The 53621-nt window shown below is 69.4% G+C and carries 60 protein-coding genes, 2 tRNA genes and 1 other RNA gene (2 of these 63 running past the window's edge); 34 read left to right on the forward strand and 29 right to left on the reverse strand.

Translation table 11 applies throughout. The features are described from left to right. From AB0B45_RS21475 to upp, 3 genes are all read right to left on the reverse strand, one after another. Nucleotides 1-496: the 5' portion of a PH domain-containing protein gene (locus AB0B45_RS21475; RefSeq protein ID WP_192778731.1), read on the reverse strand. The gene continues 35 nt to the left of window position 1, outside the view; 496 of the gene's 531 nt are visible here — the first part of the coding sequence; the start codon lies at nt 494-496; the stop codon falls past the left edge of the window. Nucleotides 497-769: 273 nt separating this feature from the next. Next, nucleotides 770-985 (reverse strand): hypothetical protein, encoded by a 216-nt coding sequence (locus AB0B45_RS21480; protein ID WP_358132929.1) that lies wholly within the window; start codon nt 983-985, stop codon nt 770-772. Nucleotides 986-1104: 119 nt separating this feature from the next. Beyond that, nucleotides 1105-1743, reverse strand: a complete 639-nt coding sequence (upp, locus tag AB0B45_RS21485; RefSeq protein ID WP_358132930.1) for a uracil phosphoribosyltransferase — start codon at nt 1741-1743, stop codon at nt 1105-1107. Between the two features lie 152 nt (nt 1744-1895). Here upp and AB0B45_RS21490 point away from each other — a divergent pair, with 152 nt between their 5' ends. The 4 genes from AB0B45_RS21490 (at nt 1896) to AB0B45_RS21505 (ending at nt 3454) form a co-directional block, all read left to right on the forward strand. Then, nucleotides 1896-2405 (forward strand): tRNA adenosine deaminase-associated protein, encoded by a 510-nt coding sequence (locus AB0B45_RS21490; protein ID WP_358132932.1) that lies wholly within the window; start codon nt 1896-1898, stop codon nt 2403-2405. A 17-nt stretch (nt 2406-2422) separates the two neighbouring features. Then, on the forward strand, nt 2423-2902 hold the full coding sequence (locus AB0B45_RS21495; RefSeq protein ID WP_358132934.1) for a tRNA adenosine deaminase-associated protein: 480 nt from the start codon (nt 2423-2425) through the stop codon (nt 2900-2902). A gap of 17 nt (nt 2903-2919) precedes the next feature. Beyond that, nucleotides 2920-3357 carry a tRNA adenosine(34) deaminase TadA gene (gene tadA, locus AB0B45_RS21500; RefSeq protein WP_358132936.1) on the forward strand — a complete coding sequence of 146 codons (438 nt, stop codon included), beginning with the start codon at nt 2920-2922 and terminating at the stop codon, nt 3355-3357. A gap of 10 nt (nt 3358-3367) precedes the next feature. Then, nucleotides 3368-3454 (forward strand) — tRNA-Ser (locus AB0B45_RS21505). A 62-nt stretch (nt 3455-3516) separates the two neighbouring features. Here the strand turns inward: AB0B45_RS21505 and AB0B45_RS21510 are convergent. From AB0B45_RS21510 to AB0B45_RS21520, 3 genes are read right to left on the reverse strand one after another with little or no spacing between them, the layout of a single operon-like run. Continuing rightward, nucleotides 3517-3813, reverse strand: coding sequence for a type II toxin-antitoxin system VapB family antitoxin (locus AB0B45_RS21510; protein ID WP_354919110.1), 297 nt, complete (start codon nt 3811-3813; stop codon nt 3517-3519). 46 nt (nt 3814-3859) lie between these two features. Beyond that, entirely contained in the window at nt 3860-4714 is an 855-nt protein-coding gene (locus AB0B45_RS21515; protein WP_358132939.1) for a neutral zinc metallopeptidase, read from the reverse strand. A 32-nt stretch (nt 4715-4746) separates the two neighbouring features. After that, entirely contained in the window at nt 4747-5700 is a 954-nt protein-coding gene (locus AB0B45_RS21520) for a neutral zinc metallopeptidase (RefSeq protein ID WP_358132942.1), read from the reverse strand. A 60-nt stretch (nt 5701-5760) separates the two neighbouring features. Here AB0B45_RS21520 and AB0B45_RS21525 point away from each other — a divergent pair, with 60 nt between their 5' ends. After that, complete coding sequence (locus AB0B45_RS21525) at nt 5761-6402, forward strand: LysE family translocator (RefSeq protein ID WP_358132945.1); 642 nt, start codon at nt 5761-5763, stop codon at nt 6400-6402. A gap of 42 nt (nt 6403-6444) precedes the next feature. Here AB0B45_RS21525 and AB0B45_RS21530 read toward each other — a convergent pair whose 3' ends face one another. The 4 genes from AB0B45_RS21530 to AB0B45_RS21545 form a co-directional block, all read right to left on the reverse strand. Beyond that, nucleotides 6445-7428 (reverse strand): aldo/keto reductase, encoded by a 984-nt coding sequence (locus tag AB0B45_RS21530; protein WP_358132948.1) that lies wholly within the window; start codon nt 7426-7428, stop codon nt 6445-6447. Nucleotides 7429-7517: 89 nt separating this feature from the next. Then, nucleotides 7518-8351, reverse strand: coding sequence for a carbohydrate ABC transporter permease (locus AB0B45_RS21535; protein WP_358132951.1), 834 nt, complete (start codon nt 8349-8351; stop codon nt 7518-7520). Then, nucleotides 8348-9235, reverse strand: a complete 888-nt coding sequence (locus tag AB0B45_RS21540; protein ID WP_358132954.1) for a sugar ABC transporter permease — start codon at nt 9233-9235, stop codon at nt 8348-8350. The genes AB0B45_RS21535 and AB0B45_RS21540 overlap by 4 nt, the downstream gene beginning before the upstream one ends. A gap of 26 nt (nt 9236-9261) precedes the next feature. Beyond that, complete coding sequence (locus tag AB0B45_RS21545) at nt 9262-10581, reverse strand: extracellular solute-binding protein (RefSeq protein ID WP_358132957.1); 1320 nt, start codon at nt 10579-10581, stop codon at nt 9262-9264. 239 nt (nt 10582-10820) lie between these two features. Here AB0B45_RS21545 and AB0B45_RS21550 point away from each other — a divergent pair, with 239 nt between their 5' ends. From AB0B45_RS21550 to AB0B45_RS21560, 3 genes are read left to right on the forward strand one after another with little or no spacing between them, the layout of a single operon-like run. Continuing rightward, nucleotides 10821-11822 carry an SIS domain-containing protein gene (locus AB0B45_RS21550; RefSeq protein ID WP_358132960.1) on the forward strand — a complete coding sequence of 334 codons (1002 nt, stop codon included), beginning with the start codon at nt 10821-10823 and terminating at the stop codon, nt 11820-11822. A 6-nt stretch (nt 11823-11828) separates the two neighbouring features. Continuing rightward, nucleotides 11829-12728, forward strand: coding sequence for a PfkB family carbohydrate kinase (locus AB0B45_RS21555; protein WP_358132963.1), 900 nt, complete (start codon nt 11829-11831; stop codon nt 12726-12728). Nucleotides 12729-12740: 12 nt separating this feature from the next. Then, the gene (locus AB0B45_RS21560; RefSeq protein WP_358132966.1) at nt 12741-13832 is read left to right on the forward strand and encodes a LacI family DNA-binding transcriptional regulator; all 1092 of its coding nucleotides are present in this window, start codon (nt 12741-12743) and stop codon (nt 13830-13832) included. A gap of 90 nt (nt 13833-13922) precedes the next feature. On the opposite strand, the gene AB0B45_RS21565 is transcribed toward AB0B45_RS21560, so the two are convergent. After that, complete coding sequence (locus tag AB0B45_RS21565) at nt 13923-14183, reverse strand: hypothetical protein (RefSeq protein ID WP_358132968.1); 261 nt, start codon at nt 14181-14183, stop codon at nt 13923-13925. Nucleotides 14184-14422: 239 nt separating this feature from the next. Between AB0B45_RS21565 and AB0B45_RS21570 the strand changes: the two genes are divergently transcribed. Further along, complete coding sequence (locus AB0B45_RS21570; RefSeq protein ID WP_358132971.1) at nt 14423-14905, forward strand: hypothetical protein; 483 nt, start codon at nt 14423-14425, stop codon at nt 14903-14905. 612 nt (nt 14906-15517) lie between these two features. Continuing rightward, the gene (locus tag AB0B45_RS21575) at nt 15518-16498 is read left to right on the forward strand and encodes a serine hydrolase domain-containing protein (protein ID WP_358132973.1); all 981 of its coding nucleotides are present in this window, start codon (nt 15518-15520) and stop codon (nt 16496-16498) included. A gap of 292 nt (nt 16499-16790) precedes the next feature. Here AB0B45_RS21575 and AB0B45_RS21580 read toward each other — a convergent pair. Beyond that, nucleotides 16791-16878 (reverse strand) — tRNA-Ser (locus AB0B45_RS21580). An 83-nt stretch (nt 16879-16961) separates the two neighbouring features. On the opposite strand from AB0B45_RS21580, the gene ffs reads away from it, so the two are divergent. Both ffs and AB0B45_RS21590 read left to right on the forward strand, forming a co-directional pair. Continuing rightward, nucleotides 16962-17057, forward strand: an RNA gene (ffs, locus tag AB0B45_RS21585) — signal recognition particle sRNA small type. A 32-nt stretch (nt 17058-17089) separates the two neighbouring features. After that, the gene (locus AB0B45_RS21590) at nt 17090-19834 is read left to right on the forward strand and encodes a DNA polymerase III subunit gamma and tau (RefSeq protein WP_358132976.1); all 2745 of its coding nucleotides are present in this window, start codon (nt 17090-17092) and stop codon (nt 19832-19834) included. Between the two features lie 198 nt (nt 19835-20032). Here AB0B45_RS21590 and AB0B45_RS21595 read toward each other — a convergent pair whose 3' ends face one another. Further along, nucleotides 20033-21412: a GAF domain-containing protein gene (locus tag AB0B45_RS21595; protein ID WP_358132979.1), complete on the reverse strand. Its 1380-nt coding sequence runs from the start codon at nt 21410-21412 to the stop codon at nt 20033-20035. Nucleotides 21413-21743: 331 nt separating this feature from the next. On the opposite strand from AB0B45_RS21595, the gene AB0B45_RS21600 reads away from it, so the two are divergent. The 5 genes from AB0B45_RS21600 to AB0B45_RS21620 all read left to right on the forward strand — a co-directional run bounded on the left by AB0B45_RS21600 (nt 21744) and on the right by AB0B45_RS21620 (nt 25634). Then, on the forward strand, nt 21744-22094 hold the full coding sequence (locus AB0B45_RS21600; RefSeq protein ID WP_358132981.1) for a YbaB/EbfC family nucleoid-associated protein: 351 nt from the start codon (nt 21744-21746) through the stop codon (nt 22092-22094). Between the two features lie 3 nt (nt 22095-22097). Next, complete coding sequence (gene recR, locus AB0B45_RS21605; RefSeq protein WP_358132984.1) at nt 22098-22697, forward strand: recombination mediator RecR; 600 nt, start codon at nt 22098-22100, stop codon at nt 22695-22697. Then, nucleotides 22690-23220: a DUF5063 domain-containing protein gene (locus AB0B45_RS21610; protein WP_358132987.1), complete on the forward strand. Its 531-nt coding sequence runs from the start codon at nt 22690-22692 to the stop codon at nt 23218-23220. The genes recR and AB0B45_RS21610 overlap by 8 nt, the downstream gene beginning before the upstream one ends. Before the next feature lie 84 nt (nt 23221-23304). Further along, nucleotides 23305-24579, forward strand: coding sequence for an aspartate kinase (locus tag AB0B45_RS21615; RefSeq protein ID WP_358132990.1), 1275 nt, complete (start codon nt 23305-23307; stop codon nt 24577-24579). Next, nucleotides 24576-25634: an aspartate-semialdehyde dehydrogenase gene (locus AB0B45_RS21620; RefSeq protein WP_358132993.1), complete on the forward strand. Its 1059-nt coding sequence runs from the start codon at nt 24576-24578 to the stop codon at nt 25632-25634. The genes AB0B45_RS21615 and AB0B45_RS21620 overlap by 4 nt, the downstream gene beginning before the upstream one ends. A gap of 383 nt (nt 25635-26017) precedes the next feature. Here the strand turns inward: AB0B45_RS21620 and AB0B45_RS21625 are convergent, their stop codons facing one another. Further along, nucleotides 26018-26707 (reverse strand): hypothetical protein, encoded by a 690-nt coding sequence (locus tag AB0B45_RS21625; RefSeq protein WP_358132996.1) that lies wholly within the window; start codon nt 26705-26707, stop codon nt 26018-26020. Nucleotides 26708-26821: 114 nt separating this feature from the next. Between AB0B45_RS21625 and AB0B45_RS21630 the strand changes: the two genes are divergently transcribed. Continuing rightward, complete coding sequence (locus AB0B45_RS21630) at nt 26822-27490, forward strand: TetR family transcriptional regulator (protein ID WP_358132998.1); 669 nt, start codon at nt 26822-26824, stop codon at nt 27488-27490. 231 nt (nt 27491-27721) lie between these two features. Here AB0B45_RS21630 and AB0B45_RS21635 read toward each other — a convergent pair whose 3' ends face one another. Beyond that, nucleotides 27722-27979 (reverse strand): hypothetical protein, encoded by a 258-nt coding sequence (locus AB0B45_RS21635; protein ID WP_358133001.1) that lies wholly within the window; start codon nt 27977-27979, stop codon nt 27722-27724. Nucleotides 27980-28079: 100 nt separating this feature from the next. Here AB0B45_RS21635 and AB0B45_RS21640 point away from each other — a divergent pair, with 100 nt between their 5' ends. From AB0B45_RS21640 to AB0B45_RS21665, 6 genes are all read left to right on the forward strand, one after another. Next, nucleotides 28080-28517, forward strand: a complete 438-nt coding sequence (locus AB0B45_RS21640) for a hypothetical protein (RefSeq protein ID WP_358133003.1) — start codon at nt 28080-28082, stop codon at nt 28515-28517. Between the two features lie 18 nt (nt 28518-28535). After that, nucleotides 28536-29078, forward strand: a complete 543-nt coding sequence (locus AB0B45_RS21645; RefSeq protein ID WP_358133006.1) for a hypothetical protein — start codon at nt 28536-28538, stop codon at nt 29076-29078. Nucleotides 29079-29423: 345 nt separating this feature from the next. After that, nucleotides 29424-29804, forward strand: coding sequence for a hypothetical protein (locus tag AB0B45_RS21650; RefSeq protein ID WP_358133009.1), 381 nt, complete (start codon nt 29424-29426; stop codon nt 29802-29804). 105 nt (nt 29805-29909) lie between these two features. After that, nucleotides 29910-30860, forward strand: a complete 951-nt coding sequence (locus tag AB0B45_RS21655) for an LLM class F420-dependent oxidoreductase (protein WP_358133012.1) — start codon at nt 29910-29912, stop codon at nt 30858-30860. 182 nt (nt 30861-31042) lie between these two features. Beyond that, on the forward strand, nt 31043-32458 hold the full coding sequence (locus tag AB0B45_RS21660; protein ID WP_358133014.1) for an amidase: 1416 nt from the start codon (nt 31043-31045) through the stop codon (nt 32456-32458). Between the two features lie 50 nt (nt 32459-32508). Next, nucleotides 32509-32853 (forward strand): YkvA family protein, encoded by a 345-nt coding sequence (locus tag AB0B45_RS21665; RefSeq protein ID WP_358133017.1) that lies wholly within the window; start codon nt 32509-32511, stop codon nt 32851-32853. Here the strand turns inward: AB0B45_RS21665 and AB0B45_RS21670 are convergent. From AB0B45_RS21670 to AB0B45_RS21680, 3 genes are read right to left on the reverse strand one after another with little or no spacing between them, the layout of a single operon-like run. Next, entirely contained in the window at nt 32828-33433 is a 606-nt protein-coding gene (locus AB0B45_RS21670) for a VC0807 family protein (protein ID WP_358133020.1), read from the reverse strand. The genes AB0B45_RS21665 and AB0B45_RS21670 overlap by 26 nt on opposite strands. A 21-nt stretch (nt 33434-33454) precedes the next feature. After that, on the reverse strand, nt 33455-33754 hold the full coding sequence (locus AB0B45_RS21675) for a hypothetical protein (protein ID WP_358133023.1): 300 nt from the start codon (nt 33752-33754) through the stop codon (nt 33455-33457). Continuing rightward, entirely contained in the window at nt 33754-34092 is a 339-nt protein-coding gene (locus AB0B45_RS21680) for a hypothetical protein (protein ID WP_358133025.1), read from the reverse strand. Before AB0B45_RS21680 ends, AB0B45_RS21675 begins: the two co-directional genes overlap by 1 nt. Before the next feature lie 87 nt (nt 34093-34179). Between AB0B45_RS21680 and AB0B45_RS21685 the strand changes: the two genes are divergently transcribed. From AB0B45_RS21685 to AB0B45_RS21695, 3 genes are all read left to right on the forward strand, one after another. Continuing rightward, the gene (locus tag AB0B45_RS21685) at nt 34180-34707 is read left to right on the forward strand and encodes a TetR/AcrR family transcriptional regulator C-terminal ligand-binding domain-containing protein (RefSeq protein ID WP_358133028.1); all 528 of its coding nucleotides are present in this window, start codon (nt 34180-34182) and stop codon (nt 34705-34707) included. Between the two features lie 86 nt (nt 34708-34793). Next, nucleotides 34794-35345, forward strand: coding sequence for a sigma-70 family RNA polymerase sigma factor (locus tag AB0B45_RS21690; protein WP_358133030.1), 552 nt, complete (start codon nt 34794-34796; stop codon nt 35343-35345). After that, nucleotides 35342-35965 carry a hypothetical protein gene (locus tag AB0B45_RS21695; protein ID WP_358133033.1) on the forward strand — a complete coding sequence of 208 codons (624 nt, stop codon included), beginning with the start codon at nt 35342-35344 and terminating at the stop codon, nt 35963-35965. Before AB0B45_RS21690 ends, AB0B45_RS21695 begins: the two co-directional genes overlap by 4 nt. Before the next feature lie 49 nt (nt 35966-36014). On the opposite strand, the gene AB0B45_RS21700 is transcribed toward AB0B45_RS21695, so the two are convergent. Further along, on the reverse strand, nt 36015-37463 hold the full coding sequence (locus AB0B45_RS21700; RefSeq protein WP_358133036.1) for an MFS transporter: 1449 nt from the start codon (nt 37461-37463) through the stop codon (nt 36015-36017). 130 nt (nt 37464-37593) lie between these two features. On the opposite strand from AB0B45_RS21700, the gene AB0B45_RS21705 reads away from it, so the two are divergent. Continuing rightward, nucleotides 37594-39216, forward strand: coding sequence for a multicopper oxidase domain-containing protein (locus AB0B45_RS21705; RefSeq protein ID WP_358133039.1), 1623 nt, complete (start codon nt 37594-37596; stop codon nt 39214-39216). Between the two features lie 10 nt (nt 39217-39226). Here AB0B45_RS21705 and AB0B45_RS21710 read toward each other — a convergent pair whose 3' ends face one another. The 5 genes from AB0B45_RS21710 to AB0B45_RS21730 form a co-directional block, all read right to left on the reverse strand. Next, nucleotides 39227-41104 (reverse strand): histidine kinase, encoded by a 1878-nt coding sequence (locus AB0B45_RS21710; protein WP_358133041.1) that lies wholly within the window; start codon nt 41102-41104, stop codon nt 39227-39229. Then, entirely contained in the window at nt 41095-41700 is a 606-nt protein-coding gene (locus tag AB0B45_RS21715) for a response regulator transcription factor (RefSeq protein ID WP_358133044.1), read from the reverse strand. Before AB0B45_RS21715 ends, AB0B45_RS21710 begins: the two co-directional genes overlap by 10 nt. Before the next feature lie 183 nt (nt 41701-41883). Further along, nucleotides 41884-42960 (reverse strand): serine hydrolase domain-containing protein, encoded by a 1077-nt coding sequence (locus AB0B45_RS21720; protein WP_358133047.1) that lies wholly within the window; start codon nt 42958-42960, stop codon nt 41884-41886. Between the two features lie 129 nt (nt 42961-43089). Next, nucleotides 43090-44286: an amidohydrolase family protein gene (locus tag AB0B45_RS21725; RefSeq protein WP_358133049.1), complete on the reverse strand. Its 1197-nt coding sequence runs from the start codon at nt 44284-44286 to the stop codon at nt 43090-43092. A gap of 68 nt (nt 44287-44354) precedes the next feature. Continuing rightward, nucleotides 44355-45161 (reverse strand): tyrosine-protein phosphatase, encoded by an 807-nt coding sequence (locus tag AB0B45_RS21730; protein WP_358133052.1) that lies wholly within the window; start codon nt 45159-45161, stop codon nt 44355-44357. Nucleotides 45162-45184: 23 nt separating this feature from the next. Between AB0B45_RS21730 and AB0B45_RS21735 the strand changes: the two genes are divergently transcribed. Next, a complete protein-coding gene (locus AB0B45_RS21735; RefSeq protein WP_358133055.1) occupies nt 45185-45829 on the forward strand; it encodes a hypothetical protein in 645 nt (214 codons plus the stop codon). Here AB0B45_RS21735 and AB0B45_RS21740 read toward each other — a convergent pair. Next, the gene (locus AB0B45_RS21740) at nt 45734-46570 is read right to left on the reverse strand and encodes an SURF1 family protein (protein WP_358133058.1); all 837 of its coding nucleotides are present in this window, start codon (nt 46568-46570) and stop codon (nt 45734-45736) included. The two genes, AB0B45_RS21735 and AB0B45_RS21740, sit on opposite strands and share 96 nt — an antisense overlap. A 115-nt stretch (nt 46571-46685) precedes the next feature. Between AB0B45_RS21740 and AB0B45_RS21745 the strand changes: the two genes are divergently transcribed. Beyond that, nucleotides 46686-47324: a VC0807 family protein gene (locus tag AB0B45_RS21745; RefSeq protein WP_358133061.1), complete on the forward strand. Its 639-nt coding sequence runs from the start codon at nt 46686-46688 to the stop codon at nt 47322-47324. On the opposite strand, the gene AB0B45_RS21750 is transcribed toward AB0B45_RS21745, so the two are convergent. Then, on the reverse strand, nt 47298-47765 hold the full coding sequence (locus AB0B45_RS21750) for a helix-turn-helix domain-containing protein (RefSeq protein WP_358133064.1): 468 nt from the start codon (nt 47763-47765) through the stop codon (nt 47298-47300). The genes AB0B45_RS21745 and AB0B45_RS21750 overlap by 27 nt on opposite strands. 70 nt (nt 47766-47835) lie before the next feature. Here AB0B45_RS21750 and AB0B45_RS21755 point away from each other — a divergent pair, with 70 nt between their 5' ends. From AB0B45_RS21755 to AB0B45_RS21765, 3 genes are read left to right on the forward strand one after another with little or no spacing between them, the layout of a single operon-like run. After that, nucleotides 47836-48348, forward strand: coding sequence for a GNAT family N-acetyltransferase (locus AB0B45_RS21755; protein WP_358133066.1), 513 nt, complete (start codon nt 47836-47838; stop codon nt 48346-48348). Beyond that, a complete protein-coding gene (locus AB0B45_RS21760; RefSeq protein ID WP_358133069.1) occupies nt 48345-48959 on the forward strand; it encodes a TetR/AcrR family transcriptional regulator in 615 nt (204 codons plus the stop codon). Before AB0B45_RS21755 ends, AB0B45_RS21760 begins: the two co-directional genes overlap by 4 nt. A 34-nt stretch (nt 48960-48993) precedes the next feature. Beyond that, the gene (locus AB0B45_RS21765; RefSeq protein ID WP_358133072.1) at nt 48994-49965 is read left to right on the forward strand and encodes an NAD(P)-dependent oxidoreductase; all 972 of its coding nucleotides are present in this window, start codon (nt 48994-48996) and stop codon (nt 49963-49965) included. Here the strand turns inward: AB0B45_RS21765 and AB0B45_RS21770 are convergent. Beyond that, entirely contained in the window at nt 49955-50242 is a 288-nt protein-coding gene (locus AB0B45_RS21770) for a hypothetical protein (protein WP_358133075.1), read from the reverse strand. The two genes, AB0B45_RS21765 and AB0B45_RS21770, sit on opposite strands and share 11 nt — an antisense overlap. Before the next feature lie 93 nt (nt 50243-50335). On the opposite strand from AB0B45_RS21770, the gene AB0B45_RS21775 reads away from it, so the two are divergent. Next, nucleotides 50336-51733, forward strand: coding sequence for a methyltransferase (locus AB0B45_RS21775; protein WP_358133077.1), 1398 nt, complete (start codon nt 50336-50338; stop codon nt 51731-51733). A 7-nt stretch (nt 51734-51740) separates the two neighbouring features. On the opposite strand, the gene sigJ is transcribed toward AB0B45_RS21775, so the two are convergent. Together sigJ and AB0B45_RS21785 are read right to left on the reverse strand one after the other, a co-directional pair. After that, nucleotides 51741-52610, reverse strand: coding sequence for an RNA polymerase sigma factor SigJ (gene sigJ / locus AB0B45_RS21780; protein ID WP_358133080.1), 870 nt, complete (start codon nt 52608-52610; stop codon nt 51741-51743). Nucleotides 52611-52989: 379 nt separating this feature from the next. Beyond that, a protein-coding gene (locus AB0B45_RS21785; protein ID WP_358133082.1) for a BTAD domain-containing putative transcriptional regulator crosses the window boundary here: on the reverse strand, nt 52990-53621 show its 3' portion. The gene runs 2341 nt beyond the window's last position; 632 of the gene's 2973 nt are visible here — the last part of the coding sequence; its start codon lies beyond the right edge, outside the window; the stop codon is at nt 52990-52992.

A 53621-nucleotide genomic window follows, 5' to 3' on the forward strand; every position in this document is an offset into this window, starting at 1 on the left:
TCTGGCAGACCTCGAGATAAAGGGTCTCCGGATACGGGATGTACTCGACGGTCGACAGGGCCTGGTCCTGACCTGCCGACTCGAGGATGAACTCTCCATAACCGAGCATGCGTCCGAGCAAGGAGCGCTGGAAGCTCATGTCGGTGACCTTCTGTAGCGGCATCATCGCGACTTTGCGCGTGATGAGGCCCGTGGTCAGGAGCATCCGTTTCGAGGTCACCACGAAGTAGTCGACCGACCACTCCGCGACCTTCCAAACGAAGCGGATGAGCAACAGCAGCCACAGCCACCACACGACGACCAACGCGGTGCCGCCGCCCTGGTCGCCGAAGAACTTGCTGAGGAGTCCAGCGATGATCAGGCCGCCGAAGACCTCGGCGACCGGGCGGAGCAGCACGGCCGGGTGACGCCGCACCATGATGACCTGGTGTTCGTGGGGGAGTAGGTAGCGGTTGACCGACGACGGAGCAGAGTCCCCGTGGGTCACAAGTCTCATGCGAGGCTGTTGAAGAATTGAGCTAGCGAGTCGGCCGCGTTGAACACTGTGTCGAACGCGCCCCGTACCGCGTCCGCTGCGTCGGTTGGTCGCGCGAAGAGGTAGTACGCAACGAATGCGATACCACCGTAGGTGAGGACCTTTTTGACCTGCACTGTCGCCTCCACTGCCACGTTCCCACTACACCCGCCGTATACATTACCCAGCCGGGTGGCTGGGTAAAGCGCAACAGACCACGACAAGTCTTAAGCGTCGCGGGTTTATCGATCTTGACTAGCCCCGCTCGCTCGCCACGAGCGCCAGGACGTGAAGGTGCTTGCGAGCGATCCGCTCGACCAGGCCCGGGTGGGCATAGCCGGTGACCTCGAGCGCGCCGTAGTGTGCCGCCTCGACGCAGCGCGTGACGGTGTGCGCGGTGTGGATCCCCGCGAACTCGTCGCGGAGGGCGGATTCGACCTCCGCGTAGGGACTCGTGGTTGGCTCGCTCATGGTGCTCCCCGACGTGCGCCTCTCGGAAGGAGGCGTTTAAGAGATGCCTTCGTTACTCTTCGTACCCAGACAACCACAGTATGTAACGAAGAGGGGAGCGTTGGCGCGGGAAGAGTGGATCAGACCACGCCGTAGAGGCGGTCGCCCGCGTCGCCCAAGCCGGGAACGATGTAGCCGTGCTCGTTCAGCCGCTCGTCGAGCGCGGCGGTCACGACCCTGATCGGCCGGCGGGAGTCGGCGAAGACCTTGTCCATGTAGGCCAGGCCCTCGGGGGAGGCCAGCAGGCACAGCGCGGTCACGTCCTCGGCTCCCCTGTCGAAGAGGAACTGGATCGCCGCCGCCAGCGTGCCGCCCGTGGCCAGCATCGGGTCCACGACGTAGCACTGACGCCCCGACAGGTCGTCGGGCAGGCGGGTGGCGTACGTCTCGGCCTGGAGCGTCGACTCGTTGCGGATCATGCCGAGGAAACCGACCTCCGCGGTGGGGAGCAGCCTCGTCATGCCGTCGAGCATGCCGAGCCCTGCCCTGAGGATGGGCACGACCAGCGGGTACGGCTTGGCCAGCCGTACCCCGTTGGCGGCCGCGACCGGAGTCTGCACGGTCACGTTCGTGACCCGCACGTCGCGCGTGGCCTCGTAGGCCAGGAGAGTCACCAGTTCGTCCGCGAGCCGCCTGAAGGTGGGCGAGTCGGTACGGACGTCTCGCAGCGTCGTGAGCTTGTGCGCGACGAGGGGGTGATCGACGACGAGGGTCTCCATAACGGACAACGCTATCTTGTGTGGAAGGTACCGGCACGTCGCGTACTTGGATTTGATCACAATTTGGTCGGACGGCCCTACGCTCGGTGGACGCTTCTGAAACCATTGAAGCTCGTAGAGGCCGTGCTGGCAGGTCGGTGGGGAGCACGACGATGACAGACGAAGATGCGCTCGACTTCGCCATCGTGGTCTATCGCGAGGATGAGTGCTGGGACGCCGAGTTGCTCCCTGTCGCGCTCACCTCCGATCTCCACGGGTTGATTCACGCGCTGAAGCAGCAACCGAGCGAGAGCGGCACGATCGGTCTCGTGGCCGTGGCCGATGAGTTCTTCGTGGCGTTGCGGGTGCTGCGCGACAGGGTCGACGTCTTCCTGTCCGACATCGCCGCCTCGTGGGACTATCCGCTGGCGCAGCAGGTGCTCGAGTACCTCGACGTCCCCGTGCCGGACGAGGACGAGCTCGACGAGATCCTCCAGGACGAGGACACCGTGCTGCCCGCGGGCGATCTGTCGATCTTCGTGGACCTCGGGTTGGACGAGATGGAGCTGGGCATCCTCTCCGGTGACATCGACCTTCACCCCGAGGACGTGCTGTCCAGCATCGCCGCGCGGCTCGGCTTCTCCGAGCCGTTCGAGCGGGCCATCGACTCGGTCTTCGGCTGAATCTCGGGAGCAGCGGCATGCCCTCCAGCGCCATCTTCTCGGCCGCGTTCGTCAGGACACCCGAAGGGTGGAGCGGAGCCGAGATCGATCTGAGCGACGCGGAGATCGTCGACGACCTCGGCGACGCCGTACAGGAGACACTGGGGTTGAGCGGCGACGAGATGGCGCTGCTGTGCGTCGAGGTGGAGGACGAGTGGTTCGCCATCGCCCGCTACAGGGGCGAGGAGGAGCCGCGGGTGTTCCTGTCCGACGCGCAGGCAGGCCTGGCCGGCACGCTGGGCGAGCTGTTCGCCGAGTTCGCCGGCGTCGCGCCTGACAAGGACAACCCCGATCTCGGTGTACGGCCGGCCGGCGACTTCGAGCTGCTGAGCGACTTCGGGGTGACCAAGGAGGAGCTGCTCGAGCTGAGCATGGAGGAGGGCGTGCTGCCCGCCGACATCCTCTCCGTCATCGCCGAGCGGCTCGCCTTCGCCGACGAGCTCGACAGGCTGCGGTGAGCCCTTGGGAAGGGGCCATGCGGCTGGCGCTCGTCGAGGCGTCGGCGGCCGCCGCCAGGGGTGAGGTCCCCGTCGGGGCGGTGGTGCTGGATCCTTCGGGCGAGGTGCTGGCGCGAGCGGGCAACGACCGCGAGGCCGGCGCCGATCCGACCGCGCACGCCGAGGTGCTGGCCCTGCGCGCCGCCGCCGCGTCGCTCGGCACGTGGCGGCTCGGCGGGTGCACGCTCGTGGTCACGCTGGAGCCCTGCACGATGTGCGCGGGCGCGGCGGTGCTGGCCAGAGTGGACAGGATCGTGTACGGCGCGGTCGACGCCAAGGCAGGGGCCGTCGGGTCGCTGTGGGACGTGGTACGCGACCGCCGGCTCAACCACCGGCCAGAAGTGATCATGGGGGTGCTGGAGGACGAATGTTCGTCGGCGCTTAAGGAGTTCTTCGGCACTCGGCGGATCCGGTAAGCTCGTGCGCGGTGGTGTCGCCTAGTGGCCGAGGGCGCACGCCTCGAAAGCGTGTGATGGGGCAACTCATCCGTGGGTTCAAATCCCACCACCACCGCCTGGGAAAAGGGCCGCTGATCTTGACTGATCAGCGGCCCTTTTCGGTTTCCTCCCGAAGGGTCAGGAGGGCAGTTCGAGAACGCGGGCATGGAGGATCGACCGCTGGTGGAGCGCCGCCCGGAGGGCGCGGTGCAGGCCGTCCTCGAGGTAGAGCTCGCCCTGCCACTGCACGACGTGCGGGAACAGGTCGCCGTAGAAGGTCGAGTCAGCGGCGAGCAGCGAGTGCAGATCCAGCATGGCCTTGGTGGTGACCAGCGAGTCGAGCCGGACCTGCCTGGGCGGGATTTGCGCCCACTCGCGATTGCTCAGACCGTGTTCTGGATAGGGGCGTCCGTCGCCGACCAACTTAAAGATCACCCCATCGATTTTAGAAGAGATTCGTCAGGTTCGCCTTCTTCGCAGGTCAGATGCCCTTTTGGAAGGTATCGCACTGGTCTGGCGAGCCCGTCTCGTAGCCGGTGGTGAACCACGTGACACGCTGCTCCGACGTGCCGTGCGTGAACGCCTCCGGGTCGACCCTGCCCTGGGTCCGCTCCTGGATCCTGTCGTCGCCCACCGCGGCCGCGGCGTCCAGCGCCTCCTGGATCTCGGACTTCGTGAAGGGCTTCTCGTAGAACCCGGTGTCCACGGCGTGCTTGGCCCAGACACCCGCGTAGCAGTCGGCCTGCAGCTCCAGCTTCACCGAGCCGCTGTCGGCGCCCTGCCGGTCCTGACCGACGCGCTCCATCTGGCCCGTCAGGTTCTGCACGTGGTGACCGTACTCGTGCGCGATCACATAGGCCTGCGCGAACGGCCCGCCCTTCGCGCCGAACCTCGACTGCAGCAGGTCGAAGAAGCTCAGGTCGAGGTAGACCTGCCGATCACGCGGGCAGTAGAACGGGCCGACGGAGGAGTCAGCCGCTCCGCAGCCCGTGTTCGTCGCCTGTGAGAACAGGACCGTCTTGGCGGGTTGGTACCCGTCGAGCCCGCTCCAGTACTCCTGGATGCTGTTGACGACGCCGACGATCCTGCACTTCTCCGACTGGTCGGCGTCCGCGCCTGTCTTGCACTGCTCGGACAGGTTCGTGGTGGGCTGTAATCCTTCAAGATCACTGCCGGTGATGTTGCCGGGGTTCACCCCGAAGATGAGGGCCGCGATCAGCGCGATGATGCCGGTGATCCCGCCTCCCACGGCGAGCCCGCCGCCTGGGAAGCGGCCGCCGCCACTGCGCTCCTCGACCTGCGAGGCGTCGAGGTCGGCCTGGTCACGGAAATCCATGCACCGCAACTGCCCGTCAGCGGCCGGGTCAGTCAGATTCCTCCGGTGAAGGTGTCGCAGCGGCCGGGGTTGCCGCTGTCGTAGCCCATGCTGAACCACTTCTCGCGCTGCTCGGAGGTGCCGTGGGTGAAGGCGTCGGGGCGGACCATGCCCGTGGTGCGGCGCTGGATGCTGTCGTCGCCGACGGACGCGGCGGCGTTGAGGGCCTGGTCGATGTCGATCTGGCTGAAGGGCTGGGTGTAGAAGCCGGTGCGCACCGCGTTGTGGACCCACACGCCCGCGTAGCAGTCGGCCTGCAACTCGAGGCGCACGGCGCCGCTGGTGCTGCCCTGCCGGTCGTTGCCGACCCTGTTCATGGTGCCCAGCAGGTCCTGGACATGGTGACCGTACTCGTGGGCGATCACGTACGCCTGGGCGGCGGGACCGCCCTTCGCGCCGAAGTCACGCTGGAGGGTGTCGAAGAACGACAGGTCGAGGTACACCTTCTGGTCGCCGGGGCAGTAGAACGGGCCCACCGCCCTGTCGGCCATCCCGCAGGCGGTGTTGACGGCGCGGGAGAACAGCACGGTCTTGGCGGGGGTGTAGGTGCGCCCCCGCTCGGCGAAGGCCTGCTTCCAGTAGGCCTGGATGCTGTTGACGGTGCCGACGATGCGGCAGTCCTCCGACTGGGCGGCGTCCGCGCCGGTCTGGCAGCGGGCGGCCAGGTTGCCGCTCGGCGAGCCCTGCGGCGCGGGCAGCGACTGCTGGGGGGCGCGTTGGGGCTCGTCGCCCGAGAAGTTCGTGGGGATGATCTGGAAGAGGAACAGCGCGGCGACGCCTATCAGCAGGAGCAGGCAGCCGCCGCCCTTGCCGCCGATCGGCAGGACGCAGCCGCCGGGCAGGCCGCCGCCCCCACCGCCCCCACGGCCCCCGCCTGCGCCGGGACCCGAAGCTCTGACGTCCTCGATCTGCGAGGGGTCGAGTTGGGCATCGTCGTCGAACTGCATGAATGTGCCCTTCCCCGGTCATTGGTCAAATACGCTCCGTAATCGTGCAAAATGGGGCACATGATGGGTGGACTTATCGGGATTACGCTGGTTTCTCTCGGCATGGTGCTCACGCCGGGACCGAACATGATCTATCTGATCTCTCGTTCCATCACCCAAGGGCGGCGCGCCGGCCTCGTCTCGCTGACGGGGGTGGTGCTGGGCTTCACGATCTACCTGACCGCCACGTGCCTCGGCCTCACCGCGATCTTCGCGCTGGTGCCCGCCGCGTACACCGCGCTGAAGCTGGGCGGCGCGGCCTACCTCGGCTGGCTGGCGTGGAAGGCGCTCAAGCCCGGCGGCGGATCGGTGTTCGAGACCCGCGAGCTGGAGCCTGCCTCGCCGCGCAGGCTGTTCTCGATGGGCCTGCTGACCTGCCTGCTCAACCCGAAGATCGCGATTCTCTACCTGTCGCTGCTGCCGCAGTTCATCGATCCTCACGCGGGGAACGTCCTGCTGCAGAGCCTCGCGCTCGGTTCGGTCCAGATCGTCATCGCGACCACCGTCAACGGCCTGATCGCGATCTCCGCGGGCACGCTGGCCGCGTTCCTCGCCACCCGGCCGCTGTGGGTGCGGATCCAGCGCTACTTCATGGGCACCGTGCTCGGCGGCATGGCGATCCACCTGGCCACCGACCGCTCCCGCGCGATGGTGGCCGCCTGACGTCCCTTTCGGGGTACGGCGCGTGCCGTACCCCGGAAAGCGTCACCAGCGGTGATGGACCTGGGCGCGGATCTTCCTGTCATAGAGATCCCGTACGGCAAGCAGCGTCGCCTCCGGCAGCGGCGGCAGCGCGGCGGCGTCCGCGTTGGCCCGAGCCTGCTCGGGCGAGCGGGCCCCGGGGATGACAGTCGTCACGCCCGGCTGCTGGACGATCCACCGCAGCGCCGCCTGCGCGGGCGTCGCGCCGTCGGGCGCCAGCGCCGCGAACTCCACCGCCGCCTCGACCCCGGTGGCGAAGTCGACGCCGGAGAACGTCTCGCCCTGGTCGAACGACTCGCCGTGCCTGTTGTAGGTCCTGTGGTCGTCGGCGGGGAAGACGGTGTCCCTGGTGTACTTGCCCGACAGGAGCCCCGAGGCCAGCGGCACCCTGGCGATGATCCCCACTCCTGCCTCCGCGGCGGTGGGCAGGACCCGCTCCAGCGGCTTGAGCCTGAAGGCGTTGAAGATGATCTGCACGCTGGCCGTGCCAGGCCTGGCGATCGCGGTGAGGGCCTCGTCGCAGGTCTCCACGCTCACCCCGTAGGCGGCGATCCTGCCCTCCTCGACCAGCGTGTCCAGGGCGTCGAAGACGGCCTCCGAGGAGTACACGGGAGTCGGCGGGCAGTGCAGCTGCACCAGGTCGAGCCGGTCCACGCCGAGGTTCGCGCGGGACCTGTCCGTCCAGGCGCGGAAGTTGTCGAGGGTGTAGAGCGAGGGGTCCAGCGCGACCCTGCGGCCCATCTTGGTCGCCACCAGGATGTCGGCGTCCGGGCGGTCGCGCAGGTAGGCGCCGATCAACTGCTCGCTGCGGCCGTCGCCGTACACATCGGCGGTGTCGAAGAAGGTCACGCCCTCCTCCACGGCCGCGTCGAGGACGGCCGGCGCGTCCTTCTCCTCGACCTCGCCCCAGTCCGCGCCGAGCTGCCACGTCCCCAGCCCGACGACGGACGCCCGCTGACCTGACCTGCCGAATATCCGCTGTTCCATGGCTTCAGCATCGAGCGACGCCCGATCGACTGTCCACCCGGGTCACTCCAGCCCATGCGAGGGCTTGCCACCGGCGAAGCCCCCGGAGCTCACTTTCCGATGCCGTCGGCGAGGCCCTTCACGATGTACCGCTGGCCGAAGAAGAAGAGCAGCACCACCGGAACGGCCGCGATCACCATTCCCGCGAACACGACCGGGTAGTCCGTGCCGTGCTTGCTCATCAGGCTCGTCAGCCCCACCGGCAGGGTCTGCACCCCGCTGCCGCTGGTGAAGACCATCGCGAAGAGGTACTCGTTCCAGGCGAACAGCACGTGCAGCATGACCGTCGACGTGATGATCGGCTTGCTCATCGGGAGGATGACCCGCCAGAACGCGGTCCAGCGTCCGGCGCCGTCCATCTCCGCCGCCTCGTCGACCTCGCGCGGGAGGTCGATCATGTACGCGCGGATGAGGAAGGTGGTGAACGGTATACGGAAGGCGGTGTACAGGATGAGCAACGCCCAGAAGCTGTTGTAGAGCCCCATCGCCTGGAACATCTTCACCAGCGGCACGAGCGCCACCGTCGGAGCGAGCATGAGCCCGCCGAGGATCGTCCCGGTGATCGCCTTGTTGAAGGGGATGTCGACGCGCGTGAGACCGTACGCGGCCCACGCGCTGACGAACACGGTGGCCACCGTCGAGGTGACCGTGACCAGCACGCTGGTGGTGAGGTAGCTGTCCACCCCTCGGTTCCAGGCCTTCTGGTAGTTCGAGAAGCTCCAGTCGACGGGCAGGGCGAACGGGTCGCCGAACAGCTCGGCGTTGGTCTTGAACCCGTTGAGCACCATCCACAGCAGGGGGTACAGCACGACCACCGCGAGCCCGAGCAGGAAGGCCCACATGAACACGCGCGCGATCACGCCGAGAAAGCTCAGGCGCCTCACCACTCCACCCTTCTCTTCCGCGTGACCCACAGCTGCGCCATGGCGATGCCGAGCGTGATCACGAAGATCAGCGTGGCGATCGCGGCGGCGTAGCCGAAGTTGTTGCGCACGAACCCGTTGCGGTAGAGCCACGTGCCCATGACCTGGGTCGAGTTGTCGGGGCCTCCGCTGGTCATCACCATGACCTCGTTGAACACCTGGAACGCCCCCGAGATCGTGACCATCGTCATGAGCCCGGTCATCTCGCGTACCAGGGGGACCGTCACGTTCGTGAAGCGGCGGATCGGTCCCGTGCCGTCGATGGCGGCGGCGCCGTACAGCTCGGAGGGGATGCGCTGGATCGCGACGGCGAACAGCAGGGTGGAGTACCCGAAGCCCTGCCACTGGCTCATCGCGATGATCGCCATCATCGCGGTGCTCTCCTGGCCTAGCCACGAGTGGTCGAACACGCCCAGCCCCACCGCTTCGAGGGCGTGGTTGAGCGGGCCGAGGTTCGGCTCGTAGATGAAGTAGAAGAGCAGGCCCGCGACGGTCAGCGAGATCGCCGAGGGGACGAAGTAGACCGCCCGCAGGCCGCGCCGCCACCGGTCGCTGCGGATGCTCTCGATGAGCGCGGCCAGCAGAAGCGCGCCGAACACCTGGAACACGATCGAGATCACCGCGTACAGCAGGTTGTTGCCGAACGACGACCAGAAGACGGGGTCGTCGAGCAGCTTGCGGTAGTTGTCGAGGCCGACGTACTCCTGGCTTCCGCTGTAGATGTCCCACTTGAGCGTGCTGAACCCGATGTTCTGCACGAGCGGCAGGTAGACGAACACCCCGACCAGCACGAGGGCGGGGACGACCCACGCGAGCCCTAGTGCCCGTTGAGTGATGGTGCGCACGGCATGCTTCCCTTCGGCCCCGCGGCCTACTTCGCCGACTCCGAGGCCTGGCGCACGCTCTGGAGCACCTGCTCGGGAGCCTTGCCACCGCTGATGAGGGCCTCGCCGCCGGCCAGCCACGCGTCGGCGACCTCGGGCACCGTGACCATGTCGAGCCAGCTGGCCAGCTGCGGCGCGCCGTTGACGAGCTCGATGCCCTCGAACACGGCCTTGCTCGACGTCTCGGGCGTGACGGCGCCGATGACCGTGCTCGGCTGGCCGTACGGGGGAGAGGAGAGGGTCTTGGCGTTCTCGAGGCTCGTCACGAACTTCATGAAGTCGACGGCGAGCGCGACGCGCGGCGACCTGGCGTTGACCAGGTATCCCTCGGGCGCCCCCTCGATGACCTTGGGGTTGCCCGCCGCGCCCGAGGGGACGGGCAGGGGGAAGATGCCGAAGTCCTTGGCGGCGAGCCCGCGGTCGGCCGTCGTGCTGTCGAACTCCAGGATCTCCTGGTAGTACATGGCGGCCTTGCCGTTGGCGAACGCCTCCTGCGCGGAGGTGTAGAGCACGCCGTTGGTGCCGCTGCCCGAGTCGGTGCAGTCGGTGACGAGCGTCTTGAACTGCTTGAGCGCGGCGAGGTAGCCGGCGTGGTCGAGCTTGGCCGTCGCGGGACGGACGTCGGCCTTGAGGGCGGCGTCCGGCACGTTGTAGGCGAAGAGCTGCTGCAGGTAGTGCAGCGCGGGCCAGCCGTCCTTGTTGCCGAAGGCGATCGGCTCGTAGCCGGCCTTGCGCAGCGCATGGCAGCTGCCGACGAGCTCCTCGAACGTGGTGGGCACCTTGACGCCCGCCTTGGCGAAGGCGGCCTTGTTGTAGCCCATGAACTTGCCGTTGTTGTAGAGCGGGATCCCGTAGTACTTGCCGTCGTAGGCGAAGGCGGACAGCGAGGCCTTGCTGAAGGTCCGCCCCCACTCGGTGTCGGGGCCGATCACCTTGGTGAGGTCCGCGGCCCTGCCGCCGCGCACGAAGTTCTCCGCCCAGTTGCCGGTCCACGTGAAGTAGACGTCGGGCAGCGCGTCGGAGGCGGTCAGGGTCTTGGTCTTGTCCTTGACGCTCTGGTCGGTCTCCTGGATGAGCTCGACCTTCACGCCGGGGTGCTGCTTCTCGTAGGCGGTGGCGAGCTGCTCGAAGTACGGGCTCAGCGGGTCGCCCGCGAACTTGGTCAGGACGCTGAGCGTGCCGGAGAACTCCGGCTTGGCGTTGATGTCGACCGTGGGGGCTGCCGCCGTGCCGCCTGAGCAGCCGGTGAGGGCGAGCACCGAGGTTCCGGCCAGTGCGGCCAACGTCGTCAGGGCGCGAGGACGCATGGGCTTCCTTTCTCTCGGATCTCTCGGGCCTTTCGGGGAGAGGGGGTGAGCGCCGACTGTACAGCGCATCTGATACCGGTACCAGAGGGTGGACCAAGATCTTATTTTCTTTGCACATCGCTCCAGGCTGGATGGATGAGTTGACGACGATGGTTTCGCTGTGTCAGCGTGATGCCGCGTGATACCGGTATCAGGTCGCGAGGCGCCGCCGGTCGCGCAATTCCCGAAAGGACGCGAACATGCTCGGATTCAACGAGCCCGAATTCGTCTCACAGCTGGCGAGCGCGGTGGCACTGCGCCCCAGGATCGAGGAGCTCGTCGACCGCCTCGTTGACGAGGGCTTCGACAACCTCCTCCTCGTCGGCGCCGGCGGCACCTACGCGCAGATGTGGCCCTACGAGCACCTGGCCAGGCGCTCGTCACGCCTCGCCGTACGCGCGGTGATCGCGGCCGAGCTGATCGCCTCGGGCGACGCGACGCTCGGCGAGCGCACTGTGGCGATCTTCACCTCGGTGTCGGGCACGACCGACGACAGCGTCCGCGCCATCGAGTACTGCAAGGCCAAGGGCGCCTACACGATCGGCTTCACCGGCTACCCCGAGTCGCCGGTCGCCACGAAGGTCGACGTCGCGCTCATCTCCGAGCCGAAGACCTGGCCCTTCGACCCTCAGCTCCTGCTGTTCATGGGCCGCCTCCTGTCGCGCAGGGGCGAGTTCGACGCCTACGAGAAGTTCGCCGACGAGCTCGCGGGCATCCCCGGCATCCTGGTCGAGGTGGCCAAGCAGGCCGAGCCCGCGGCGTCGGACTTCGCCGAGGCCCACAAGGACACCGGCTACCACTTCCTCGTCGGCGGCGGGAACCTCTGGGGCTTCACCTACCTCTACTCCATGTGCATCCTCGAGGAGATGCAGTGGCTGCGCACCACGCGGGTGCACAGCGCCGAGTTCTTCCACGGCTCGCTCGAGCTGCTCGAAGAGGACACGAGCGTGATCGTCTTCCAGGGCGAGGACGAGACCCGCGCCCTCACCGACAGGGCCGAATCCTTCGCCAAACGCGTGTCGAAGGACGTCACCGTCTTCGACACCCGCGACTACGCGCTCGACGGCATCAGCCCCGAGTTTCGCGGCCTGCTCGCGCCGCTCGTCCTCGACACCGTCATGGGCAGGGTCAGCAAGCACCTGGAGCGGGTCCGGGACCACTCACTCGACCTGCGCCGCTACTACCGCGTCATGGACTACTGAGCCTTCATGAGAGTCCTCGGCTTCGGCGACAACATCGTCGACCGGTTCGTCGACCGCGGCATCGACTATCCGGGCGGCAACAGCGTGAACGTCGCCGTCTACGCCGACCGCCTGGGCGTCGAAGCCGCCTACCTCGGGGTCTTCGGCGACGACGACCTCGGCGGTTTCCTCCGCGCGTCGATCGCCGCGCAGGGCGTCGCCGTCGACCGCTGCGCCGTACGGCGGGGCGAGACCGGCGTCTCCACCCTGCGCGTCGACGACGGCGACAGGGTCTTCCTCGGCTGGAACGGCGGCGGCGTCACGGTCAGGGAGCCGCTCGTGCTCGACGGCGAGCTGCTCGACTACGCCTCGTCCTTCGACCTGGTCCATTCGAGCGTGTACTCCCGCAGCGAGAGCGAACTGCCGAAGCTGCGCACGCTCGTGAGCTTCGACCTGTCGAGCGAGGAGGAGTACCGCGCTCCCTCCTACCTGGACCGTGTCTGCCCGCACGCCGACCTGGTGCTGCTCTCCTGCTCCCACCTCGACGAGGCCGCCACCCGCGCCCTGCTCGCCGACGCCGTACGGCGGGGCGCGGGTCTGGCGCTCGCCACCCGCGGCGTGGAAGGCGCGATCGCCCACGACGGCCGCGTCACCGTCTCGGCCGCCGCGCGCCCCGTCGAGCAGGAGAAGGTGGTCGACACCATGGGCTGCGGCGACGCCTTTCTGGCCGGCTTCGCCGTCTCCCTGCTGCGCGGCGGGTGGTCGGCGGGCACGCGGCCGTCCGGGAGCCTGATCGAGCGGGCACTCCACGACGGCGCCGACAGCGCCTACGAGCAGTGCTTCGTCGAGGGCGCCTTCGGCTACGGCAGGCCCGTCGATCGTCCGGCCGTGGCTAGCATGTGGCCAGGCTCCGAACGCGAGAAATGAGGGACGCCATCCATGCCAGCTGACCGGGGCCGCGCGGCGGGACCGCCGACGATCTCCGAGGTGGCCCGCGAGGCCGGGGTCGGCCGCGCCACCGCGGCCCGGACCCTCGGCGGGTACGGATACGTCAGCCCCGAGCTGAGGGAGCGCGTGCTCGCCGCGGCGGAGAAACTCGGCTACCGCGCGAACGCGCTGGCGCGCAGCATGTCGACCGGGGTGAGCCACACCCTCGGCGTGATCGTCGCCGACATCGGCAACCCGTTCTTCGCCGGGGTGGTGCGCGGGATCTCCGACACCTCCCGCGCCAGGGGCTTCGACACGATCGTACTGAGCACCTACGAGGACCTCGACGAGGAGGTCGCGGCGACGAACGTGCTCATCGACAAGCGGGTCGACGGCTTCATCGTCGCCTCGGCCGCGGTCGACAAGGGAGAGGTCGCCCACATCAGGGCGGCGATGGAGCGCGGCATCCCTGTCGTGCTCGTGGACCGCGCCGTCGCCGCTCTCGACCTCGACGCCGTCGTCATCGACAACCGCGAAGCCGCCAGGGAGGCGGTCGAGACGCTCATCGCGGCGGGACACCGGCGCATCGGCTTCGTGTGGGGGCCGCCCGCGCCCGAGGCGCCCGCGACCAGGCGCGAGCTCCTCGCGGAAGCGTCCCGCAACCTGTGGACGGACGGCGAACGGCTGCGCGGCTACCTCGACGCGCTCGACGACGCGCGCATCCCCTTCGACCCCGAGGTGGTGATGGTCGGACGGAAGACGGAGGAGAGGGTGACACAGGAGGTCGCCCGCATGCTCGCCCTGCCCGACCGGATCACCGCGGTGTTCTGCACCGAGACCGACGCGGTGACGGGGGCGTTGCGGGCGTTGCGGGCGGCCGGGCTGGCCTATCCGCGGGACGTGGCGTTGATCGGGTTCGACGACAGCTCGTGGGCCGCGGTGATGGAGCCCCCGCTGACGATGATCGAGCAGCCGGTGCACGAGCTGGGGGCGAAGGCGGCGGAGGTGCTGCTCGACACGATCGCGGGCACGGAACCGCGCCGGGAGATGCACACGCTCCGGTCCCGCCTCATCGTCCGCTCCTCGGTCGCCCCGCCCTCCTAGGACGTCACCCGGCCTTCCCCAGGTCCCTGCTTCGGCGCGGTCGGCCATCACCGGGACGCGCGGGAACTGTCCGGCGCCAGCACGTGACACCTAGCTGTGGTCCACGCCGAACCTGTGCCTGCGTCTCACCCTGATGACGATCAGTGTGGCGACGACGCCGAGGACTACTCCGACAGCGACGCCAGCGAGGACGGGTAGCCACTCTGCGACATGGGTAGCGAGCGTCAGGCCGGAAGACGTGTCTGGGATAGCGAAGGTTTCCTCCGGGGTAGGGGCGTGGAACACGTCGTCGTTGTTGGATGGGGACTGGGTCGGTGTCATGGACACGATCGCCATCATGGCGTCGATCATGACACTGTCCGCCTTGGAAGACGTGCGGAGCTCCAAGTAACGTTCCGCTCATTCTCAAAGACAGCAGGGACACTCGTCCCGTGGCGTGTTCCTCGTCGTTGTCTGTGTTCGCGCTGGTCATAGCGCGTCCGGGACACTTCCTCCAGCATCAAGCCGGAAACCTCTGAGAGTCCACGGGCGTCGTGCCGCGCAGCTCCATCACTTCGTCGGGTCTCGCGGCGCCCGACCCTGATGATCCAATGCCGCCGGGCAAGACCTGGGTGACCTTCGAATGGCCGTGCCAGCTCGTTCTGAAGTCCGGCTTCTATCTCAGCCTCAGCGACCCGGCCACGCTCAGAGCCGTGCTGGCCACCACCACGCGCAGGCGGCCCGCCGGGGTCTACGACGGGGTGCGCACCACCCTCCACGAAGGCGCCATCACCTTCGCGCAGCTCTACAAGGCGAACCCGGACATGCGCATCGGCTACCACCGCAGGCGGCCCATCGGTAATGAGTACGCCGGCTGGAAGGTGTCCTGGCGGTTGTGGATCGGCGGCGACCAGCTCGTCCGCAGAGCGTGGAGCACGTGGCGCAGCCCGAACGACGGCCCGGGCAGGTCCCCCGGCGATGAACCCTCCTGGGCCTACGCGGAGGATCTCCGGCTATCGGACTGGGGGATGAAGGTGCATATCAAACCGCCGCCGGCCGAGGAGACGGTGGCGTCGGAGGAATGGCACCCCTGACCCGAACGCGCGAAATCCCTTGCCCGGCCGGCTCTTTGGGTGGACGCATGGTGCCATCGGTTGGAAGTGATGGTGAGTGAAGCAGCGGAGCGTGGCCTTCCTGCTGATTCTGGCGTTGGTAGCGATGCCGACGCTCAGCACCAGCGCCCCACCAGATTGCGGAGTGCAACCACTCGCAGATGCCGAACACCTCTCACGGGAGGAGCTGTTACTTGAGGCGATGCGGAAGGCGGGAGCTCTCCTGCCCAGCCCGACCCCGTCCGTGATGGTGTCCAGGGGTTACGTGCCCGATGTGAAGGTTGGGATTCTATCGCAGAAGCCTGACGAAGGACCTCCCGCGCGCCCGCGCAGTCGACCGGGGATCGGTCCCTGATCCGGAGCGCTGTGCACTGGCCGTTGGCGATTTCCAGGACGCGGCTTGCGTTCGGGTTCGGCGGTGAACCGTCGTATTAGCTGTTCAGCACTCGGTTCTCCGTGACCGGAGAAGTCGAAGTGCCGTCGCCAGCGACGAAGTCGGCACTTCGCCATATCCGCCCTATTTTTCGGCGGGTTCTACGGCGGCCCCTCATAAATAGGTGCGGCATTGGCGCGGGCCTGGGTTAGTCTGCGCCAATGCCGCATGGGGACATTGACAAGATCGCCGAGGAAACCGGCTTCTCCGGTGTGGTCTGGATCGACCGGGCCGGCCAGATCGAGTTCGCGAAGGCCTACGGGCTGGCCAACCGCACCTACCACGTTCCCAACACCCTGGACACCCGATTCGGCATCGCCAGCGGCAGCAAAGGGTTCACCGCCCTGGCCGTGCTCTCGCTGGTCCGTGACGACGTGCTGCAGCTGAGCACCACCGCCCGATCCCTGCTCGGCAAGGATCTACCGCTGATCGCGGACGACGTGACCGTCGAACATCTGCTCACCCACACCTCTGGCATCGGTGACTACCTGGACGAAGAGATCGACACCGAGATCACCGACTACGTCATCGGCGCGGCGCACGAGCTGACTACTACCGAGGCTTTCCTGCCCCTGCTGGACGGGTATCCCACCAAGTTCCGGGCCGATGAGCGGTTCGGCTACTGCAATGGTGGATTCGTGGTCCTCGCCCTGCTGGCAGAGCGGGCCAGCGGTGTCGGCTACCACGACCTCGTCCGGGAACGGGTGCTCCGCCCGGCCGACATGACCAGAACCGACTTCCTCCGCTCCGACGAGCTACCCGCTGACGCGGCCGTGGGTTACCTGCCATTGGACGGGGTGGACCGCTCCAACATCTTCCACCTGCCGGTGCTGGCCACCGGCGATGGCGGCATCCACACCACCGCCGCCGACATCTCCACCTTCTGGCGCGCGTTTTTCGCCGGCGACATAGTGGATTCCGTCGAAGAGGTAGTACGGCCGCGCTGCGACGTACCCGAAGAATCCATGCGCTACGGTCTCGGCTTCTGGCTGCACGAGAGCACCGACACGGCGATCCTGGTCGGGTGGGACGCCGGCGCGTCGTTCAAGTCCACCCACGACCCGCACACCGGCACCACCTGCACCGTGCTCTCCAACACCTCCCCCGGCGCCTGGCCCATCGCCCGCGCTCTCACACCTTGAGGACCGACACGTCAACTGGACGCCCGCACGACGCGCGGCACACCACCGCGACGGTACTCCTGATCCTTGGAGTCCCTGAGAGGACCGTGATGGCCATCATGGGGTGGTGAAGTTCCGGGATGGCGCGCAGGTACCAGCACGTGACTGACGCCATGCGGGACATGGTGGCCAAGCAGGGTCGATGGGCTGCTCTTGGAGTCTGAGGCAGAGCCCGAAGAGCCGCCGGAAATGACCAACTGAGACAGGAAAGCGAGAAGGGGTGCGCCGTGATCACGGCGCACCCCTTCCGAACTGGCGGAGGATGGGGGATTTGAACCCCCGATAGGTTGCCCTATACACGCTTTCCAAGCGTGCGCCCTCGGCCACTAGGCGAATCCTCCGTCGAGAAGCTTACCGGACTCCTCATGGTGAAGAGACCACGAATTAGCGGGAGCGAGCACTGCCGTACGGGGCTAGACTGTCGAAGGACCCCTCGCGCGGCGTCATCCTGTGAACCTCCCCAGGGCCGGAAGGCAGCAAGGATAAGCGGGCTCTGGCGGGTGTGCGAGGGGTCTCTTCATTGGAAAGCCCCCTCGCAGGCGGGATGGTCGCATGAGTCTTGCGCTTTACCGCAAGTACCGGCCCGGGACCTTCGCCGAGGTCAAGGGTCAGGAACACGTCACCGATCCCTTGCGGCAGGCGCTTCGCACCGGCCGGATCAACCACGCGTACCTCTTCAGCGGCCCCCGAGGGTGTGGCAAGACTTCCAGCGCCCGCATCCTGGCGCGCTCGCTCAACTGTGAGAAAGGCCCGACGCCCGACCCCTGCGGCGAGTGCGAGTCCTGTGTGGCGCTCGCCCCCACGGGCCCCGGCCATCTCGACGTCATCGAGATCGACGCGGCTTCCCACGGTGGCGTCGACGACGCGCGCGACCTGCGTGAGCGGGCGTTCTTCGCCCCCGTCTCCGCGCGCTTCAAGATCTACATCATCGACGAGGCGCACATGGTGACCCGCGAGGGTTTCAACGCGCTGCTCAAACTCGTCGAGGAGCCCCCGCCGCACCTCAAGTTCATCTTCGCGACGACCGAGCCGGAAAAGGTCATCGGCACGATCAAGTCGCGTACCCACCACTACCCGTTCAGGCTGATGCCGCCCGCGACGCTCAAGGCGCTGATGGAGGAGATCCTCACCGCCGAGAGCGTCCCTTTCGAGCCGGCGGCGCTGCCGATGGTCGTGCGCGCGGGCGCGGGTTCGGCCCGTGACTCGCTGTCCATCCTCGACCAGCTCCTCGCGGGCGCCGAGGACGACGGCATCACCTACGCCAAGGCCGTGTCCCTGCTCGGCTACACCGACGGCGACCTGCTCGACGAGGTGGTCGACGCCTTCGCCAGGCGTGACGGCGGAGCGGTCTTCCAGACGGTCAACAGGGTGATCGAGGGCGGCCACGACCCCAGGAGGTTCGCCGCCGACCTCCTCGAACGCTTCCGCGACCTCGTCATCCTCGCCAACGTTCCCGAGGCGGCCACCAGCGGCCTGCTCGACCGTCCGGCCGACGAGCTCGACCGCCTGGTCGCCCAGGCCGCCTCCATGGGGCCCGCCGAGCTGACCCGCGCGGCCGAAATCTTCAACGCGGGCCTCACCGAGATGCGCGGCGCCATGTCGCCGCGGTTGCTGCTCGAGCTGATGTGCTCGCGGGTGCTGCTGCCCGGCGCCGCGCAGGGCGAGGCGGCTCTGCTCACCCGCCTCGAACGGCTTGAGCGTGGCGGGGTCGTCGCCCAGATGGCCGCCCGCTCCGCCTCGTCCTCCGGTACGGCAGGCACCCCCGCCGCCGCGCCCGCCGGTGGCGCTGTGGGCGACATCTCCGGCATGCCCGGCGCGGCCGCTGGAATGAGCACGCCCAGCCCTTCCTCCAGCGGAACGGCCCCGGACGGCCACGGCGGTGGGACGCCCGGCGCGACCACAGGCGCTGCTTCGAGTGCCGCCGCCACCGGTGGGGATGCCGGCTGGCCTGAGCCCGTTCGCCCTGGTGCTCCCGTACAGCAGCCCGAGCCGGTCCAGCACGCACAGGCCCCGGCGCCGGCCCAGGCCCCGGCGGCGACGGGCGGCGCCGGTTTGATCCAGCAGCAGTGGCCCGCCGTCCTGGCCGCGCTGAAGAAGCGCAGCATCGTCGTCTGGGCGAACGTCAACACCAACGCCCAGGTCGTCGGCGTCGAGGGCAACCTGGTCACGCTCGGGTTCGGCCAGGTCGGCGCGATGAAGAACTTCACCGGCGGCGGCAAGGACGCCGTCGTGGCCGGTGCGCTCGGCGATGTGCTGGGCGGCACCTGGCGGGTCGAGGCCGTCGTGGGAGGCTCTCCCGTCCCACAGGGCGGCCGCGCTCCCCAGCCGGGCCCCCGCTCGCCCCAGGCCGGCCCGTCACCCCAAGGCGCCCCATCCCCTCAGGGCAGCCCCTCCGCTCCGGGCGGCCCGTCCCACCAGGGCGGTCAGTCTTCTCCGGGCGGCCCCGCTTCTTTTGACGGCGCCTCTCCAGGGGGAGGCGGCCAGGGTGCTTCGGGCTCTCCCGGTGGCCCGGCCTTCGCGGGCGGGTCCGCCGGTGGCCAGGGCGGCTCCGACTCTCCGGGTGGCGTGACGCCGCCGGAAGGCCCGGCTGCCGGTCATGGTGGTCAGGGCGGTGGACCTGGCGGTGCTGGTGGTGCTGCTCAGGGCGGCGGGCCTGGTGGCGCCGCGGGCGGCGCTCAGGGTGGTTTCGCGGGCGGGACTCCGAGTGGCGAGTCGTCAGGTGGCCCCCAGCACGCCGGCGTGCAGGGTGGCGGCGCGTCCCACGGGCAGAACGGCGCGGCGGGTGATGTGTCGTGGGGGTCTGGAGAGGCAGGCGACTCCTCAGGCGTCTCAGCCCAGCCAGCCGGATCCGGACACACCGAAGCGACGGGGCCAGGGCAGCGGACCGGAGCCGGGCACGTCGAGGCGGCCGGTGATGGTGCGGATGGTCAGGAGCGGGAACGGCTGACGACCGATGAGTCGTGGCCTCAGGCGCCCGACGACCACGACTTCGGCACGCCGCCCATGCCGAGCCCCACGCAGGCGACGAGCCGTACACCCAGTCCAGGGCTGGCGGCGGCGAGGTCGGCGGCCAAGGCGGCCGCGCAGGCGGGCCCTCGCACGCCCGCACCCCGGCAGGGCGGCGGCGGCAACGCGGGCGCCTGGCCCGACGCGATCCCCGGGCGGAACCGTGGCCCCGAGTCCGATGACGTCGACCCGCTCAACGACGCCAACGCGGACGTGGACGAGCTCAGCGGCATGGCCCTGCTCCAGCGCGAGCTCGGCGCCCAGATGATCGGCGAGATCGACCACACCTGACCGGTCCACCCTGAATGGTCAGGCCTGATCGGCCCCGAACCCCGGCGTCCCATCGAGCGGCGACTCCGTGGGAGGAGGACCCCAGGTCGCGGCGAGGAGGACCGCCAGTCCATGCAGGAGAACCAGGCGGGACGGCGCGAGCCACGACTGCCCGCTCATTCTGAGGACGACCCCTCCGCCCGGCATGGCGCTCACGGGTCAGGGGGACAGGCGGGCGCGGGCGGCGGCGGCGCGGTGGTCGGTGAAGGGAAGGGTGGCGGCCACGCGTTCGAGGATCTGGAAGTCGTCGCGGCCGTTGGCGGTCTGCGCGTAGGCCCAGAGGTCGTCGGCGGAGCCGCAGGTGAGCAGGCTGGTGCGGACCTGCACCTCGAGCTCGTCTCGCGCGCTCCTGATCTCGGGCGACTCCGAGCGGGGCAGCAGCGGCCCCGTGTAGGCGCGGGCGATGGCGGTGACGTCGTTGCCCTCGAGGAGCCGTCTCAGTTCGAGGAAGTCGGCGGCGACGGGCGCGACCAGCCGGTACGGCTTGGCCGCCACGGCCCCGCCGAGCTGGGCGCGCAGGCGGTAGATCTCGGCGCGGATGGTCGCCGGGTTGCCGTCGTCGCCGTAGAGGTAATAGGACAGTTGCTCTGCGGTAAGGCCGCGCGGATGCAGGGCGAGCAGGGTCAGGATCTCGGCGTGACGCAGTGAGAGAGGCAGGGCGCGGGCGCCGTACCGGGCCATCGGCTGGCCTTCGCCGAGGAACGTGAGCCGCAGCGGCAGCGCCTCGGACCGCTCGGCGGGACGCAGCAGGAACCCGTCGAAGAACGGTTCGAGGATCCCCGCGGGACAGATGGCGGAGCCGGGCTCGGGCAACTGGATGCGGGGGCCGAGCAGGCCCGCGGGGTCGCCGGACAGGACCCGGCCGGTGGAGGTGACCAGGACGCCCGGTGGCTGGAGCAGGCAGTCGTAGCGCCTGCGCAGGCGTTCGTCGCGTTCGTACATCCTGAGCGCGAGCCGGGCCTCGGCCAGCCGCGCCGTGGTGGCGACCAGCGCGACGGTGGCGGGGTGGAGGCTGCGGGAGGTGCCGCTGACGTCGACGCAGCCGAGGACGGTGTCGGTGTCGGGGTCGATGATCGGCGCCGAGCTGCACGACCAGCAGTGGAGCACGCGCAGCAGGTGCTCCTCCGAGTAGACGTGGACGGGCTTGCGGGTGGCGAGCGCGGTGCCGATGCCATTCGTGCCGACCGAGATCTCCGACCAGTGGTGTCCGTCGGCGAGACCGACGAGGTCGGCGCGGCGCATGGTGCCGTAGTCGCCTTCGCGCCACAGGATGCTGCCCTCGGCGTCCGTCACGATCATGATGTGCTGGGACTCGTCGGCCATCTGCTTGAGGGTCTGGGCGAGCATGGGCAGCAGGGGCTGAAGAGGGTGGGCCTGGCGGACGTCCTTGATGAGGGAGCCGTCGTAGACCAGCGGCGCCGTCTGGCTCTCCGGGTCGACACCGGCCTCCATCGACCGCTGCCAGGAGGCGTTGATCAGCTGGCGTGGCGCTCCGACCCCTGTCTCCAGGATCCGGCGAAGCCGCCGACCGTAACTCATTGGCCACTCCATGTAGTCAAGCTGTACGGCGAAGCATCCGTGTTATCACGTCCTTCGCGCAAGCCGTTCGGGGGATTGCATAGGGTGATTGATCGCTCGCAACGTGTGTGCAACGTTGCGCTCGTTAACGTTCCTGCATCACGCCGGCGTGGCGCGGCCGCTCCTGTCGGTGTGATGGCCGGGTCCCGGACGCTGGAGGGGGGCTGGGACCCGGCCATGACGCCGCGACCGTCGACAAAGTCGAAACATGTGCCTGCCAGTACATGTCGGCGCTCAGACACCGTAGGCTCGTGACAGTTACGGACGCGGAGCCGACGAGGAGCGCACGAAGGTGAACCCAGGGGATGTCAACCTGCAGCAGCTGCTGGAGCAGGCACAGCTCATGCAGCAGCAGCTCGTGAGCGCCCAGCAGGAGCTCAACGACGCGCAGATCGAGGGCTCGGCCGGGGGCGGCCTTGTCACGGCTGTCGTCAACGGATCCGGTGAGCTGCTCGAGCTGAAGATCAATCCGGAGGTCGTCGACGCCGACGACCCGCAGGACACCGCAGACACGATCGCCGATCTGGTCATCGCGGCCGTTCGCGACGCCGTGCGCGCGGCGGCCGACCTGCAGCAGGAGAAGCTCGGCCCGCTGGCCCAGGGGCTCGGCGGCGGCGGTCTCGGCCAGCTTCCAGGGTTCTAGGCCATGTACGAAGGGGTCGTACAGAACCTGATCGACGAACTGGGCATGCTCCCCGGCGTCGGTCCCAAGAGCGCGCAGCGGATCGCCTTCCATCTGCTGGCGGCCGATCCCGTCGACGTCAAGCGGCTGGCCCACGCGCTGCTCGAGGTCAAGGAGAAGGTCCGGTTCTGCCGCGTCTGCGGCAACGTCGCCTCTGAGGAGGAGTGCCGGATCTGCCGCGACGCGCGGCGCGACCCCCACGTGATCTGCGTGGTGGAGGAGTCGAAGGACGTCGTCGCGATCGAGAAGACGCGCGAGTTCCGCGGCACCTACCACGTGCTCGGCGGGGCGATCAGCCCGATCGACGGCATCGGCCCCGACGACCTGCGCATTCGCGAGCTGATGACCCGCCTGGCCGACGGCCGGGTGACCGAGCTCATTCTCGCCACCGACCCCAATCTGGAGGGGGAGGCGACGGCGACCTATCTCGCCCGCCTGGTGAAGCCGATGGGCGTGAAAGTGACACGACTGGCCAGCGGCCTGCCTGTTGGCGGTGATCTCGAGTACGCCGACGAGGTCACCCTGGGCCGCGCGTTCGAAGGACGGAGGCTGCTGGATGTCTGATCAGTGGAGCGTTCTCGCCGACGAGATCGCAGGGCACGCGCAGAACTATCTGGACGGCCTGAGCAGGGTGGCGGGCGGTGAGGGCGGCGACGCCATCTGGTCACTGCTCCTTGTCGAGGTCGCGCAGGTGAGCCTGGCGGGCGCCCAGCTCGGAGCCAGCCAGGACGTCATCCTCTCGGGCAACTGGGAGCCGCCGTTGAGCGAGGATCCCGACGTTGACGGGGTCCGTACGGCACTGGCCGAACGCCTGGAGGCGGTGGACGACTACGCCGAGGTCTTCGACCCCTACAAGGACACCGCCGTCACGCCGTACCGGCTGTCCGACGACCTGACGGCCGTGGCCGCCGACCTCATCCACGGCCTGCGCCACTATCACGCGGGGCGGCCGCACGAGGCGTTGTGGTGGTGGCAGTACTCCTACTTCAACACGTGGGGCAACCACGCGGGCGCCGCCATGCGCGCACTTCAGGCGCTCGCCGCGCACACCCGCCTGGATGTGGCGGAAGAGGCGCTCTCCACCTGATTGTCCACATAGTGGGCTGAACCTCCAGGTCCATGAGAGGCCGCCAGTAGACTGGCAGCTCACAGTCCAGACTGGGAGACTCTCGTGGCGCTCGTTGTGCAAAAGTACGGTGGTTCATCCGTCGCCGACGCGTCCTGCATCAAGCGGGTCGCGCAGCGGATCGTCGCGACGAAAAAAGCCGGCAACGAGGTCGTCGTCATCGTCTCCGCGATGGGTGACACGACGGACGAACTGCTCGATCTGGCCGAGCAGGTGTCGCCGCTGCCCCCGGGCCGCGAGCTCGACATGCTGCTGACCGCGGGAGAGCGCATCTCGATGGCCCTGCTGGCGATGGCGATCGCCAACCTGGGCCACGAAGCGCGCTCGTTCACCGGCTCCCAGGCGGGCGTGATCACCGACTCCACGCACGGCAAGGCGCGCATCATCGACGTGACGCCGAGCCGTATCCGTGAGGCGCTCGACGAGGGCCAGATCGCGATCGTGGCCGGGTTCCAGGGCGTCTCGCAGGACACCAAGGACATCACGACGCTGGGCCGTGGTGGTTCCGACACCACCGCTGTGGCGCTGGCGGCGGCCCTGTCGGCCGACGTCTGCGAGATCTACACCGACGTCGACGGCATCTACACCGCCGACCCGCGCATCGTGCCTCAGGCGCAGCAGATCCCCAGGATCTCCTACGAGGAGATGATGGAGATGGCCGCCTGCGGGGCGAAAATCCTGCACCTGCGCTGTGTCGAGTACGCTCGCAGATTCGACCTGCCGATCCACGTGCGCAGCTCTTTCAGCACCAAGGAAGGCACGTGGGTCGTGTCCGACCCTTACACCGAAGGAACCGAGATGGAGCAGCCCATCATCTCCGGCGTCGCGCACGACCGGAGCGAGGCCAAGATCACCGTTGTCGGTGTCCCCGACAAGGTCGGAGAGGCTGCCGCCATCTTCAAAACGCTGTCCGAAGCCGAGATCAACATCGACATGATCGTGCAGAACGTCTCGGCGGCCGCGACCGGCCGTACCGACATCTCCTTCACGCTTCCCGCGACGGACAGCCAGACGGCGCTGGCCTCGCTCAAGCGCATCCAGGACCAGGTCGGTTTCGAGTCGCTCCAGTACGACGACCAGATCGGCAAGGTGTCCCTGGTCGGCGCGGGCATGCGCTCGCACCCTGGCGTCACCGCGACCTTCTTCGCCGCCATCGCGGACGCGGGGGTCAACATCGAGATGATCTCCACCTCGGAGATCCGCATCTCGGTGATCGTGGGTCAGGACGGCGTCGACGCGGCGGTCGCCGCGGCGCACCGCGCGTTCGACCTCGACTCGGACCAGGTCGAAGCTGTGGTGTACGGAGGTAGCGGACGATGAGCAGGCCCACCCTCGCCCTGATCGGGGCGACAGGTGCCGTAGGTACCGTGATGCGCGAGCTGGTCTCGACCAGGGAGGACATCTGGGGCGAGGTCCGCCTCGTGGCCTCCGCCCGCAGTGCGGGCAAGGCCCTCCAGGTGCGCGGCGAGGACGTGGTGGTCCAGGCGCTCGCGCCCGAGGTGTTCGACGGCGTCGACATCGCCATCTTCGACGTCCCCGACGAGGTGTCGGCCGAATGGGTGCCGATCGCCGCAGAGCGGGGCGCGATCGCGATCGACAAGTCGGGCACGTTCCGGATGGACCCCGATGTCCCGCTGGTCGTTCCCGAGGTGAACCCGCTCGACGCCCGCACGAGGCCGCGCAACATCATCTCGACGCCCAACTGCACCACGCTGTCGATGATGGCCGCGATCGGCGCGCTGCACGCCGAGTACACGCTCAAGGAGCTCGTCGTCGCCTCCTACCAGGCGGTGTCGGGCGCGGGCGTCGCGGGTCCCGCACGGCTTTACGACGAGATCGAGGCGCTGGCGGGCGACCGCTCCGTCGGCCAGGCGGCCGGCGACGTGCGCAAGGCGCTGGCCAACAAGCTCGACGCCGACTCGCCGTTCCCCGCGCCGATCGCGTTCAACGTGGTGCCGTGGGCGGGCTCCTACAAGGACGGCGGCTGGGCCTCCGAGGAGCTGAAGCTGCGCAACGAGTCGCGCAAGATCCTCGGTATCCCCGACCTGAAGGTGTCGGCCACCTGCGTGCGGGTGCCCGTCGTCACCACGCACTCGCTGGCCGTCCACGCCAGGTTCGAGCGCGAGATCACCGTGGCCGACGCGCACCGCATCCTGGAGGCGGCGCCGACCGTGGTCCTCATGGACGACCCGGCCAACGGCGTCTGGCCGACGCCGGTGGACGTGGTGGGCACCGACCCGACCTACATCGGTCGGATCCGCCAGGCGGTCGACTTCCCGAACACGCTCGACATGTTCGTGTGCGGCGACAACCTGCGCAAGGGCGCGGCCCTGAACGCGGCGGAGATCGCCGAGTTGGTGGCCACGGAGCTCTGACCCCGTCCGCCGCACGATCGGCTCTCTGAGGGACCCCCGGCCACCCGGCCGGGGGTCCCTGTGTTCTCCTGCGGGTCCTTCTGTGTTTCTGCGCGATGGCTTCTTCCGTACGGCAAGCCGTGCCACGCGCCTCCGTGGTCACCGGCTGACGCCCGTCCAGGGGACGCTCCTCGTGCGACGCCCCCTTCCCGCCGCAACGGACCCCTGCCGAGGGGGCGCCGTTGCGGCGGGGACCGGAGTCCCGCTGGGCGGCGCGCCTTCCACGGACGGGACCGTGCGCCTGCGGAGGCGCTGGAACGGCTTGCCGTACGGGAAGAAAGAAGCACCAGCCCTGGCGTACGGGAAGAAGGAACGCCAGCCTTGCGGTGCAGGAAGAAGGAACGTCAGCGGAACAGGATGTCCCAGTGATCGGATTCGCTGGCGAAGACGGTGCCCGTGTCCGAGCGGTACAGCGCGGACCCGTCGGAGCGCGTGCCCGCCCGGTCGAAGGTGTCGGTGATGTAGTTGTCGACGCACCGGTTGTGGCGGATGTCCAGCTTGTAACCCGCCCCGTGGCTGTAGCGGCCGGGCGCGTGCCCTGCCTCCGTGCCGCCCGTGACCATGATCTTGCAACCGCTGTTCTGCTTGAGGTCGATCGCCCCCGTGACGGTGGCGGACCTCACGGCCTGCAGCGACGTGCACACACGGTTGTTCTTGTCGACGCAGTTGCCGCTGGACTTCCAGCGCAGGCCCGCCGCGGACAGTCTGTCCATGGCGAACGTGTGCGAGACGCGCACCGCCCTGCGGGGCATGGCGCGCGACAGGTCAGCCTTGGGCTGCTCGGTCGCCCCCGTGTACCAGCGGGCGACCCGTATCACGCCTTGCAGTTCATAGGTTTTGATGATCGGCGGTCGCGCCTCGACGACGTCCTCCTCGACGGTCGAGGCAGGCCGCACTGGAGCCGCCGATGCCGCAGCCGACAGCGCGATGATGCAGGTCTGTATGGCGATGAGCGCGGCGATTGAGAGCCGCACCAACCAACGTATCCACATGTGATGGCCTTTTTCGCGGAGTTGCCCTTCCGCCCGATTCATCAATGCCACGCTTCGGAGCTGTTGATCCCTCCTTCGGAGCGATCTTTACCGTGTGGCGGTGATCACCGTGCGGCTCCATGACCTCACGGCTCTGACTAACGTAAAGTGACGAGCGTGTCCGAACCGCGAACCCGAGGATCGGAGAGCACCCGAGAGCTCATCGTCGAGACAGCCCTGCGCCTGTTCAGGGAACGCGGCTTCGATGCGACCACGATGCGGGCCATCGCGACGGAGGCGGGGGTCTCCGTAGGTAACGCCTACTACTACTTCGCCTCCAAGGACGAGCTGGTACAGGCGTACTACGACCGTGCCCAGATCGCGCACGAGGAGGCCTGCCGTGAGCTGCTGGCCACGGAGCGCTCGTTCGCGGCCAGGCTGACGGGTGTGCTCAGGGAGTGGGTGCGGGTCTCGGAGCCGTACCACGAGTTCGCGGTGAAGTTCTTCAAGCACGCCGCCGAGCCCACCAACCCGCTCAGCCCGTTCAGCGCCCAGTCGACGCCCGCCCGGGAGGCGTCCATCGCCATCTACCGGCAGGTGGTCGAGGGCTCGCGCGACCGCATGGACGCCGAACTGCGCGAGGAACTGCCCGAGCTGCTGTGGCTGATGTCCATGGGCATCGTCCTGTACTGGGTGCACGACACCTCGCCCGGCTGCGAACGCACCTACCGGCTCATCGAGGTGAGCGTGCCGCTCGTCGACCGGCTCGTGGGCCTGTCCCACCTGCCTGGCCTGCGAGGCATCACCAAGGACTTCATCGCGGCGGTCCACGAGCTCAGAGCCTGACCCGGCTACTGTCCGTAGTCGCCGCGACCGTCAGAGGTGACGGGTTCACGGCGCTGGATGCGACGCCGGTCGTGGGGCTTCCGCCCGTCAGCTGCCTCGGTCCCTCCGGCCCCGATGTCCCCGCCCGTCGGTCCCATCGGCTCCGCTGGCGCCTTGGGCCTGTCGGTCCCTCTGGGGCCGCTGGCGGCTTCCGCCCGTCGGCCCTCCGGCGCGCCTCGGTTGTCGCCCGTCTTAGACCTCTCCGGCCTCTCCGGCGCGTCTGTTGGTGCGTCTGCGGGTGCGTGCGCTGCGGCGGCCGCCCAGGAACGAGATCACGGCGACCGCCGCCCCTCCGCTGAGGACCATGAGAAGCATCTGGGACCGGTCGAAGCTCTCGCTGCCAGCCGCGAGTTGACCGATCACGTCCTGCTCGCCAGGCGTCGAAGGATCGGCCTGCACGGTCGCGACCGGTCGCGGGGACTGCTGTGGCATGGCTTGGGGAACCGTCATCGGACGGGTCTCATCCTGCCCGGACGGCTGGACGGCGGACGCTAGCGCCAGGTCTTGGAGCCACGTCGGCTCGCCGGCCCCTGCGCCCGCTCCCGCTTCGGTGGCCGTGGCATTCGGCGCGACGGCGGGTGTCGTCGCTTCGCTCGGCGGCGGTGTCGCGGCACTGGTGGGCGTGCTCGTGCCCGCAGGGCTGCTGATACCCGCGGGGGTGGTGGCGCCCGCGGCGGTGGTGCCCGGAGGGCTGGTGACCCCCGAGGGCGTGCCGGCGCCTGCGGCGGTGGTGCCCGTTGAGCTGGTCGTGCCCGCTGGGCTGGTGGCATCCGCGGGGGTGCCCCCGCGGGTGGTCGCCGTGCCCGCAGTGGTCGTCATTCCCGCGGGGGTAGTCGCCCCCGTGGGAGTGGCCGCGCCTGTCAGTGTTGCGGCCGCGCCTGCGGTGGCGACCCCCGTGTTGGCGGTCGTGGCGGGGGCCGCGCCCGGGCGTGTGGTCGGGGTGGGCGTATGCGGTAGGCCGACGACGGGTGCGGCGACGCTGGGCTGACCAGGTGCCGGGGCGGACGTGCCCGTGGCGGTGGTCGTGCCCGCGGGGGTGGGGGCGAACGTGCCTGTCGGTGTGACGACGGACGTGCCCGGCGTGGTGGTCGTGCCCATGCCCGCGGGTGTGGCGGCCGACGCGCCCGCGTGGGTCGGGGCGGACGCGCCTGTGGAGGCGGTCGTGCCCGCGGGTGTGGAAGCGGATGTGTTCGGGTGGCTGGCGGTGGGTGTGGCGATCAGGGGACGCGGCGGAGCGAAGGGCGGGTACAGCAGCGGGGGGTTGGCCACGGGAGAAGCAGCCGCGCGTGTGGGGATCGCCGGCTGGAGCGCCACGGTGGGACGGCTCGGCGTGGCCGGCTGGATCGCCATGGCGGGACGGCTGGGCGTGGCCGGCTGGATAGCCATGGTGGGACCGCTCGGCGTGGCCGGTTGGAGGGTCATGGTCGGACTGCTCGGGATAGCTGGTGGGACGGCCGCGGTGGGTGTGGGGGCGGCTCGTTTGAAGCCAATGCTGGGAGTCGGGACGGCTCGTTGGCGGGCCGTCGTGGGAGCCAAGACGGCTGGGTGAAGGCCCGTCGTGAGAGTCAGGACGGCTGGATGAAGGCCCCCGCTCACAATCCGCACGGTTGGTTGGAAGCCCGTGGTGGCGGCGGGCACAGCTGGTTGAAGGGCTATGTCGAAAGGAGGGATGGCCGGTTGAAGGGCTATGTCGAAAGGAGGGATGGCCGGTTGAAGGGCTATGTCGAAAGGAGGGATGGCCGGTTGAAGGGCTGAGATGGAAGCGACGATGGCTGCCGGCTGGAGGGCCGCGGGGCGAGACGGGGCCGGGAGGGGAACCGGGTTCGGCTCGGATGGAGGAGTGGGCGCGGACGGGCGCGGGGGCGCGGAGGTGAGGCCGGGCGGGGGTGCCGGTGTGGGTCTGGTGGGCATCGTCGGCCAGGTCAGCTGCGGCGTCGCGCAGGTGCTCAGGCCGAGCGCGGACAGGAGCTGGCAGACGGCTCCTCTCCAGACGGCCTCTCCCCAGCCGGCGGTGCACTCGTCGTCCACGCAGAGCGAGTCCGGCCTGCTCGCCCCGGCCCCGGGCGGCGAGATGCCGATCTGCAGCACGCCGATGTGGGTCGCGGCGTTACATTTCGGCCCGCCCACGCCTATCACGATGTTGCCCTCACACCTCCGCCCTGGAAGCGGAGGAGGGGCCGCGGCGGCCCACGTGCCCACGGTGATCAAGGGCATGCTCATCCCTGCCACCACTGCGAAGGCCAACAGCCCACGTCGTCTCACGTCCCTGTTCTAGCACGTCAGAGCCTCGTTTCCGGGAAAGGCAAGATCCGCGTGGCGGCATACCGTCTGGTTGGTATGGTCCTGTGTAACGACCCCGATCCCCGCAGGGAGACCAGCGATGACCCAGAACTGGGGCATGACGATCCCCTTCTTCGACCGCTCCCTCGCCGAGTCCAAGGAGCTGATCGCCGACCTGCCAGGGCTCGGCTACACCGACATCTGGTCGGCCGAGGTCAATGGCGCCGACGCGTTCGTGCCGCTGGCGATGGCGTCGGAGTGGGCGAGGGGGGCCAGGCTGGGCACCGCGATCGTGCCGGTGTTCACCCGCGGGCCTGGACTGCTGGCCCAGTCGGCGGCGACGCTGGCCGACCTGGCGCCCGGCCGGTTCGTGCTCGGCATCGGATCCTCGTCCCCCGCGATCGTGGAGCGGTGGAACGCGGTCGAGTTCGGCAAGCCGTACGCCAGGACGCGGGACACCCTGCGCTTCCTCAGGAAGGCGCTGGCGGGGGAGAAGGTGTCCGAACGGTACGAGACCTTCGAGGTGAAGGGCTTCAAGCTGGAGCGCGCGCCGAAGGAGGCGCCGAAGATCGTGCTGGCGGCGCTGCGGCCGGGGATGCTTCACCTCGCCGCCGCGGAGGCGGACGGCGCGATCACCAACTGGCTGTCCCCCGAGGACGTACGGCGGGTGCGCGCCGAGATCGGCTCCTCGACCGAGCTGATCGCGCGGATCTTCGTCTGCGTGAGCGAGGACGCCGACAAGGTGCGCGAGATGGGGAGGTGGATGCTGGCCAGCTACCTGACGGTCCCCGCGTATGCGGCCTTCCACGACTGGCTGGGCCGGGCCGAGGTGCTGCGGTCCATGCACGAGGCATGGGCGGCAGGAGACCGCCAGGCGGCGCTGAAGGCCATCCCCGACGAGGTGGTGGACGCGCTGATCGTCCACGGTGACGCGGAGACGTGCAAGGCGCGGGTGCGGGAGTACGTCGACAACGGGCTCGACACGCCGATCCTCGCCCCTGTCCCCGGCGAGCTGCCCATCCCCGAGGCCGTCCGCGCCCTGGCCCCGTGACCGTGAAGGGCATGAGGTTCATCACAGAGCCGGGAGGTGGCGGGAGGGTCGTCCCAGGCTGTCGGCCGAGGGTGCGCTGACCGCCCAGGGCTGGCGGCCTCCGGGCGGAACGCGGGGTTCCACGCGGGCGGAGGCCGGGAGAGGGTGGGGTCGGCGAGGTTCGTGGCAGGAAGGAGACGCGCGTGGACGAGGTTCTGAGGTTGGACGCCGTCGGGCAGGCGCAGGCCGTGCGGGAAGGGCGGGTCACTCCCAGAGAACTGGTCGAGGCCGCCATAGCGAAGATCAGGGCGCACGACGACGAGCTCAACACGGTGGTGCACCCGAGGTTCGAGCGGGCGCTGGCCGAGCTGGACGACCTCCCGCAGGGCGCGCCGTTCCGCGGGGTGCCGATCCTGGTGAAGGACCTCGGCTGGGCGCAGGCGGGCGAGCCGTACAACGCGGGGTCGAGCACGCTCGACGGCGTGGAGGTGGGCGCCGACGCACACGCGGTGACCCGCCTGCGGGAGGCGGGATTCGTGATCCTGGGGCGGACGAGCACGCCCGAGTTCGGTACGACGATCACGACCGAGCCCGCGGCGTACGGTCCCACTCGCAATCCTTACGATCTCGCCTACTCGGCGGGCGGGTCCAGCGGTGGGTCGGCGGCGGCGGTCGCGGCGGGCATGGTGGCGGTGGCGACGGCCAGCGACGGCGGCGGTTCGATCAGGATCCCCGCCGGCATGTGCGGGCTCGTGGGGCTCAAGCCGACGAGGGGCCGGTCCAGTCATGGTCCCGCCCAGGGCGAGGGGTGGAGCGGCATGTCCGCGATCGGCCTGGTCAGCCGTACCGTCAGGGACACCGCCGCGGTGCTCGACCTGTTCACCGGCTACGTGCACGGCGACCCCTATGCCGCGCCCGCGCTCCCGGGGCCGCTCGCGCACGAGGTGGACGCCGAGCCCGGCAGGTTGCGGATCGGATTCGTGCGCGAGCATCCTCGCGAGGACGTACCCGGCGAGGCGGAGCCCGCCGCTGCCGTGATGAGCGCGGCGGCGCTGCTCGAAGAGCTCGGGCACGAGGTCGAGGAGAGCTGGCCCGAGGCGCTCGGCGACTCCGAGTTCGCGACCCACTTCGGCGCGATCGTGGCCGGCAACGTGGCCGCCGAGCTGGAGAGCATCGGCAGGTGGCGAGGCAAGCCCGTGGAGCTTTCCGAGCTGGAGCCGCGCAACCAGGCGATGGCCGAGGCCGGGCGCAGGCGTAGCGCGGTCGACCACATCCTCGCGTTGCAGTGGGTGGACGGATACCGCCGCAGGATGGCCTCCTGGTGGAGCGGCCACGACCTGCTGCTGGCCCCCACGCTCGGCATCCCGCCGTACCCGCTCGGGTGGTTCCCTCCTGACGACCTGAGCACCTCGTTCGGGCGGACGGGGCCCGCCGTCGCCTTCACCTCGCCGTTCAACGCGACGGGGCAGCCCGCGATCTCGCTGCCCCTGTACAGGACGGCTGACGGACTGCCCGTGGGCGTGCAACTGGTCGCCGCGGCCGGCAGGGAGGATCTCCTGGTACGGCTGGCCGCCCAGATCGAGCGGGCGCACCCCTTCGTGCACTCGGCGCTACGTTAGGGAACCACGGCGCCGGGTATTGCGTTATATCGCGAAGAGGAGGTGCTCGGATGGCGAAGGCATCAAGGGCCGCAGCGGCCTGGAAGACGTACCGCGAGGTCAGCAAACCCGGAACGCCTGGTGTGATGACCAGGGTCAGGGCGATCCCCCGCCTCATCGGCGGCGTGATGCGCGGCGAGTACGCGGGCATGGGCAAGGGCAAGCTCGCCATGATGGCGCTCGGCCTGGTCTACATCGTCTCGCCGGTCGACATCGTCCCCGACTTCCTGGTGCTCATCGGTGTCGCGGACGACTTCGGCGTGTTCCTCTGGCTGATGGCCTCGATGCTCGGCGAGAGCGGGCGATACGTCGAGTGGGAGCGCAGGCGGCTCACCGGGCGAGTCGAGCAGCCCTAGCCTCGCCCCGCTTGCCGTACCACGCGCTCCATGCCCCGAGCAGCGCGATGGTGCCGATGAGCAGCACCCATGACAGGCCCGCCATGACGTCGGTGGGCAGCAGGTAGACCAGTGGCAGGCGCACGGCGGACTCCAGCAGGAGCGCCGTGCCCCACACGACGGTCATGACCACGTAGATCCTGCGGAAGGTGGGTTCGGCGGTGTAGAGGGCGTCCCACCGCTGGACGGTCGCCTCGTCCTCCGCGCCGAACCGCTTGGCGATGGCGAAGGCGGCAGGGCGGCCCGTCACGCAGGTGCCGAGCAGGATCAGCCCGGCGGCGGCGGTGGTCAGGGACTTGATGGCCAGGAGGAACTTCTCGTCGCCCGACAGCAGCGAGAGCAGCAGGCCCATCCCGAACACGAACGCGGTGAACGCGGCGAAGCCGTCGAACCTGCGCTTCTTGATGGCGACGTAGAGGACTCGCAGGAAGCCGACGCTGACGGCGGCGATGAGCGCGGCGTACTCGGGCACGCCCAGCGCCCTGCAGATGTAGTAGGTGGCGACGGACGGCAGCACGTCCCAGAGCAGCAGGTCCTTCATCAGAGAGTCTCCTCCAGCCAGTCACCGATACGGGCCATCGCCAGGCGTTCCGGACTGGCAGTGCGCGTCGCCGCCTTCCTCCTCGGTGAATTCGAGGAAGGTCTTCTCGCAGGTCAGGTGGTCGTAGAGCTGCTCCGGCTGGCCCTGGAAGGCGAAGTCGCCCTGGGCCGAGCAGACGAGGGTGGGGCAGGTGATCCGTTCGGCGATCCCGTCTCGCACGGTGTAGTCGAGGAGCGCGGCGGCGTACTCGCGGGGGCCGGCGGTACCTGTCACCCACATGCCATGGGTGCAGGCCCAGCGCATGGTCGGGTCGGTGGCCATCAGGTGCTCGAAGACTCCACGGACAGGCGGCGGGCGCCGGCGACGCGCGGGTCGGAGGGGGCGCCATGCAGGAAGAACTCGGCGGTCCTGTAGTAGTTCGACGCGCGCAGGAAGCCGTCCCTCCTGCTGATGGGGCGCGTGCTGTGCTCGGCCTCGGCGGCCACCCGGTCGGCGGTGGCCCGCCACTCGTCGTGCCAGCTGTCGTAGTCGCCCTCGGTGATGCGCCGCGCGGTCACGAGCACCTCGCCGAAATCGGCGCCTCCGTAGGCGATGTGGCCGAACGCGCGCAGCGTCTCGTACCAGAACGTCGCGTCGTTCTCGAAGACGAGCGGTTCCATACTGCCCCCTTAATGCGAAATCTCTCGCGATTAAGATAGGCCGACCTTCGCCCTTAACGCAAGAGACTTCGCGTTAGGATGGAGCGCATGCAGCGTCCAGGAGGTCGTTCCGCAAGAGTCCGCACGGCCGTCCATCAGGCGGTGGTCGAGTTGCTGCAGGAGGGCCTCGACGTGAGCATCGCGGAGGTCGCCGAGCGCTCCGGCGTCCACCAGGCGACGATCTACCGCCGGTGGGGCACGATCGCCGGGCTGATCAACGATGTGGTCATCGAGGTGCTGCGGCAGTCGCCGGTGCCCGACACGGGGACGCTGCGCGGTGACCTCGACGCCTACGCGGTCCAGATGGCGCGGGACCTCGCCGGGCCGTTCGGGAAGCTCTTCCTGCGAGCCGCGCTGGTGGGCTCGGAGAACGCGGAGGACCAGATCTACCTGCTGGAGCGCGGGATCCAGGTCCAGGGGATGCTCGATCGCCACGAGAACGCGCCCACACTGATCGAGCTGATGGAGATCGTGCAGGCGCCGATCTACTTCCACGCGCTGGTGTTCAACGCGCCTCTGGGGCCCGAGCAGGCCAAGTCCCTGGTGGACCGCCTGCTGTCCCTGCGCGAACCCTGACCTGAAACGGCAGCTCACGCCGTCTTGTAACCCTTTGGATGGATCTGACCAAGCAGGGGTGTAGATCGACGAAGGGAGCATTGCCGGTGCGTCGCAAACAGGCGGAGATCGCCACAGATCCCGTGGCTTTCGAAGCCTTCTACCGGCGGCACGTCGATGCGGTCACCCGTTTCCTCGCCCGCCGCGTCGACGACCCGCACACGGTCGCCGACCTGGTGGCCGAGGTGTTCATGGGGGTTCTCGACTCCGCCCACACCTACCGGCCGGGGTTGGGCAGCGAGATCGCCTGGCTCTACGGCGTGGCGCGCAACACGCTCTCCGCGGAGCGGCGGCGGCTGTTCAAACAGACGCGGCTGGCGGATCGCGTGAGCGGGCGCAGGCCGCTGGACACCGACGACGTCGCCAGGCTCGAAGAGCGGATCGACGCGGAGGGACCGGCCCGACGGGCCTTCGCCGCCATGGCCATGCTGCCCGAGGGGGAGCGTGCCGTACTCGAGCTGGTGGTCGTCGACCAGCTGACGGTCACGGAGGCGGCGGCCGCGCTCGGCATCCGCCCTGGGACCGCCAAGGTGCGGTTGCACCGGGCGCGCCGAACGCTGCGGGAGACGCCCTTCGTCATGGAAGGAACACCGGGATGAACTTCGAGGAGTACCTGCTGATGGAACTGAAAGCCGAGATCGTCGCGCGTAGGGAACGACGACGCCGTGCCGGTCGCCGCCTGCTCGCGGGGGCGGCGGTGGCCGGGCTCGCGGCGGCGGCGGCGATCGCCGTACCGCTGCTGACCGGGTCGGAGACCCGGGCGTACGCGGTGACCAGGAACGCCGACGGCACGATCAGGGTCGAGGTCAACGAGTTCAGGGACGCCGACAAACTGGAGAAGGACCTGGAGGCGATGGGCGTCGTCGCCGCGATCGACTACGTCAAGCCCGGCAAGAAGTGTCAACGGGACAGGGGCACGCCCGTCGACGGTGGCAAGGGGAAGACGTTCGAGGAGTGGCAGAAGTCGGTCTCCTACAAGGCCGCCCACCCGCGCGAGGCAGGCGTGGACATCGATCCCAAGTACGTCGCCAAGGGCAACACCCTGGTGATGGAGTTCACCGAGAACGAGGACCAGACCTCGGGACCCGAGAAGCCTCGGGCGCTGTGGCGGTTCAAGGCGATGGTCGTGACCGGCGCGGTCAAGCCGTGCGCCGCCGTCGACGATGCGACCTGGTCCGACCGCGGCGGGCCCGAAGGCCGGCCGCCGGCCGGAAGCTGATCGGCTGAGAGCGGGGGAGAGCCGGTGCACCGGCCTGACCCCCGCTGGTTCACACGGGGTCGTTGACCGGCTGGAGGACGGGGGCCTGCTCCTCGGCCTGAACGGCACCGCGGGGAAGGAACGGGCTCAGCAGCGCGGCGAGGGCGAAGACCGCGACGTTGTACCAGAGCGTGGTGGCGGCCGCGTCGGAGAAGGCGGCGGGATCCCTGGTCCCGTCCGTCATCCCGAAGAAGATCACTCCGACGAGGGCCACCCCCACCGCGCCGCCGATCTGTATCAGGGAGTTCAGCACGCCGGAGCCGGCGCCGGCGTCGTTGAGCGGAACGTCGCCAAGGACCACGTTGACCGCGATGCCGACGCACATGCCCATGCCCAGGCCCGACACGAAGAGGCAGGGCAGGATCTGCCACGAGGTCACCTCTGTGCCCGCGAGGTCGAGGACGACGGACATCGCCGCGAGGCCCACCGCCATGACGGCGGCGCCGATGCCGATGAGCCTGCGGCCGTACCGCTGGCCGTACCGGTTGGCGAGCTGGCCGGTGAAGCCGATGCCGAACGGCCAGCCCAGCGTCGTGAGCGCCAGGTGGATCGGACTCCAGCCGAGCCCGAACTGCAGGTCCCAGGTCAGCACCAGGAAGAACGACGCGACCCCGGAGAACAGGACGAACAGCAGGATGGTGCCGGCCACGAACGACCGCCGGGTGAACAGCCGCGGCGGCACCAAGGGGAAGGCGGTGCGCCGCTCGTACAGGGCGAAGACGACCAGGACGGGGACCGCCGCCGCCATCGAGACGAGTGTCCAGGTGGGCCAGCCGAGGTCGTGGCCCTGGATCAGCGGGTAGAGCAGCAGCGCTGACGCGGCGCTCACCAGCACGACGCCGACCAGGTCGAGCCGCATCACCTGGTCCGACCTGGACTCGCGGATCCACAGGAAGGCGCCGACGAGGGCGAAGAGGCCGATCGGGAGGTTGATGAAGAAGATCGCCCGCCAGCCGAGACCGAACAGGCTGTAGTCGGACAGCACCCCGCCCAGCAGCGGGCCGCTCACCTGGGCGATGCCGATCACCGCGCCGAACAGGCCGAACGCCTTCATCCGCTCCTTGCCCGGCGGGAACTGCGTCGTGATGGTCGACATGACCTGCGGCACCATGATGCCGCCGAAGGCGCCCTGGACGATCCTGGCGATCACCAGGACCTCGGCGGAGGAGGCCGCGCCCGCCAGCGCGGAGGCGAGGGTGAACCCGGCGACGCCGATGACGAAGACCCGCCGCCGTCCCGCGATGTCGCCGAGACGTCCGCCGGTGACCAGCATCAGCGCGTACGCCAGGGAGTACCCGGCGACCACCCACTGGCCTGTCGAATAGCCCGCGCCGAGATCCTGCTGGATCTTCGGCAGCGCGATGTGGACGATCGTCACGTCGACCATGTCCATGAACGTGGCCAGCATCACCACCAGCAGGGCCAGCGAGTTGCCTTTCTGGGCCGTCTTAGCTTCCATGCTGGAAGTGTCGGGGGGCCGGGCCCCGCGAACCAGTGTGGCGATCATGATCGCATCATGAACATCTCATGGTCGGGTCATTAGGGGTGATTCTCCGGCATAACGCCAGGTCAGGCGCAGAGTGGTGGCCATGGTTTCACGCAGATCAGTACTCATCTACGGAATCGCCGGGGCGCCTGCGATCGCCGCCGCCGGCGCGATGGGCGGGATGTGGGCGACCACGGCCACCCGTCGCACCGGGGAGCAGGCGGGGTTCACCAACAAGCTGGTCATCCCGCCGCTCGCCCCTTCGGACCATGACAGAGAAGGCCGCCGCGTCTTCAACCTGCGAGCGACCACGGGCACCATGCGGTTCAGGGCCGGAGCGCCGACCGAGACGTGGGGCATCAACGGCCCCTATCTCGGGCCGACGCTGCGCGCCAGGCGGGGCGAGACCGTACTCGTCAACGTGCGCAACGACCTGACCGAGGCGACGACCATGCACTGGCACGGCATGCACGTGCCGGCCGCGATGGACGGCGGCCCGCACCAGCTCATCGCCCCCGGGACGACGTGGTCGCCGAGCTGGACGATCAGGCAGCCTGCCGCAACGCTCTGGTACCACCCGCACCCGCACGGCAGGACCGCCCGCCACGTCCACCACGGGCTGGCCGGGCTGTTCATCATCGACGAGAACGAAGCCCTCGCCCTGCCGCGCCACTACGGCGTGGACGACATCCCGGTCATCGTCCAGGACAAGCGGCTCAACGACGACAACCAGCTCAACGAGGAGATCCCCACGATCGGCGGGATGGGCGTCCTGGGCGACCTCATCACCGTCAACGGGACGGTGGAGCCCTACCTCGACGTGTGGTCCAAGCGGGTACGGCTGCGCCTGCTCAACGCCTCCAACTCCCGGTTCTACAACTTCGGGATGGCCGACGATCGGTCGTTCGCGCTCGTGGGGACGGACGGCGGGCTGCTGCCCGCACCGCTCGACACGAACCGCGTCCAGCTGTCGCCGGGGGAGCGGGCCGAGATCGTCGTGAGCCTTCGCCCCGGCGAACGGTTGATGCTCCGCAGCTACCGCTCCGACCTGGGGATCAACATCGGGGACCAGCGGTACGCCGGTGGTGGCGACATTCTGGACATCCTTGAGCTGCGCGCCGCCTCGGAGCTCTTCTTCTCGCCGCCGCTACCTGCGACGCTCGCCGAGCGTCCACGGCTCGACGTGTCCGCTCCCACCGCGAGGCGGAGGTTCGAACTGCGCGATTTCAAGATCAACGGTCTGCTCATGGACCCCGGTCGCATCGACGTCGGGGTCAGGAAGAACACCACCGAGGTCTGGGAGATCGCCAACCTCGACCACATGCCGCACAACTTCCACGTGCACGACGTCCAGTTCCTGATCATGTCCGTCGACGGTGGTCCGCCACGGCCGGAGGTGAGCGGCTGGAAGGACACCCTCTACGTGAAGCCGGGGACGAGGGCGCGGATCGCGATGCGCTTCGCCGACTACACCGATCCCCAGATCCCGTACATGTACCACTGCCACATCCTCTGGCACGAGGACCAGGGCATGATGGGCCAGTTCGTCGTCCTCGGCCCCGGTGAGAAGCCCGGCATCCTGCCGATGTCCCACACGCACGGCCGGGGCGTCGCTGCACACAGGCGAGGTGCGGCCTCGAACGACCGGGGTGCGGCCTCGCATGACCGGGGTGCGGCCTCGCACGACCGAGGTCCCGCTTCGCACGGCCGGGGGCCGCGGCGGTGAAGCCCCGATCTCAGGGCTGGGGGACTTCGGCGCTGAAGCTCCGATCTCGCGGGTGGGGGACCTCGGCGGTCAGCGCGAAACGCCGGTCGTCGGTCGGTCCCGCCTCGAAGTGCCCGCCGAGCGTGGTCACCCTGGCCCTGAGATTCGCCAGCCCGCGGTCCCTGGCCTTGGGGACGGCGGAGGAGACGCCGTCGTTGGTGACGCTCAGCCGTACGACGCCGTCCTCGCAGGTGACGACGATGGCGCAGCACTCCGCCTTGCTGTGCCGCAGCACGTTGGTGACAGCCTCGCGCAGGACGGTGGCGAGCATGGCGTCGAGCGGCGCGGGCAGCGGCTGCCTCGACACGGTCGCCTCCGCGGCGACGTCGGCGGCTCGCAGGATCGACAGGGCGGACCTGACCTCGGCCTGCAGCGACAGGTCGACCTGCTCGCCGGACACCGACCGCAGGTCGGCGAGCGCTCGCCCCGCGGCCTCTGCGACCTCCCTCATCTCCGCCCGGGCCCTGTCATGATCGATGGACAGCAGGCGGGAGGCCAGCTCCGTCTTGAGGGTGATGGCCGACAGGCCGAGCCCGAGCAGGTCGTGGGTGTCCCTGGAGATGCGCCACCGCTCCAGCGCCACGGCCTGGCGCGCCAGCTCCGCGCGAGCGTCGTTCACCTGGCGGCCCACCCAGACCAGCCAGCTGAGGCCGTAGACGTTCAGACCCAAGGCCATCGGATACAGCGTGTACATCGGCACCCCTTCGAGCCCGAAGTAGTGCCATGCCAGCCCGCCGTCCAACGCCATGAGAGCGCCCACCAGGATCCGGGACACCGGCGGGGCGATGGTCAGCAACACCGTCCCCGCCAGCAACGCGATCGTCTGCAGCCACGAGTAGCCGAAGAACGGGACGAACGCCAGGGACAGCGCGGTCTGGGCCCCCAGCGACCAGCCCCATGCGCGCGGCCTCCTGCCCGGCGCGTACGCCAAGGAGTGGCGCAGCTGCAGGAAGAGGGCGGTCACGAGCAGCGGAACCGCCAGCGCGATCTTCACAGGGTCCGCGCCCAGCACCACCAGGTCCAGGACCGAGTCGATGCCGAACCCCAGGTGGTAAGCGACCATGATCACGATGGACAGGCGGTGGGCCACCCCTGGCGGCGACGCGGCGGGCGGCGGCTGCTGAGGGCCGAACTGGGATCGGGCATAGGCGAGCGCCTCGCGGGCCCTGGTCACGATCGCGGTGAGCTCGGCCGACGCCTCCTCCCGCTCCGTGCCGGCCAGCTTGGAGGCGCGACGGGCCCGCCGCGCGATCGTGGAGAGCGCATGGCCGAGCCTGCCCTGCAGCTCGCGCTCGGCGCGCAGGCGCTCGGAGTCGACCGCCGTGCGCGCCAGGTCCGTTCGCGTGTCGTGCAGGATGATCGCGTGATCGACCAGGCGCGCCATGCCGTAGATCGCCACGACGCCGGAGAACATGCTCAACGTTCGCCACGCGCCGAGATACCAGAACTGAGGGTGGACGATCTGGACGACACCCACCGCGCCGATGAGAGCCACGTACAGCAGCCAGGCGGCCCGCCCTGGCACCAGCAGCAGCACGCACGCTCCCAGCCAGCTGTGCCCCGGCATCCCCGGCGAATCGACGACGAGCGAAGGGACGAAGGCCACCAGCCCCTGCGCTGTCAGCGTCCACACCCACCACCTCGGGCGCTCGCCCGCCCTGCCCTTCAGCACATGACGCAGGGTGAGCGCGAACGACACCGGCAGCAGCCCCGCCACCAGCCACCGCTCGGCCGGCCTGTCCAGCGTGACGAGCGCCGTGTACTGGTAGATCAGTGTGAGCCAGAGGGTGACGTTCAGGAGCCGGCGAGCGCGTCCGAGATCGGCGCCCGCGTCCGGCGTCACAGCCACCCGGCGTCGTGCGCGATCCGGACCGCGTCGACGCGGCTGCGTGCGTTGAGCTTCGTGACGATCGTCGTCAGATGGTTGCGTACGGTTCCCACCGACAGGAAGAGCCGGGCGGCGATCTCGGCCACGTCACCGCCCTCCGCGGTCAGGCGTAAGACGTCGATCTCGCGGGCGGTGAGCGGGCTGTCGTCCTTGCGCAAGGCCAGCATGGCGAGCTCCGGGTCCACCACGAGGTCGCCGGCCGCCACCCTGCGGACCGCTTCGGCGAGCTGGGCGGGCGGTGCGTCCTTCAACATGAAACCCGACGTGTGCGCGGCCACGGCGCGGCGCAGGTTCCCCGGCCTGAACAGGCCCGTCAGGATCAGCGTCCTGCACTCGGGCAGGAGCCGGTGCAGCTCCGCCGCGGCGGCGAGCCCGTCCATGACCGGCAGGTAGACGTCGATCACCGCGACGTCGGGGCGGTGCGCCATCGCGGTGGGCACGACGGCGTCGCCCGTATGGACCTCGGCGACCACCTCGATGTCGGGCTCGAGGTTGAGAAGCGCCACGAGAGCGCCCCTGACCAGGTGCATGTCCTCGGCGAGAAGAACGCGGATCATCGGGACGCGCGCGGTGGCGAGCAGGTGAGCGACCGGCCGGCGTACCCGAAGGATGGGGGCGTAGTGGACATCGAGCGCTCCTTTCCACGCTGAGCGACAGAATAGGGAATTCTCCCTCAAACGTGATGCGAAAACCGGCCCCTTGTCCGCGCCTGGACCGGTTCCTCAGTCCCCGCCGACCCGCTAGCAGAACGCGCTGTCGAACGCCGCGAGCAGGTGAGCGTTCTTGGCAGGGGTGTCGGCCGCGCCCGTGACGTAGACGGTGGCCGCCCGGCCTGCGCGGTCACGTCCGCTGAGCACGCTCACCCCAGGCAGTCCCCCGTCGTGCATCCAGACCGTCCCGCCGCAGCTCGTGGCCACCCTCGCGACCCCCAGGCCGTAGTGCCCGTACGGCGCGTCCGCCGGCACCGTCCCGCTCGCCATCGTCTTCAGCGTCGAGGAGGGCAGCCGCTGCCAGAACGCGTTGAGATCCGCGGGCGTCGAGACCAGGCCGCCCGCGGCCCCGAAGGCGTGGCCCGGCATCTCGGTGATGTCGGCGACGCCGCCCTTGGGGTCGGCAGGGCTCACGCCGTAGTTGCGGGCGTGCTCGCCGCGGATCGCCATCTCGCCCTCGGCCGGCCAGTAGGTCCGCTTCAGGCCGTAGGGCCGGAGGATCCGCGACTCGACGACCTTCCTGAAGTCATCGCCCAGGAGCATCCCCGCCACGAGGTAGTTGGTGTTGGAGTAGGACCACTTCTCGCCCGGCTCCCCGATCGGCTTCTTGGCGAGGGCCGGCTTCAGCTGCTCCTCCGGCGTGCCGGGCTTCGCCCAGTCGATCGTGTCGAGATATTCGGGCAGGCCGCTGGTGTGCTGCAGCAGCTGCCGTACGGTCACCTGCCGCCCGTCGAGCAGGCCTGGCAGATAGGTCTCCACCTTCTCGTCGAGGTCGAGCTTCCCCCGCGCCACCTGGTCGAGCACCGCCGCGGCGACCACCGGCTTGGTCATGCTGGCCGCGCGCATCCGGGCGTCGCCGCCCACCATCGGCCTGCCCGTCCCCCGCGCCGCCGTGCCCGAGGTGTACGTCCTCGACCTGCCCCTCGCGTCCCGCACCTGCAGCACGGCGCCCGCGAACCCGTCCGCCATGGTCAGCCTGTCGAGGTGCTCCTGAACGGAGGGCTTGGAGGTGGCGGCTGCGGCGGCGGGCAGGGCGACCGTGCCCGCGACGACGACGGCCGCGGTGGCGGCGGCGAGCAACCTGGTGACAAGGGAGATCTTCTTCATGCCGAGAACCCTCTCGCGATCACCGCCGCGGCACAGTCATGCGACCACCCCCTGCGGGGTAGGGCTGACCCCCCTATCGCGGGAACCGTCCGGGCGCGGAGCGCGTCAAGCAAGGGGAGGGCCAGACCGTCAGAGCTGTTCCATCCTCAGCCAGGCGCGTGAGGGCAGGGGGTGGCCGAAGAGGCGGGCGGCGTTGCCGTACGCGACCCTGGCGATGTCGGCGGGTGGCAGCGTGCCCAGGTTGCGGGCGACCGCCTTCTGAGTGTCGGGCCAGGTCGAGTCGGAGTGAGGGTAGCCGCTCTCCAGCAGCACGTGGTCGAGGCCGACGGCCAGCCGTACCCCTGAGAGGGCGTGGTCGTCGAGCGTGCCGAAGAAGAAGTTGCGCCGCAGGACCTCGCTGGGCTTCAGCCCGCCCTCCCACAGCGCCTCGGTGCCGACCGGGTGGTCGAGGGCGTAGTCGGCGCGTTCGGCGAGCATGGGCAGCCAGCCGACCGCGCCTTCGACGATGAGGATGCGCAGGTTGGGGAAGCGCAGCGGGACGCCCGACCACAGCCAGTCGGCGCAGGCGAACATGGCGCTGGCGGGCATGAGCGTGGTGATCGCCTCGATGGGCGTGTCGGGCGAGGGCACAGGCGACCAGGAGGAGGCGCCGGTGTGCAGGCAGACCACGGTGCCGGTCTCCTCGCACGCGGCGAAGAACGGGTCCCAGTGGCGGGTGTGGATCGAGGGCAGCCGCAGCCTGGTCGGGAACTCGGGGAAGACGACGGCCTTGAAGCCGCGGGCGGCGTTGGCGCGGATCTCCTTGGCGGCCGTCTCGGGGTCGGGCAGCCACGGCAGTTGCAGGCCGATCATGCGCTCGGGGTAGGTGCCGGCCCAGACGTCGATGTGCCAGTCGTTCCACGCCTTGACCAGGGCGAGGCCGAGCTCCTGGTCGCGGGTCCTGGCGAACGGCATGCCCGACTGCCCGGCGAGCATGCCGGGGAAGCAGAGCGCGGCCCAGATGCCGGCGACGTCCATGTCCTGGACGCGGGCTTCGATGTCGTAGCAGCCGGGACGCATGTCGTCGAACCTGACGGGGTCGAGCGTCCACTGCTCGCGGGGCAGGCCGGCGCCGACGTCGAGCCCGGCGCACGGGTAGGTGGCCCCGCCGTACCGCCAGACCTGGTGACCAGCCTCGGTTTCGACCACCTTGGGTGCCAAGTCCGCATATTTCGCTGCGACTCGGTCCTCGAAAAGGTCAGGAGGCTCGATCAGGTGATCATCGGCGGAGATGATCACGTAGTCGCGCCGCCTCGGCTCGGGGTCGGGAAGGAGCGGCGTAGTCACGCAGGCAACGGTACGACGTGCGCATCACGTCGAACAAGCTGGCCGGTCACCTGTTGGTATCGGGGCCCTCACCCGGGATCACTGGGAAGGCCGGTGATCCCGGGCGCGAGCTCACCCGATGAGGGTGCCGTGGGCGAACCCTCCGGCGTACTACCCAGCAGTACGGCATGCAGTCGCTCGATCGTGGATTGATCGACATCGAGCACGTCAGCGCAGTAGTCCTCGACGGAGCCGTGGCGCGCGGCCAGATCGTGGAGGAAGAACCGCATCGCCTCGGCGGGCGCCTGACCGAAGCCGGGCCACATCGGGGCATCGGGGAACCTGGACTTCCAGTCGGCGACGAAGCGCTCGGTGGCCAGGCCGGTCAGCGCATAGTCGGCGACGATGTCGTCGTCGGCGACGCCGACGAGGGACAGGACCAGCGCGGTGAGGATGCCGGTGCGGTCCTTGCCCGCCGCGCAGTGCACGACGACGGGGGAGTTGTCGGCGTCGGCGACGGTCTCGACGGCGAACTTGAGCCGGTCGACGCCGTCCTCGCTGACCTCGAGGTAGCGGTCGGCGAGGAACCTGCCGACGCCCATGGCCGGGTCGAAGGTGGTGAAGTCCCACGGCCGGCCCTCGATCGGCAGGTTGTGGTAGGTGAGTCCGTCGGACTCGGGGACACGGCCCGAGCGCTCGACCTCGAAGGGGTGGCGCAGGTCGATCACCGTGCGTACGGCGAGCGCGTGGAACCTGGCGAGATCCTCACCCGTTAGCCAACCGAGTGAGTCCGCACGGTAGAAGCGTTTCCACCGCACGACCTGTCCTCCACGGGTGACATATCCACCGATGTCGCGAAAGTTGTGGAGCCGCAGGAATTCCAGGTGACGCGTCACGCCCTTACCTTACGTTGGGAGACATGGAGGGCCACTTAGCGGTCAAGACGTCATGGCGGGTCATCGGCCTGGTCGCCAGGCTCCTGCTCCTGGTCACGCTGTTGTGGGGGGCCTGCCTGGTCGCGTTGAGCACCCGCACCACCGAAGGCACCCCTGAGGAGCTCAGGGCGGCGCTGCGGGGGCGCGACACCGTGGTGCTGGTCGCGGCCTCGGGGGAGCTGAGCTGGTCGCGGACGCCCACCGGATGGCGGCGGCTGGCCACGACAGGTCCCGGCGAGTGGGCCGCCGAGCTGGACGCCGCCGAGACGCGCGGGGTCACGGTCGTCCGCAAGGACAGGGACAGCTGGCCGCCCGAGTGGTTCGAGGAGGTTCCGTCCCGCTACGGCCTGCTGGTGCCGGCGGCCTGGTTCATCACCTTGCTGGCGATGCTTTCGAGGTCCAGACCGCGCTACGCCTCCCGCCTCGGCTGGTTCTGGTTGTTCCTCATCGGCGGCCTGGGCGCCCCGGTCTACCTGCTCATGGAGCCGCAGCCGATCTGGATGGCGCTGGACGACCCGTTGCCGCCCAGGGCCTCACGGCTCGACGGACTCGGCGGATGTCTGGCGTCCTTCGTGCTGGCCGTCGTCAGCGGCCTCGCCGTCCTCGGTCTCGCGGCGCTGTTCGGCTGACCTGTCCTTCACCTCGCGCCGGATCATCATCAACCATCCGCCGATGGCCACGCCGATGAACAGCCACCACTGCACGCCGTACGCGAAGTTGAGCCCGCCGCCCGCGCCCACGTCGGGCGGCGGCACCGGCTCCGGCGCGGGCGAGCTCGGCGGCTGCTGCTCGGTCAGCGACACGTACCCGCCCACCAGCCGGTACGGCAGGCCCTTCCCGATGGCGTCGCTGTTGATGAGCAGCACCTGCCCCGGGGGAAGCGCCCCACGGTTCCTGATGCCGCTCGACGCCTCGGTCTCGCTGGGACGTAGCCTTCCGGTGACAGTTACCTGACCCGAAGGGGCGGGCGGCACCTCGGGCAGCGCGTCGGCGGTCGCGCCCGCCTTCACCCAGCCCCTGTTGACCAGGACCGCCTGGCCCTGCCCCGTGACGAGCGGGGTCAGGACGTAGAAGCCGAGCTGGGTGTTCTGCGTCCGCCTGCGGACCAGGAGCGCGTGGGCGGGGTCGTAGGCGCCCCGGACGGTGACGGCCCGGTAGCGGCTGCTCTCGTCGACGGGCTCTCCCGGGGCGGCGAGCTCGGCGATGGGCACGGGCTTGGCCTCGAGGTTCCTGGTGACGACGTCGCTGTTGGACGAGCGCTCCTCGTACCGGCCGAACTGCCATTGGCCCAGGAAGACGAAGGCGGGAATGACCAGCAGCACCACGACGTGGAGCGCCAGCCACCTGGGCGTGAGCAGGAACCGGTACACGTCTTTAGGTTAGGCACTGCCCGCACCGGTCCCGCACCGAACCCGGGACAGGTCGCCTGGTCATCGTCTACGGTCGGGATTTGTCGCCCTTTCCCTCCAGGAGCTGCACACCTCCATGACCCTCCTCGCCGCGCCCCCCGCGGTCGTCATGCCGCGCATGTCGGCGATCCTCCGCCACGCCGCTCCGCGCGTCCTCGAAGCCATGATCATGCCGGTGGCCACCTTCTACCTCGGCATGATCGTCGCCGGGATCCCCGGCGGGCTCACGGCCGCGGTCGCGTGGGTCTACGGCGGCGCGGGGTGGCGGTTGTGGCGGCGGACGGAGGTGCCTGGATCGCTGCTCCTGGCCGCGGTGACGATCACCGTGCGGGTGGTGCTGGCGGTGGCGTTCGACGATCCGAGGTGGTTCTTCCTCATCCCCACCATGGGCATCTTCTGCGCGAGCGCGGCCTTCCTGTGCACCGTCAGGACGCGCAGGCCCATGGCGCAGCGGGTCACCGTCGACCTGGTCCCGATGCCGGAGCACGTCGAGTCGCATCCGCTGATGCGGCGGTTCTTCGTCCGGCAGTCGCTCGTCTGGGGGTGCGCGCAGCTCGTCAACGGCGCCTTCACCCTGTGGATGCTCCTCCACGAGGCACTGGCGACCTTCCTGCTGGTCCGCACCGCCGCGGTCGCCGTCCTGCTGGGCGGTACGGCGCTCGCCTCGGTGCTCGACTTCCGCAGGACCCTAGGCGCTCTTCAGCTTCGCGCCTGAGCCCTCCACCGCCGTCACCTCGCGGGGCCCGGCCACCTCGTGCCCGTCCGCGCACCTGAAGTGCTGTTCGAGCGCGGCCCCGCAGCCCCGATGGGTGAGCATCACGGGCGGCCCTTCCTCGTCGGCCATGTACGTGTCGCCCCAGTGCATCAGCGCCACCAGGATCGGATAGAGGTCGAGGCCCTTCTGGGTGAGGCGGTACTCGTCGCGCTGGCGCTGCCCCGGTTCCCTGTAGGGCTCCTTGCGCAGCAGCCCCTCGTCCACGAGCCGGTTCAGTCGCGCGCTCAGCACCTGTCGCGGCGCGCCGGTGATCGCCTGCATGTCGGCGAAGCGCCGCACACCGCTGAACGCCTCGCGTAGCACCAGGAAGGTCCACTTCTCCCCGACGACGTCCAGGGTCCGCTCGATCGAGCAGTTGTCCACCCGGAAAGGCACGTTCATAGGTGAAGGGTACTTCGAGAAACATCTGAGTCCAATTGACAGACTCAGCTAGTGGCGGAATGCTGAGTCTATGATGGGAACTCAGATCCGTCCCGCCGGGCCGTGCGACGAGGAACGGATCAGGCGCTTCCTGGTAGGTCTGTCGCTCCACACGCAGACCCTCCGGTTCTTCAGCGGGATCCCGTCGCCCAGGGCCGGCCTGATCAGGACGCTGCTGGCGATCGACGGCCAGCGCGACGCGATCGTCGCCGAGCGCGACGGCGAGATCATCGGCCACGCGATGAGCTACCGGGGCGGCGCCACCGACGTGGAGATCGCGATCGTGGTCACCGACGACTGGCAGGGCCGCGGCCTCGGCAGGAGGCTGATCGGCGTGCTGCTCGGCAGGGCGGCCGGCCGGGGCGCGACCACGGTCGGCATGGACGTCCTGGGCGACAACAGGCGGGTTCTGCGGATCATCAGGAGGATGTGGCCCGACGCCACGATGAAAGTCTCTTCCGGATCTGTCGAAGTGACCGCTATGATCCAATCGGCCGTGGTATTTGCGGAACAAGGTTCTGGTGGACCACCATTGACCTTATGAAGACGCATGTGAGTGGCGCCAAGAACGGACGCGACGGCCGTACCCGCATCATCGAGGGCGCCCTTCGCCGCTTCAGTCAGGACGGGGTCTCTGCCACCACCCTGGCCAGCCTCCGCGAGGAGAGCGGCGTCAGCGTCGGCAGTTTCTACCACCACTTCGCCAGCAAGGAACACGTCTTCGGCGTGCTCTACGCGGAGATCCTCACCGCCTACCAGCAGGCGTTCGTCGCCGAGCTGGTCAGCCACGAGGACGCCCGCGCGGGCATCGAGGCGGTCGTCGCCTTCCACATGAGCTGGGCGTGCGAGCACCCCGAGCGTGCCAGGATCCTCGTCAGCGAGCGCCCGCCGCGCAAGAACGAGCCGGGCGGCCCCGAGGCCGCCGAGGCGCGCCGCGCCTTCTTCCGCCAGGTCGCCGACTGGTGGCGCCCCCACATGAAGAACGGCCTGCTCCAGCCGGTCGCCCCGACCATGTGCTACGTGCTGTGGCTCGGCCCCGCGCAGGAGATGTGCCGCCTGTGGTTCGCGGGAGCCCACACGCCCACCGACGACGAGATCAAGGGGCTCGGCCAGGCCGCCTGGCAGAGCCTGCGGCAGAGCGACAGGGAGCAATGATCCAAGCACCCTGTGTGGTGTTATTGTCGCGATTGTGAGACGACCGCGCGCGCTCCTCTTGACCGGCTTGCCGGAGCACGCCCTCGCGCGGCTCCGCGAGGTGGCCGACGTCGTCGAGGTGGCCGAGCGGCCCCCTCTCGGATTCTCCGACGACGAACTGGCCGACCTCCTCATCGAGACGGGTGCCAGCGTGCTCGTCACCGACCACGACCAGGTCCGCACGTCGGTCCTTGACCTTCCTCTGGACGTCGTGGCCTGCACCGGCGCCCTCACCACCATCGACCTGGACCTGGCGGCCGAGCGCGGGGTGACCGTGCTCAACGACGGCGCACAGGACGTCGACGCGGTCGCCGAACTCACGCTGGCGCTGCTGTTCGCGGTCAGCAGGCACATCGTCGCCGCCGACCGCGAGGTACGGCGGGGCAGGGGCAGCCGCGAGCACGTGCCCGCCACCGACCGCTACCGGGGTTCGAGGCTGTCGGGCCGTACGTTCGGCATCGTGGGGCTGGGCAGGGTGGGCAAGGCCGTGCAGTGGCGGGCGGAGGGGCTCGGCATGCGGGTGATCGCCTGCGACCCCTACGTCTCCGAGGCCACCCACACCCTGCCCGAGCTGCTCGCCGAGGCGGACGTGGTCTCCGTGCACGTGCCGCTGACCGCCGAGACGCGAGGACTCATCGGCGGGACCGAGCTGGGATGCATGCGGGAGGGCGCGATCTACCTCAACACCTCGCGCGGCGCTCTGCATGACCTGACCGCCCTGGTCGAGGCGCTGCGCTGGGGGCGGCTCGGCGGGGCGGGACTCGACCATTTCGAGGGCGAGTGGCTCGACCGCTCGCACCCGCTGACCAGGCTGCCGAACGTGGTGCTCACCCCGCGCCTCGGCCAGGCCACGGGGGAGACGGCCGAGGAGCGAGCGGAGTCGATCGTGGAGGACATCGTCAGGCTGGTGCGCGGCGAGCGGCCCGCGCACGCCTGCACGCCGGTCGATGCGCGGATCATCGCATAGGAACGTGCCAGTGGCGTCTGTCCAGGGAGATGTCGAGTGCCACCTCGTGGCGGTGGCGGCGTAACCCGGGGACGCGGACCCGGTCGTGGACGTCGAAACGGCCGTGCCTGGCCGCGCCGAAGCAGAGCTCCCCCGTGAAGACGCGCAGGTCATCGCGGTTGCCGCAGGTCGGGCATGTCCAGGTGACGCGGTCGAGACCGCGGTCGTAGTCGGAGCAGGCGCTGAAGTACTCCTCTGGCTTGAACCGGGACTCACAGGCGAGGCAGGGAAGCAGCATCGGTTCCGTTCCTCTTCGGGCAGTGGTGGGGCAGAAGGAGTATGGCAGACGTAACTGTACGATTACCGTGAGTTTCGGATCTAGGATGGGCGGGTGGAACGACTGCGCGACCATCTCCTGGAGACCGGCTACACGATCGACGGCGTTCGCGACCGGCTCGGTGACATGGCGGCCTCGGCGCTGGCCAGAGAGGAGCTGGTCCCGGCCCTGCGGGCGACAGGAAGCGGCGACCCGCTCGACGCGATGATCCGCCTGTGGTGGCTCGGCGTTCCCGTCGAGGCGGCCGCGCTGCCCTTCGAGGTGATGGAGTCGGGTCTGGTCGAGTTCGACGGCGACAGCGTCCGCGCCACCGTCCACCTGCAGCCGTGGGACGAGCACGGCTACGTCGTCTCCGACCGCAAGGTCCGCCCAGGCGATCCCGCGCTGCGTCCCGACCACGTCGTCGGCGCCGGTGGCGCGTCGGCCAACCTCGCCCAGCTCGTCACCCGCAGGCCTGTCGAGCGCGCGCTCGACCTGGGCACCGGCTGCGGCGTCCAGGTGCTGCACCTGGCCGAGCGCGCCTCCAGCATCGTCGCCACCGACCTCAACCCGCGCGCGGTGGAGCTGGCCCGCCTGAGCTGGCGGCTGTCCGGCATCGCCGGCGTCGACGCCCGCGTCGGCTCCATGTTCGAGCCCGTCGAGGGCGAGCTGTTCGATCTCGTGGTCTCCAACCCGCCCTTCGTGATCTCACCCGGCGGGAGGCTGACCTACAGGGAGACCGGCGCCGAGGGCGACGACTTCTGCCGCGATCTCGTCCTGCGGGCCCCTCACCACCTCGCTCAGGACGGCCACGCCCAGTTCCTGGCCAACTGGTTGCACGTCGAGGGCGAGGACTGGCGCGACCGCGTGGGCGGCTGGGTCGGCGAGACCGGTTGCGACGGCTGGGTGGTCGAGCGCGACGTGCAGGACCCGGCCGAGTACGTCGAGCTGTGGCTGCGCGACGCGGCCGTGCAGGGCACCCCCGCCTACGCCGGCCGCTACGACGAATGGCTGTCGTGGTTCGAGGCCAACAAGGTGGAGGGCGTCGGCTTCGGCTGGATCACGCTGCGCAACTCGGGCGCCCTCGACCCCGTCGTCAGGGTGGAGCGGCTGACCCACCAGGTCTCCCTGCCCGTCGGCGACTACGTCGAGGAGGTCCTCGACTCGATCGCCGCCGCCCACAGGATCCGCGACCTGGACACGGCGAGGCTGCGGGTGGCCGAGGGCCTCCTCGACGAGCGCATCGGCGCTCCAGGCGCCGAGGACCCTTCGCGGATCGTGCTGCGCCAGACCCGTGGCCTGCTCCGCAGCACCGACGTCGGCACGGTGGAGGCGGCGCTGGCCGGGGTCTGCGACGGAGAGCTGGCCCTCGGCCCGCTGCTGAACGTGATCGCCGAGCTGGTGGGCGACGGCGAGCAGCTGCTCGCCGACACCCTGCGCCCGCTGATCGCCGAGGGCTACTTCCACCTGTAGGCGGCGGTCAGCCGTCGATCACGCCGAGGTCCAGCTTGGCCAGGCGCTCGGGGTCGGAGACGGAGTACATCTCGACGATCCGCCCGTCCACGACCGTGAAGCCCATGACCGAGAACGGCTTGCCGTTCACCATGGAGACCAGGCCCGCGATGCCGTTCACCAGCACGGGACGCGCGCCCGTCGCGACGCGCGCGAACCTCGTCGCCTGCTTGGCCACCGCCGCGGCGCCGCGCAGCGTCGACACGCCCGCCATGCTCACCGAGCGCAGCACGATGTCGGGGTCGAGCACGGAGACGAGCGCCTCGAAGTCGCCACCGCGGGCGGCGGCGAGGAAAGCGTCGACGACCTTCCGCTGCCTGCTCACATCGGTGTCGGGCGCGGGCGCGGCCCCCTGCACCCTGCGACGGGCCCTGCTGGCCAGCTGCCGCGTGGTGGCGGTCGAGCGCTCCACGATCGGCGCGATCTCCTCGAACGGCACGGCGAACAGGTCGTGCAGCACGAAGGCCAGCCGCTCGGCGGGAGCCAGCGTGTCGAGCACGACGAGCATGGCGAGACCGACCGAGTCGGCCAGCATCGCCTCATGCTCGGGATCGCTGCCGTCCTCGCTGGTCACGACGGGGTCGGGGAAGTGCTCGCCGGCCGGCTCCTCCCGCCGCTCGCGCGCCCGCAGCATGTCCAGGCACACCCGCGCGACGACCGTCGTCAGCCAGCCGCCGAGATTGCCGACCTCGCTCACGTCGGTACGGCTGAGCCTGAGCCACGCTTCCTGGACGGCGTCGTCGGCCTCGCTCAGCGAGCCCAGCATCCGGTAGGCCACCGCTTTCAGATGGGCGCGGTGTTCCTCGAATCGCTCTGCCAGCTGCTCGTATGGGTCCATCCGCCACATTCCTTCTTCACGGTTCGTCATGCCGGTGACGAACGATCCCGTGAAGGACAGCCAATCATGCGACCCTCGCGGCCTCTTCGCCCGCTGCCCGCGTGGTGAGCCGGTTGATCGGGCGTTGATTGGTTTGCATGCGCGACCCCGCACCCTCGGAGCGTGGACACACCCCGGGGGGTTCGCAAGAAACGGGGTGTGTCGCCCGACCGGCCGTCATCGTGAGGCGGCTAGCTGTCACGTGGAGCATCCGGATAACCGGGCCCCCTAGCGAAACGTGACGGTCAGACGGCCGGTCGGGCCCACACACACCGCACCCGAAAAGAGACCGGCCTTGATCAACCATGTGTGGATGACCCGTCTGGACGACGAACTGTACTTAGGACTCGACGACGGAGGCGACGCCGACACCGGCGAGGAGGGCCTTGAGGTCACCCGCCTCGGGAGCCCCGAGCCTGGTGAAGATGTCGAAGGCCTGACGTAGGCAGTCGACGCTCCCGGAGGCGTTGCCCATGCCGTGCAGCGCCTTGCCCAGCACCGCGAGCGAGAGCCCCTCACCGTACGGGTGGCCGATCTCGCGGCTGACCGCCAGCGCCTGCTCCGCGTGACGCACCGCGTCGGAGAAACGCTCGGCGGCGATGAACGTCTCCGCCAGCCTGGCGCACACCCGCTGCTCCCACACCCGCTGCTTGCTGGCCCTGAAGAAGGCCAGGCACTCGGCGTGGTGGTGGACGGCCTCGTTGAGGCGTCCGACGCGGGACAGCACGATGCCGAGGTGGTAGCGGGCGCGGGCGGTGCCCGCTCCGCTGCCGATCTCGGTGAAGATGGCCAGCCCCTTCTCGGCCGCGACGATCGCGTCGTCGGGGTTGCCGAGGCCGAGGTGGTCGCGGGCGGAGTAGCTGAGCACCAGCGCCTCTCCGGCCTGCACGCCGTTCTCCCTGTAGAACGTCGTGGCCGACTCGAACCAGCCGAGCGCCTCGTGGTGCAGGCGCAGGCGGCCCGAGACGACGG

This window comes from Nonomuraea sp. NPDC049152 (genome assembly GCF_040648355.1).
In the GTDB taxonomy this organism is placed as follows: domain Bacteria; phylum Actinomycetota; class Actinomycetes; order Streptosporangiales; family Streptosporangiaceae; genus Nonomuraea.

What these genes read in the sequence shown, in the direction of transcription:
- AB0B45_RS21555 (WP_358132963.1), top strand. Translation starts at nt 11,829, where the DNA reads ATGAGAGTCCTCGGCTTCGGCGACAACATCGTCGACCGGTTCGTCGAC.
- AB0B45_RS21700 (WP_358133036.1), bottom strand. Translation starts at nt 37,463, where the DNA reads ATGGAAGCTAAGACGGCCCAGAAAGGCAACTCGCTGGCCCTGCTGGTG.
- AB0B45_RS21695 (WP_358133033.1), top strand. Translation starts at nt 35,342, where the DNA reads ATGAACTTCGAGGAGTACCTGCTGATGGAACTGAAAGCCGAGATCGTC.
- AB0B45_RS21490 (WP_358132932.1), top strand. Translation starts at nt 1,896, where the DNA reads ATGACAGACGAAGATGCGCTCGACTTCGCCATCGTGGTCTATCGCGAG.
- AB0B45_RS21750 (WP_358133064.1), bottom strand. Translation starts at nt 47,765, where the DNA reads ATGAACGTGCCTTTCCGGGTGGACAACTGCTCGATCGAGCGGACCCTG.
- AB0B45_RS21560 (WP_358132966.1), top strand. Translation starts at nt 12,741, where the DNA reads ATGCCAGCTGACCGGGGCCGCGCGGCGGGACCGCCGACGATCTCCGAG.
- AB0B45_RS21590 (WP_358132976.1), top strand. Translation starts at nt 17,090, where the DNA reads ATGAGTCTTGCGCTTTACCGCAAGTACCGGCCCGGGACCTTCGCCGAG.
- AB0B45_RS21685 (WP_358133028.1), top strand. Translation starts at nt 34,180, where the DNA reads ATGCAGCGTCCAGGAGGTCGTTCCGCAAGAGTCCGCACGGCCGTCCAT.
- AB0B45_RS21515 (WP_358132939.1), bottom strand. Translation starts at nt 4,714, where the DNA reads ATGGATTTCCGTGACCAGGCCGACCTCGACGCCTCGCAGGTCGAGGAG.
- AB0B45_RS21655 (WP_358133012.1), top strand. Translation starts at nt 29,910, where the DNA reads ATGACCCAGAACTGGGGCATGACGATCCCCTTCTTCGACCGCTCCCTC.
- AB0B45_RS21550 (WP_358132960.1), top strand. Translation starts at nt 10,821, where the DNA reads ATGCTCGGATTCAACGAGCCCGAATTCGTCTCACAGCTGGCGAGCGCG.
- AB0B45_RS21770 (WP_358133075.1), bottom strand. Translation starts at nt 50,242, where the DNA reads ATGCTGCTTCCCTGCCTCGCCTGTGAGTCCCGGTTCAAGCCAGAGGAG.
- AB0B45_RS21635 (WP_358133001.1), bottom strand. Translation starts at nt 27,979, where the DNA reads ATGACGGTTCCCCAAGCCATGCCACAGCAGTCCCCGCGACCGGTCGCG.
- upp (WP_358132930.1), bottom strand. Translation starts at nt 1,743, where the DNA reads ATGGAGACCCTCGTCGTCGATCACCCCCTCGTCGCGCACAAGCTCACG.
- sigJ (WP_358133080.1), bottom strand. Translation starts at nt 52,610, where the DNA reads ATGGACCCATACGAGCAGCTGGCAGAGCGATTCGAGGAACACCGCGCC.
- AB0B45_RS21530 (WP_358132948.1), bottom strand. Translation starts at nt 7,428, where the DNA reads ATGGAACAGCGGATATTCGGCAGGTCAGGTCAGCGGGCGTCCGTCGTC.
- AB0B45_RS21495 (WP_358132934.1), top strand. Translation starts at nt 2,423, where the DNA reads ATGCCCTCCAGCGCCATCTTCTCGGCCGCGTTCGTCAGGACACCCGAA.
- AB0B45_RS21680 (WP_358133025.1), bottom strand. Translation starts at nt 34,092, where the DNA reads ATGGAACCGCTCGTCTTCGAGAACGACGCGACGTTCTGGTACGAGACG.
- AB0B45_RS21525 (WP_358132945.1), top strand. Translation starts at nt 5,761, where the DNA reads ATGATGGGTGGACTTATCGGGATTACGCTGGTTTCTCTCGGCATGGTG.
- AB0B45_RS21705 (WP_358133039.1), top strand. Translation starts at nt 37,594, where the DNA reads ATGGTTTCACGCAGATCAGTACTCATCTACGGAATCGCCGGGGCGCCT.
- AB0B45_RS21735 (WP_358133055.1), top strand. Translation starts at nt 45,185, where the DNA reads ATGGAGGGCCACTTAGCGGTCAAGACGTCATGGCGGGTCATCGGCCTG.
- AB0B45_RS21610 (WP_358132987.1), top strand. Translation starts at nt 22,690, where the DNA reads ATGTCTGATCAGTGGAGCGTTCTCGCCGACGAGATCGCAGGGCACGCG.
- recR (WP_358132984.1), top strand. Translation starts at nt 22,098, where the DNA reads ATGTACGAAGGGGTCGTACAGAACCTGATCGACGAACTGGGCATGCTC.
- AB0B45_RS21570 (WP_358132971.1), top strand. Translation starts at nt 14,423, where the DNA reads ATGCCGCCGGGCAAGACCTGGGTGACCTTCGAATGGCCGTGCCAGCTC.
- AB0B45_RS21755 (WP_358133066.1), top strand. Translation starts at nt 47,836, where the DNA reads ATGATGGGAACTCAGATCCGTCCCGCCGGGCCGTGCGACGAGGAACGG.
- AB0B45_RS21595 (WP_358132979.1), bottom strand. Translation starts at nt 21,412, where the DNA reads ATGAGTTACGGTCGGCGGCTTCGCCGGATCCTGGAGACAGGGGTCGGA.
- AB0B45_RS21665 (WP_358133017.1), top strand. Translation starts at nt 32,509, where the DNA reads ATGGCGAAGGCATCAAGGGCCGCAGCGGCCTGGAAGACGTACCGCGAG.
- AB0B45_RS21545 (WP_358132957.1), bottom strand. Translation starts at nt 10,581, where the DNA reads ATGCGTCCTCGCGCCCTGACGACGTTGGCCGCACTGGCCGGAACCTCG.
- AB0B45_RS21675 (WP_358133023.1), bottom strand. Translation starts at nt 33,754, where the DNA reads ATGGCCACCGACCCGACCATGCGCTGGGCCTGCACCCATGGCATGTGG.
- AB0B45_RS21520 (WP_358132942.1), bottom strand. Translation starts at nt 5,700, where the DNA reads ATGCAGTTCGACGACGATGCCCAACTCGACCCCTCGCAGATCGAGGAC.
- AB0B45_RS21575 (WP_358132973.1), top strand. Translation starts at nt 15,518, where the DNA reads ATGCCGCATGGGGACATTGACAAGATCGCCGAGGAAACCGGCTTCTCC.
- AB0B45_RS21625 (WP_358132996.1), bottom strand. Translation starts at nt 26,707, where the DNA reads ATGAATCGGGCGGAAGGGCAACTCCGCGAAAAAGGCCATCACATGTGG.
- AB0B45_RS21720 (WP_358133047.1), bottom strand. Translation starts at nt 42,960, where the DNA reads ATGAAGAAGATCTCCCTTGTCACCAGGTTGCTCGCCGCCGCCACCGCG.
- AB0B45_RS21745 (WP_358133061.1), top strand. Translation starts at nt 46,686, where the DNA reads ATGACCCTCCTCGCCGCGCCCCCCGCGGTCGTCATGCCGCGCATGTCG.
- AB0B45_RS21760 (WP_358133069.1), top strand. Translation starts at nt 48,345, where the DNA reads ATGAAGACGCATGTGAGTGGCGCCAAGAACGGACGCGACGGCCGTACC.
- AB0B45_RS21715 (WP_358133044.1), bottom strand. Translation starts at nt 41,700, where the DNA reads ATGATCCGCGTTCTTCTCGCCGAGGACATGCACCTGGTCAGGGGCGCT.
- AB0B45_RS21480 (WP_358132929.1), bottom strand. Translation starts at nt 985, where the DNA reads ATGAGCGAGCCAACCACGAGTCCCTACGCGGAGGTCGAATCCGCCCTC.
- AB0B45_RS21670 (WP_358133020.1), bottom strand. Translation starts at nt 33,433, where the DNA reads ATGAAGGACCTGCTGCTCTGGGACGTGCTGCCGTCCGTCGCCACCTAC.
- AB0B45_RS21565 (WP_358132968.1), bottom strand. Translation starts at nt 14,183, where the DNA reads ATGATCGACGCCATGATGGCGATCGTGTCCATGACACCGACCCAGTCC.
- tadA (WP_358132936.1), top strand. Translation starts at nt 2,920, where the DNA reads ATGCGGCTGGCGCTCGTCGAGGCGTCGGCGGCCGCCGCCAGGGGTGAG.
- AB0B45_RS21620 (WP_358132993.1), top strand. Translation starts at nt 24,576, where the DNA reads ATGAGCAGGCCCACCCTCGCCCTGATCGGGGCGACAGGTGCCGTAGGT.